We start from the raw sequence: 57,671 nt of genomic DNA on the forward strand, positions 1-57,671 counted from the left end.
GCGAACAAAGCCCGCGGGCAGCAGCGGACCACTCGTATGAAATCAAACTGGAAGATGGCAGCCTGGTGAAAGGAATGACGAACGCAGACGGACTGACAGAGCGCGTGCAACGCGAAATGATGCATCAGGCGCAAGTATCGGCACTACGCAGCGGCACACCGAAAGGAGGTGCCCAATGAACGGCGCCGATGAATACGCCGTTGCCCAAGGCTTGCCCAAGGCAACACACGCCTGATCCCCAACCTAAATACCACCAGCAAAATGGAAGTTCCCGCCGACTTGCCCGGCGTAGTGATCTTTCTGCATGGTGTGATCTGCATGGTGTGAATGACCCGGGGGCTTCTTATGAGTCGGTGGAGACCGGGTTGTGTCAGGGGGTGAATGAGCGGCTGGATCGGCCGGATTTGGTGGCGGGACGGTATGGGGCTGAATACGACGTTGCGAAGAAAAAACTCAGAGCCAAGCAACCGCTGGGAGATCGAGATAAACAGCTACTCGACGACCCAGACACCCATCTTTACAGACGCGATGCAGAAGACCCGAAAACTCGCAGCCTGCTGATTCCTTTTTATTGGGGATATCGGGCCGACCCTAGCGAAATCAGTCGAGACAAGAACAACAACCCCACAAAACTGCGCGACCAGTATCAAGACATACAGGGCAATCGCCTGGATCGCCATTTTGGCAAGGCCGGTGGTTATTTTGTCAATGCCACCAATAACCTGCTGGAAATGTATGACAAGGGCCTGCCACTGACCATGCGCCTTAAGATTGCCCGACTCACGCTGCCCAATACCCATTTTATGGGGGATAACCCACATCGACGTTATTACGTGCTGGCTGCTCATCGGCTCGCGATGATGGTCAAGGAGATACGCCGGGTGTCTACCGACGAAACCATCACGATCATGGCGCATAGCCAGGGCACGTTGATCACCCTGCTGGCGCAAGCGCTGCTGGTCGACGGAGGGCATCGTTGCGCGGACACAATCATCATGGTCGACACACCCTACTGCCTGTTCCCGGAAGTCACCCCCAAAGATCAAGACACGCTAACCACACTGACTCGTATCGTGGCACAGGTGACTCAGGCACCCCATACCCAGCCGCCGCTGTCGGACCTGCGCAACCCTGCAACCTATTGCGGACGAAGCGGCCCACAGTGGTCGCCGACACAAGGTACGCGCAAGGACAAGGACAAGGTCGGTAATGTGACGGTATTTCCTGAGCGTGATAACCGCGGCAAGGTGTACCTGTATTTCTGCCCGGACGACACCACCGTCGCGCTGGATGACGTCAGAGGCATCGGTACGTTTGGGGTGTGGGATACGCACGGTAAGGATAGCGATCGCAACCCCATGGCTGAATTGAAAGCCGTGCGCTTTTATCAACGCATGTGGACCAAACGCCACCGTGACGGGTCGCCGGTCATGGTTGGAAAGCCTCCAGGCTATGACCTGTTGCGCGCCAAAAACGAATCTCGTTATGCCGGCGACAGTTGGTTCGCAGGCCTCCTTTCGAAAGGCCCTACTGAAGAAGGGCATCGGATACTGATCAACGCTGAACAACTGTACCCGCCCCACGCCCCCTATATGTTTGGCGGGGAGGAAATAAAGGGTAAGCCGACCGAATCGGGTCTCGACAGACCTGACGATGCAAACAAAGCCTCTGCCGTAGGCAATCCAAGAGCCAAGCTCAGATGGCACTTTGTGCGCAACCACACTGGATCGATAGATCTGGAGCGAGAGCTCGTAGAATGGAATATGGGCAAAGCGCCAGGTCAACAGACCCGCATAATACGCAAACGAAGATTGACAGGCGACGGCGCACCGAAGCCTTCGGATACCTACGAAATACTACGAGAGGACACGCCGGACGAAATACGTGAGTTCATGGATGAAAGCAATTCGACCGAGGTGCTGGACTTCAATAGCTATCACTCGGGTCTGTTGCGAAGCCAGGAAAACCATCAATGGGTAACGGCGATGGATATCGCGATTGGTCAGGCGAAGTGTTTGGACGATCCGGTAATGCGTGATGTGCTGGTGGCGATTGCGGATTGGAAGATGGATGTAAGGCAGTTTCTTAGCACCACTGAATTACCTGGCTGGGAAAATCTTAGCGCTGAAGCTCAGGCACTCGTGAAGGCCAGCCATGAGTATTATCAAAAAGGAATCTTTCCACCTGCGAGCTTAGTATCTCTGGTCCCTCCTCCCTTGGTTCAGGCCTCAATGAAAAGTGGAGGTAACCAGTGACAGACAAACGGCAAAAATCAACGCTTCGTCCAAAACTTAAGCTTTATGTCTGGATAACCGGAGTAATGCTCGCGCTATGGCTCGGCTTCGTTCTGATGGTCTATCTCAACGCACAGGAAAACAACATGGAACTTCGTGACATAAACTCGGTTACCCGCTGGGGTATTGCAGGGATTCTAGGTGCGGTTCTGCTCAGCTACAGCGGGCATTGGTGGGGCAAAGCTATTGCTAATGAAAAGCACGAACTGGCGGCTTATAAATCCGAGATTATTGCTAAAAATACAGAACAACAGGTTGCGCAAGCACGAACATACTCACTAGAAATACGAGGCGTAGGCCTTGCAGTCAATGACTGGCATCAATCGTCTGTCTGGCGAGAAATTGCTAAAAAAAGCAACAATTTCTCATCGATATTTCCGTCGGACTCTAAAGCCTATAACCCATCATTGAGCTCGCGAGAAACTACAGCGGATATTAATACTCGGGTGGCTTTTCAGCATTCCGCAGGAGAGTCAGTAGCCTATTGGCCAATTCCAGCCTTTGCTTTAGGCCCTCCGAACCCTTACGAAAAGCCCTACCGTGCAGCGAACCTGATCAACTCTGGCCGGAATGCAGCGACCTTAGGTGTCACCCAGCTTCTCTGGCAAAACGATGAGAGCACCAACTACGCACAAAGCATGATCGAGCGCCTGTTTCAGTTTTTTGAGGCTAATCCTAAAGTTCCGCAAGCACTGATCGCAAGCGAGGACGGGGACGTCACGCGGAACATATATCGCAAACGTGGCGCTCCTGGCCTGCAGAAAAATACTCAAGTAGTACCAACGGTATTTGAAAGCATGACAGGCCTGCTGGTCACCCGCTCTGACAGGGTAGATCGATATATTCGTCCCTATGCGACAAACGAGCCAGAGGACAACCAGAGCAAAGATACCGATCTAGGCAAGCTTTGGGCTTTCTACTGGGATCGGGACAAAGCATTTATGGACTGGTACGAAACTGCCGAGAAAGCGAAAGGCGTTGAAACCCCCTACGCCCCCGGAACCATGTCCACCGCCTACTGGCAATCCCAGCTCCCCACCCTCTGGAAAACCATTAGCAATCGCGGCCCCGGCAATTTCGAGCCCTCCCCTTGGTTACCTATTCGCTGGGGTCAGCATCAGGTCAAGGAGTTCGACGCTGCGCCGGTGCTTGGCTACCTGCATCGGCCAATCAAGGCTCTGATGCAGGATGAAAACGGCAAGCGCCTGAAACCTGCCTTGCAAGCCAAAGCCTTGCAAGCCGCCTGGGTAAAGGCACTAGACACACTGCCTGAGGGTCAGAAACCTGTGCGGGTGTTCTACGACAGCACCAACAACCCTGAAGCGGAAATTGCCCTCAACAATGCCCTGCACGACCTGAACAAGGACGGCCACGGTCTTGAGCTGGGCAACGTCGAAGAGGGTTACGACATCGGTCGCCGTCTGGGTAATACCGGGGTCAGCGGTGCATTGGTCGAGATCAATCTGGCGACCATCGCCAGTTACAAGGATGGCGGCGTCAGCGCCGTGGTCTACGCCGGCACCGATGGCAGCCTGACCGTACAAATGGTCCGCCCGCCCGATGAAGCCCGTAAAGCGAAGAACAGCCAGAACCGCGGCGCAGATCCGTTTACCTTCGGCTCGCCAACCGGCGGGGCACCCGCAGAGTGAGTTATCCGGTCTGCCTGGGCGACGCCACCAGCAGTGGTGGCCGAGTGGTGTCCTGCCAACTGGCAGGCACCCACACCCTCAACGGCAAGCCTCCGGCCGTGCTGGGCGACAAAGCCACCTGCCCGCTTCATTCAGGAGAATTCGCCTTTATCGAAGGCCACCCCACCCGAAAACTGAACGGCATACCGGTGGTCCTGCACGGCCACCGACTGGCGTGCGGCTGTCAGGGTGTGGCCAGCCACGCCATGAATGTGCGAGTGATTTAGGATATTTCGTGATCAGGTCATGCAGCGCAAGTACAGGAAACAACATGGAACTGCCCCCTCAATTGGAACAAGGAAGAAAAATGTACACGCGTTTTTGTCAGGCCGTCGTAGGGATGCATTTAGTCGCTGGGATGGTTCTATTAGCGGGCTGTGCGCAAGAGTCAGTGTCCCCGTGTGACGAGTTGATTGGTGACTACGCCACAAAGCCCAAGAATCAGCCAAGGATTCGTATCGAGAAAAGCGGCAAGAAGTTCTTGTTCACGCATAGCGAATCGGGTGCACAGGTCAGTGAGCCGCTCACCCCCTTACCCAACGCCGAAATAGTGGAAATGTTTGAAGGCAAGATAGTCCCGCCTCGCTGCATTCTCACCGCTGATGGTATGAAGATAATGAAGCTCCCCGCTGGCAGCGGCGTTAATCCCACAGAGGATCCCGATCGGAAACTTTCGCAGTATCCCGAGCCGACCCCATTCCTCATGGGCATATCTGCGGGAGTAGCGGCTGTACTGAGTCTTTACCCGGTGCCTCATCAAGAAAAACTCAAAGATATCGACGAGGAAGATGAGGACGACGGTTACATTTACAGTAAATAACGTACTTTTTGTGCCGGAGAGCTGAAAGGCATGTTCGTATCAACAGACGGTAAAGCGCCCGGGCATCGCTGAAGGCAGACAATCATCAATCATGAAAATAGCCTTTTCCTGAACCTGCAGATAAAGAAAAGCCCCGACTCTCACGAGCCAGGGCTTTGTCATACCGCACAAACCACTATTCCTGAACCACCCGCACAATCCGTTGCGGCAGTGGGATCTCGATGCCTGCGTCCTTCAGACGGTCGCGCGCTTCGATGTTGAACATCGACGTCACGTCGCCCATGTCGCCACTGCTGGTCCAGACACGCAGGGACAAGGTAATTGCGTTCTCCCCCAGCGCAGCCACCACAGCCTGGGGGGCCGGGTCCTTGAGTACGCGTGGGTCGTCTGCCATGTCCAGCAGGACCTGCAACGCTTTCCTCAGATCCGCGTCGTGGCTGACGCCGATGTCGAAGGTGATCTTGCGGGTCGGCTGACGGTTGGTGTTGGTGATGATCCCGTTGGACAGGTTGCCGTTGGGAATGATCACCGTACGGTTGTCGCCGGTGCGCAGCACGGTGTGGAAGATCTGGATGTTGTCGACGGTTCCCGACACACCCTGGGCTTCGATCCAGTCACCGATGCGGAACGGACGGAACAACAGAATCAGCACACCACCCGCGAAGTTCGCCAGGCTACCTTGTAATGCCAGACCAATCGCCAGGCCGGCAGCACCGATAGCGGCCACAAACGAGGTGGTTTCGACGCCGATCATCGATGCGACGCTGACCACCAGCAGGATTTTCAGAATGATGTTCGCCAGGTTGCTGACGAAGCCCTGCAAGGCCAGGTCGGCGTTTCGCAACGCCAGCAACGCGCCAAGCTTGCCGGTCAGCCGGTTGATCAGCCACCAGCCCACACACAGCGTAACGACTGCCAGCAGCAAGCGGCTGCCGTACTCCATGATCATCGGAATCCAGGCCTGCGACGCTTGCCACAGATGACCGACTTCTGCGTTTAAATCCATCGTTATCTCCTTACTCGTCACGAACTGCGATCAAAACCACGGCGGCCTGCCGTTATTTCAATGCTCAGGGCGATTCGGACTGGCCGGGGAACGCAGGGTTCCCCGGCTTTCAATGCAATGATCAGTCGCGGAAGTTGTTGAATTGCAACGGCATGCCTGAATCGTAGGCACGCAGCGCTGCGATGGCTTCTTGCAGGTCATCGCGTTTCTTGCCGGTAACCCGCACCTGCTCGCCCTGAATGGCGGCCTGGACCTTGAGTTTGGCTTCCTTGATGTGAGCGACGATTTTCTTCGCCAGCTCCTTGTCGATGCCTTCACGCAGGATGACTTCCTGCTTCATCAATTTGCCGGAAGCGTAGGCATCCTTGATCTCGAGGCATTTTGCGTCGATCTTGCGTTTGACCAGCGCCAGCTTGAGGATTTCGATCATGGCCTCCAGCTGAAAGTCTGCTTCTGCGGTCAGCGTGACGGTCAGTTCCTTGAACTCGAAAGTGCCTTTGCCTTTGAGGTCATAGCGACGGTCCAGCTCTTTGATGGCATTGTCGACGGCATTCGTGACTTCGTGTTTATCCAATTCGGACACTACGTCGAACGAGGGCATGTATGTTCTCCAGATAAACGGCGTGCGCACGATTCGGGCACGCGTGACTTGACGGTTTGAAAGAACGCTCATTATAACGAGACTTTTCCTGCATTCACTGTGAGCCTTTCATGCACATCCTTGTTTTCACCTTCAGCAGACCGCTTCAACGCCTTAACGTGCCTCACTGATGGCGCTGACATGGCATGTTCTCGGCGCGGGAAGTCTGGGCACTCTGTGGGCGGCGCGACTGGCGCGCGCAGGCCTGCCGGTACGGCTGATTCTTCGCAATGCTGAACGGCTGGCGGCGTATAACGCCAGCGGCGGTTGCGTGACACTGGTCGAAAACGATATCGCCCATACGTACTCGGTCGAAGCACAGACCGCCGAACATCAACAACCCATCGAGCGGCTGCTGGTCGCCTGCAAGGCCTACGACGCTGAGCATGCTGTTGCGCAGTTGGCACCGCGTCTGGCGGCTCGTGCAGACATCATCCTGCTACAGAACGGCCTGGGCAGTCAGGACGCTGTGGCTGCAGGAACTCCCCATATCCGCTGCGTGTTCGCCTCCAGCACCGAAGGCGCGTTTCTGGAGTCGGACTGGCGTGTCAGGTTCGCAGGCCACGGTTTCACCTGGCTGGGCGATGTATCGAACCCGACGGCACCCGCACTTCTGCAGGACCTGCACGACAGTGCAATTCCCCATGAATGGACGCCGGACATCCAGACTCGTCTGTGGCGCAAGCTGGCGCTCAACTGTGCAATCAACCCGCTGACGGTGCTGCACGACTGCCGCAATGGCGGCCTGCTCGAGCACGCCTGCGAGGTCGCTACACTGTGCGCCGAGCTGAGCGATTTGCTGGGCCGCTGCGGCCAGCCAGCGGCAGCGCATGACTTGCATACTGAAGTGCTGCGGGTCATTCATGCAACGGCAGCCAATTACTCATCCATGTATCAGGACGTGCTTCACGGGCGACGCACCGAAATCAGCTACCTGCTGGGTTACGCGTGTGCGGCAGCCGTGCGTCATCGCTGTCCGGCAGCACACCTGCAGCAATTGCAGACACGTCTGACAGCCCATCTGGCACACAAGGGTTTGCGTACTGACTAGCGCGCGCTACCCTGCTCGCATCACACGTCACTGCGACCTTCCCAATGCCTTTGCGCCAACGCCTGGAAAACCTGCCGGTAGGTCAGAAACTGCTGGCCGCCCTGCTGGTACTGATGACCACCGTGCTGCTGGTTGCGAACCTGACCTTCATCAGCGCGGCTTATTACATCTCTCAGGAAGCGATGGCCCCGCAGGCCCTGCAGACCATTGGCCGTCTGATCAGCAGCGCCAATCTCAACGAGCGCGCCTTGAACTCGCCTGCCGATGCGCGTGCCTTGCTCAGGGAACTCAAAAGCTACGGCCCGCTACGTGCAGCGGCCATATACGACAACGACGGAGAGCGACTTGAGCAGATGCAACAGGGCGAGGGCCTGCAACTGCCCAGGCACTACAAGGACCTCGAAAGCTGGCGGCTTACCGAGTTTCGCAGCACTCAGGTCATCACCGTACCGAAAGGCGACGAACCGCCCGGGCACATGTTGCTGGTTGCCAGCAGCGAGCTGCCTCCCGCGTTCTACACCGGCACGCTAACCGCGAGTCTGGGCATTCTGGTGTTCAGCGTGTTGCTGTGGCTGGTGGTGGCCCGGCAGATCCGGCGCTTGATCACAGAGCCCATTTATCAGTTGGAAGAACTGTCGCGGCAGGTCACCCGCGAAGAAAACTACGCACTGCGCGCAGAGCCAGGCAACGAGGATGAAATCGGCAGTCTGGCCGAGGCATTCAATACCATGCTGTCGCGTATCGAAGCGCGTGAGCAACAACTCAAGCGCGCTCGAGATGACTCCCAGGAAGCTTACGATCAAGCACAGGGGCTGGCCGAGGAAACCCGCCACACCAACCGCAAACTGGAACTGGAAGTTCAGGTGCGCAGCAAGATCGAGAAGAAGCTCACCGGCTTTCAGAACTACCTCAACAGCATCATCGATTCGATGCCCTCGGCGATGATCGCGCTGGACGAGCAGCTGTACGTCACCCAGTGGAATCAGGAGGCGACAGCGCTGTCCGGAACCACGCTGGACGAAGCGTTGAACCAGCCGATCTTTCTGGCCTTCGAACCGATGCGCTCTTTTCTGCCGCAAATCAAGCACACCGTCGAGCGCCACAGCGTGACCAAGATCGAGCGCGTGACCTGGATCAAAAACGACGAGTCGCGCCACTACGCGCTGACGTTCTACCCGCTGACCGGCGATGCCGGGCGTGGCGTGGTGATCCGTATCGATGACATCACCCAGCGTATATCGCTGGAAGAAATGATGGTGCAGTCGGAGAAGATGTTGTCTGTCGGCGGTCTGGCCGCGGGCATGGCCCACGAGATCAACAACCCGCTGGGCGCCATCCTGCACAACGTGCAGAACATCAGGCGGCGTCTGTCCCCGGAACTGCCGAAGAACATTGAGCAGGCCGAAGCCGATGGTGTAGACCTGGCGCAGGTCAATCATTACCTGGAAAGCCGCGAAGTACCAAAACTGCTCGATGGCATCCAGCAAGCAGGTGCCAGGGCAGCAAAGATTGTCAGCCACATGCTCAATTTCAGTCGTTTGAGCAGTCGTCAGCTGTCAGCCTGCGACTTGCCGGCGTTGATCGATCAGGCAGTGGAAATTGCCAGCAACGATTTTGACCTTACCGTCGGTTTCGACTTCAAGGGCCAGCACATCATCCGTCAGTTCGACCCGGAACTGGGTCCGGTACCGTGCATCGCCAACGAACTGGAGCAGGTGCTGCTGAACCTGCTGAAGAACGCCGCCCAGGCCATTCACCAGCGCCCGGAGAGCGAGGAGCCTGGACGCATCATCCTGCGTACCCGTCTCAACCCGCCCTGGGCCGAAATTCAGGTGGAGGACAACGGCATCGGCATGTCCGAAAACGTCCGCAAGCGTACTTTCGAACCGTTCTTTACCACCAAGGAAATTGGCCAGGGCACCGGGCTGGGTCTTTCGGTGTCGTACTTCATTGTTACCAATAATCATAAAGGCCAGATGGAGGTGCATTCCTCTCTCGGCACAGGCACCTGCTTTACGCTGCGTCTACCGCTGGTGGCCAATCAGGTAAGCGTTCAGCAGCAGGTTATTTCCAAGTCTTGATCAGGAATCGCAGCAATGGGCTTTCGTTTGTCGAAGATTTACACACGCACCGGTGATGCCGGAGAGACCGGTCTGGGCGACGGTCGACGGGTGTCCAAGGATCACCCGCGCGTCGAGGCCATTGGTGAGGTCGATACGCTCAATAGCCAGCTCGGCCTGTTGCTGGCCGGACTGATCGATGAGGCCAGAAGCGTGCCGGCCCTCAACGAAGTGATCGAGGTGCTCGCGCCTTGCCAGCATCGACTGTTCGATCTGGGGGGCGAACTGGCGATGCCGACTTACAAAGCCCTGAATGGCGCGGAGGTCGAGCGGCTGGAAGCGGCAATCGATGTGTGGAATGAAGAGCTGGGGCCGCTGGAAAATTTCATCTTGCCAGGCGGCTCTTCGCTGATCGCTCAAGCGCACATCTGCCGCAGCCTGGCGCGCAGTGCCGAACGCCGTTGCCAGCATCTGAACGCGGTCGAGCCACTGGAAGGCGCCGGGCTGGCGTATATCAACAGGCTGTCGGATTTGTTGTTCGTCGCAGCTCGGTTGATCGCCAGAAGACAGGGCATCGCGGAAATACTCTGGCAGCCCGCGCCCAAGCCGGTTTGACATCAAGCCGAAATAGCTGCGCGATGCGGAGCTTCACCCAGAGCATTCCGACGCTGGAGCGTGAGGAACGATAATCTCGACTATCGTGCGACGCTCCGCGTCGGCATGCCGTTCTGGACGCTCTGCGTCCTCTGTAGCAACTCAGACGATCTCGTCAGGCCAGAACGCGCGGATCCCGGCCACGCCCTGTGCGCCGCTTTCCCAGGCCTGTTGGCGCAGCGCAGGGCCTACGCCGCCCAGCAGAAAGACGGGCTTGTTGAAACCTGCTATCAATCGGATGGCCTGATCCCAACCCAGCGGCTGTGCATCGGGATGAGTCAGGGTGGGCTGAACCGGTGACAGTGTGACGAAATCCACCCCCATCTGTTCGGCCAGGGCCAGCTCTTCGGCGTTATGGCAGGAAGCAGCCAGCCAGCGATTCTCAGGGAACGGACGTCCACGACTGGCGTACTTGCGCAGTTGCTCCGCCGTCAGGTGCCAACCGGCGGACGGAAAGTCGCCCAGCCACTCCAGAGGCCCTTTGAGCATGAGCTGCGCCTTGCCGGCACACAGACCCGCCGCATCCACGGCCAGGTCACGGTACTTGGGGTCGTAACCACCCGGCGCCCGCAACTGGACCAGCTTGATACCGCCTGCGATGGCTTTCTGCATACCGCGCAACAGCTCGATATTGTCCAGCCCGTCAGGCGTGATCAGATACTCGCCGGGCAAACGTGCCGCAGCGACAATCGGCTGGTTGGCGGCCGGAAAGTCGTAGTCAGGCAGCTCTCGCGGAGCCGCCCAGACCAGTGGCTGCCCTTCTGCACCATGCGGCTCGCCGGTAAATGCCGAGACTTCCCAGACATCCAGCAATACCTGCTTGTCCGCATAATCGTGACCGACCTTGATCAACGGACGCGCTGCCGTGACCTGAATCCCCAACTCTTCCTGAAGCTCACGTGCGAGCGCGGCCTGAACGGTCTCACCCTCTTCGACCTTGCCACCGGGAAACTCCCAGAGGCCACCTTGATGCTGAGTGTCGGCACGTCGGGCAATCAATACACTGCCGTCAGCGCCACGAATGACGGCGGCAGCCACATGAACTCGTTTCACGATCAGGACTCCTGCAGGCCTGCCTGCTGCCAGCGCTTGAAGGCGGGCCACTGGTAGATGGTTTCGATATACGCCAGTGCCTCTGCCGGCAACTGGACGTGATAGCCGCGCAGACGAATAGCCACCGGTGCGAAGAACGCATCAGCAATGCTCGGCTTGCCAAACAGAAAAGGACCACTTTCGGCAGCAGCAGCGCGACATTCGGCCCACAGCTCGACGATACGGTCGATATCGTTCTGGGTATCGACGGTGATCACTTCCAGCGCCTTATCCTGACGCAGGTCCATTGGCATGTTCGAGCGCAGATTGACGAAACCGCTGTGCATCTGCGCACACGCCGAACGGGCCTGGGCACGGGCAGCGATATCACGCGGCCACAGCTCGACGTCCGGGAAGCGCTCGACCAGATATTCACAGATCGCCAGCGAATCGATGATCGTGCCGTGCTCACACTGAAGCGCAGGCACCTTGCCGGTCGGCGAATACTTGAGAATATTCTCGCGGGTGTCCGGCAGGTTCAGGCGGATGACTTGATCGGTGAACGCAGCACCGGTCATTTCCAGCACCAGCCAGGGACGCAGCGACCAGGAGGAATAGCGTTTGTCGCCGATAATCAGATGCAGGCTCATGGTTCAGCTCCATTGAGCCCGGCGCGAGGGCAGGATGCCCGCGCGCTGGGCATTGAATCAGGTGCGATATTCCGCGTTGATCTTCACGTATTCGTGAGAAAGGTCGGTGGTCCAGATGGTTTCGCTGCAATCACCGCGACCCAGCTCGATACGAATGGTGATCTCTTCTTCGGCCATTACCGCCGAGCCCTGCTCTTCGGTGTAGGTCGTGGCGCGGCAGCCCTGGCTGGCAATGCATACGCCGCCCAGGAATACGTCGATCTTGCTCACGTCCAGGTCCGGCACGCCAGCGCGGCCGACAGCCGCCAGAATACGTCCCCAGTTCGGATCGGAGGCGAACAGCGCGGTCTTGATCAGCGGCGAGTGGGCCACGGCATAACCGACGTCCAGGCACTCCTGATGATTGCCGCCACCGTTGACTTCTACCGTCACGAACTTGGTCGCACCTTCGCCATCACGCACGATGGCCTGAGCGACATCCATGCACACGTCGAACACGGCTTTCTTCAACGCGTCGAACAACGGGCCCTTGGCCTCGGTGATCTCGGGCAGATCAGCCTGACCGGTGGCAATCAGCATGCAGCAATCGTTGGTCGAAGTATCGCCATCGATAGTGATGCGATTGAAGGACTTGTTGGCACCATCGCGAATCAGGTCCTGCAGTACGCTCTGCGACACTTTGGCGTCGGTGGCGATGTAGCCAAGCATGGTCGCCATGTTCGGGCGAATCATGCCTGCGCCTTTGCTGATGCCGGTTACTGTGATGGTTACGCCATCGTGGGTGAACTGACGGCTCGCGCCTTTGGGCAGGGTGTCGGTGGTCATGATGCCGGTCGCCGCAGCGGCCCAGTTATCCACAGACAGATCATCAAGCGCGGCTTGCAGCGCGCCTTCGATTTTTTCCACAGGCAACGGCTCGCCGATCACGCCCGTTGAGTAAGGCAGCACTGCTGATGCATCGACGCCAGTCAGTTGCGCCAGCTTTTCGCAGGTACGTCGCGCAGCAACCAGACCTGGTTCGCCCGTGCCTGCGTTGGCATTGCCGGTGTTGGTCAGCAAATAACGCACAGTGCCCTGAACACGCTGTTTGGCCAGAATGACCGGCGCTGCGCAGAACGCATTCAAGGTGAATACACCGGCAACGCTGGAGCCTTCGGCACAGCGCATGACCACGACATCCTTGCGCCCCGGGCGTTTGATGCCGGCAGAAGAAATGCCAAGTTCAAAACCGGGAACCGGGTGCAACGCAGGCAAAGGACCAAGACCAACAGCCATCGGGGTGCTCCTCAAGGAGTATGGCGCCGTCCGCATCGGTACGGCGATCAATGAAAAAACGCCGCGACGGGCAAGCCGGTCGCGGCGCAGGTATTACACAGTCAAAGGCTTAGTTGATCTGGCCGTGACAGTGTTTGAATTTCTTGCCCGAACCACACCAGCACAGCTCGTTGCGACCCAGTTTCTGGTCGTTGCGGACCGGCTCGGATGCGACGGCTACCGGCGCTTCGCCACCCTCTTCATCCAGCAGCGGCTGGTCGATGCCCGGCGCAGGAGCGTGTTCGAACTGCATGCGGCTGGCCAGTTCTTCGGCTTCCTGACGCAGGCGCGCCTCTTCTTCCTCTGGATCTTCGCGACGAACCTGAACATGCGAAAGCACACGGATGGTGTCGCGCTTGATCGAATCCAGCAGTTCCTGGAACAGCGTGAAGGACTCGCGCTTGTATTCCTGCTTCGGGTTCTTCTGAGCGTAGCCGCGCAGGTGGATACCGTGACGCAGGTGGTCCATGGTCGACAGGTGATCTTTCCACAGGTCGTCCAGCACGCGCAGGAGGATCTGCTTCTCGAAGGAACGCAGGGCTTCGGCGCTGGCCTGGTCTTCCTTCTCGTTGTACGCCACCAGCAACTGCGCCATGATTTTTTCGCGCAGGCTGTCTTCGTGCAGGTTGTCGTCTTCGTCCAGCCACTGCTGGACGGGCAGTTTGACGGCAAAGTCGGTGTTCAGCGCGGCTTCCAGACCGGCAACGTTCCACTGCTCCGGCAGGGATTGCGGCGGAATATGCTGACTGATGAGATTGTTGAGCACTTCCTCACGGAAGTCAGCGATGGTCTCACCAATGTTCTCGGCAGCCAGCAGCGTGTTACGCATGTGATAAATCACTTTGCGCTGCTCGTTGGCCACGTCATCGAACTCGAGCAACTGCTTGCGGATGTCGAAGTTACGACCTTCCACTTTGCGCTGCGCTTTTTCGATGGCGTTGGTCACCATGCGGTGCTCGATAGCCTCACCGGACTGCATGCCCAGCGCCTTCATGAAATTCTTCACGCGGTCCGAGGCGAAGATACGCATCAGGCTGTCTTCGAGCGATAGGTAGAAACGGCTGGAACCGGTGTCACCCTGGCGGCCGGCACGGCCACGCAGCTGGTTGTCGATACGGCGCGATTCGTGGCGCTCGGAGGCAATAACGTGCAAGCCACCCGCTTCGATCACCTGCTGATGGCGTTTCTGCCAGTCAGCCTTGATCTGTGCGATCTGCTCAGGGGTCGGATCTTCCAGATTGGCGACCTCTACTTCCCAGTTACCGCCCAACAGGATGTCGGTACCGCGACCCGCCATGTTGGTAGCAATGGTCAAAGCACCCGGACGACCGGCCTGCGCGATGATTTCTGCTTCTTTTTCGTGGAACTTGGCGTTCAGAACCTTGTGATCAATGCCTTCCTGCTTGAGCAGGTTGGACATGTGTTCGGAGGTTTCGATGGTCGCCGTACCTACCAGCACCGGACGGTTCTCTGCAATGCAGGCCTTGATGTCGGTAACGATGGCTGCGTACTTCTCTTCCGCCGTCAGATAGACGAGGTCGTTGAAGTCTTTACGCGCCAACGGCTTGTTCGGCGGGATGACCATGACGGCCAGGTTGTAGATCTGGTGGAATTCGAACGCTTCGGTGTCAGCCGTACCGGTCATACCTGACAGTTTGTTGTACAGACGGAAGTAGTTCTGGAACGTGGTCGATGCCAGGGTCTGGCTTTCGGCCTGAATGTTCAGGTTTTCCTTGGCTTCGATGGCCTGATGCAGGCCCTCGGACAGGCGACGGCCCGGCATGGTACGGCCGGTATGCTCGTCGACCAGCAGAACCTGGCCGTCTGCAACGATGTACTCGACGTTGCGGTTGAACAGTTTGTGCGCACGCAGACCCGCATAAACGTGAGTCAGCAGGCCCAGGTTGTGCGCCGAGTACAGGCTCTCGCCTTCAGCCAGCAAGCCGACTTCGGTGAGCATTTCCTCGATGAACTGGTGACCGGCTTCGTTCAGCTCAACCTGACGGGTTTTCTCGTCAACGGTGAAGTGGCCCGGTTTGGTGACTTCGCCTTCCACTTCCTCGATATGCTGCTCGAGCTTGGGGATCAGGCGGTTGATTTCGGTGTACAACTTGGAGCTGTCTTCGGCCTGACCGGAGATGATCAGCGGCGTACGCGCTTCGTCGATCAGAATCGAGTCGACTTCGTCGATTACGGCGAAATTGAGTTCGCGCTGGAACTTGTCGTCCATGCTGAACGCCATGTTGTCGCGCAGGTAATCGAAGCCGTATTCGTTATTGGTGCCGTAGGTGATGTCGGCAGCATAAGCAGCGCGTTTTTCTTCCGGCGGCTGGAATGGTGTGACGATGCCTACGGTCAGACCGAGGAATTCGTACAACGGACGCATCCAGTTGGCATCGCGGCGAGCGAGGTAGTCGTTCACGGTGACTACGTGAACACCCTTGCCGGACAGCGCATTGAGGTACACAGCCAACGTACCGACCAGGGTTTTACCTTCACCGGTACGCATTTCCGCGATCTGACCTTCGTGCAGGGTCATGCCGCCGATCAACTGAACGTCGAAGTGGCGCATGCCCATGACGCGTTTGCCCGCTTCACGAGCGACAGCAAAGGCTTCAGGCAGCAATTGATCCAGGGTCTCGCCTTTGGCTATGCGGGCCTTGAACTCTTCGGTCTTGGCGCGCAATTGCTCGTCCGAAAGGGCCACCATTTGCTCTTCGAAGGCATTGACGATCTGTACCGTCTTGAGCATGCGTTTTACTTCACGCTCGTTCTTGCTTCCAAAAAGTTTTTTCAACAAAGGCGCAAACATATCGACAGGATCTTCCACACATAGGAATGGAGGGCGGCCCCGTGAGTCGCCCGTGCAGCCCAGATGGCCGCATGCGAACGAGCATTCTACCCGGAAACGATGGTGAGGAAAGTGGCGTTATTCCACGATGCTGGCACAGCGCTGTTACGGGGCAGGTTTACAATGGGGCCAATTTCAAGCACTTCAACCCATAATCCGGGGAAGTTACTCATTGATTTGCATATGAAAGCACGGAAATGCCCTGAAAAGCAGCCGTTAGAACGCTTTCTGTTAAGATGTTCATCTTGTTACCAGGCACTCCACCATGGCCTTTCGTCCTCTGAACGCCCGCCCGCCCGCGGTTCTGCTGCGTGAAGCCAAGCCCTTGAAGGCTATATTTCGCCACGCCGAACGCCTTAGCCATTTGCAGCGCCTGCTCGAAAGTCAGCTGCAACCAGCCGCGCGCGAGCATTGTCGTGTGGCCTCGTGGCGCGAAGGCACCTTGTTGCTGATCGTGACGGATGGTCACTGGGCCACGCGCCTGCGCTATCAGCAGAAGCGCCTGCACCGGCAACTGATGGCCTTCGACGAATTCATCAACCTGACGCGCATTGTCTTCAAGGTGCAGCCACCTGAAGCCCCGCGCGGGGCGGCCACGCACACCATCGACCTGTCTTCGATTGCCGCCGAGAACATTCAGGCCACCGCCGAGGGCATCACTGATCCCAAGCTGCGGGCCGCACTTGAGCGGCTGGCCAGCCATGCCAAGGACAAGAAATAGCGTCTGAGTGATTTTCGCCAGATCCTCTGCGCAACTGACTTTCCCAATGAAGCCAATAAAAAAAGGCCACCCGAGGGCAGCCTTTAAAGAACAAAAGGAAAGAGAGTAAAGCTTGCCTACACAGCCGCGACAGGGCGCATGTAGGAAATAGGTGCCGTACTGGCATCCTCGAAAGTCACCACTTCCCAGGCGTCTTTCTGCTCGATCAACGTGCGCAGGAGACGATTGTTCAGTGCATGCCCCGATTTGAAGCCCCGGAACTCACCAATCAGGCTATTGCCCAGCAGGTAAAGGTCACCGATGGCGTCGAGGATTTTGTGTTTGACGAATTCGTCCTCGTAACGCAGGCCGTCTTCGTTCAGTACGCCGTCCTTGTCGACCACGATGGCGTTTTCCACACTGCCGCCGAGTGCGAGGTTGTGCTTGCGCAGGTACTCGATGTCACTCATGAACCCGAAGGTCCGGGCACGGCTGACTTCCTTCACGAAGGAAGTGCTGGAAAAGTCCACGCTTGCACTCTGGGTGCGATCACGGAAGACGGGGTGATCGAAATCGATCTCGAAACTGACCTTGAACCCTTCGAAAGGCACGAAAGTAGCGCGTTTACCGCCCTCCTCCACTGTGACTTCACGCAGGATGCGGATGAATTTCTTCGGCGCGTCCTGTTCTTCCAGGCCAGCCGATTGAATCAGGAATACGAAAGGGCCTGCGCTGCCGTCCATGATAGGAACTTCGGAGGCAGAGAGCTCGACGTAGGCGTTATCGATGCCAAGGCCAGCCATGGCCGAGAGCAGGTGTTCTACCGTGTCAACTTTGACATCACCATTGACCAGAGTGGTCGACAGAGTGGTGTCGCCGACGTTTTCCGCACGCGCAGGGATCTGCACGACGGGGTCAAGGTCAGCTCGGCAAAACACAATGCCGGTATTCACAGGTGCGGGCTTGAGGGTCAGGTAAACCTTCTCCCCGGAGTGCAGGCCTACACCTGTGGCACGGATAATATTTTTCAGGGTGCGTTGTTTAATCATGGCATGGGCCGCTTCAGCGCAAGTTGCGAACTGGTATCAACAAAGGCTGGCGATGATAGCAGACCATGCCTTTGCTGAACACCAATCACCCTAATACCCCTGATACATTTCATCAATCGGCCTGACGACGCAGGAAAGCCGGGATATCCAGGTAATCCAGATCATCGTTAGGGTTCATCTTCGCCGCTGCGGTAGCGCCTGCGTGTGCCTGATTGCGCATCACGGTAGGACGGTCCAGATCGCGGTAGTTGACCGACGGTGCTTCCTGACGCGACGCCTGCTGGGCAGGAGCCTGCTGGGTGGTCTGCAGCGTGTTGTCGATGACCTTGACCGGCTTCTCGATTTTCGCGCCCAGGCCGGTGGCAACCACAGTCACGTGCAACTCGTCACGCATGTCCGGATCGATAACCGTACCGACCTTGACCATAGCGTGCTCGGAAGCGAACGCTTCGATGATGCTACCCACGTCCGAGTACTCACCCAGCGACAGGTCAGGACCGGCAGTGATGTTGACCAGGATGCCGCGAGCGCCCTGCAGGTTGACGTCTTCGAGCAACGGGTTGCGGATGGCCGCTTCGGTGGCTTCACGTGCCCGGTTAGGACCGCTGGCGCAGCCAGTACCCATCATCGCCATGCCCATTTCGCTCATCACGGTACGGACGTCGGCGAAGTCGACGTTGATCATGCCCGGACGCTTGATGATGTCGGAGATACCGCGAACGGCACCAGCCAGTACATCGTCAGCCTTGGCGAAAGCCGACAGCAGGCTGGCGTCTTTACCCAGGATGGTCAGCAGCTTCTCGTTGGGGATGGTGATCAACGAGTCGACGCTTTCGGACAGCATGCGGATGCCTTCATCGGCGATCTGCATACGCTTGCGACCTTCGAACGGGAACGGACGGGTCACGACTGCGACCGTCAGAATGCCCATTTCCTTGGCCACTTCAGCAATGATCGGTGCTGCACCGGTACCGGTACCGCCGCCCATGCCAGTGGTGATGAAAACCATGTTGGTGCCCTGCAGAACTTCTGCAATGCGCTCACGATCTTCCAGTGCGGCCTGACGACCGACTTCAGGGTTGGCGCCAGCGCCAAGGCCTTTGGTCACGCCGGTGCCCAGTTGCAGAATGGTCCGCGCGCCAATGTTTTTCAGCGCTTGAGCATCTGTGTTGGCGCAGATGAATTCCACGCCTTCGATGTTGCTCTTGACCATGTGATTGACAGCGTTTCCGCCACCACCGCCTACACCGATAACTTTGATAACCGGGCTTTGCGGGACGTTGTCTACGAGTTCGAACATTTCTCTCTCCTTCCGCTTTCTAGTTAGTTTTGCCTACTGCCTGCCGATATTGCTTTTGAAGCCCTGAATCTGAAGCTGTGAAACTTTTAAACGTTGAAACTTAAAAATTGCCCTGCACCCAACGCTTGATACGCTCAAGCACCGGTGCCTTGGTTTCGTCGCTGTAACTGCTGTTGCCGACCATCCCGGACAGCGAAATGCCGTCCGACTGCTTTTGCAGCCCGTACATCAACAGGCCTACGCCAGTCGAGTAGATCGGGTTGCGCACGACATCAGCGAGCCCTTTGACGCTGTGCGGCACGCCAAGGCGCACCGGCATGTGGAAGATTTCCTCGGCCAGTTCGACCGCACCTTCCATTTTCGCTGTGCCCCCGGTCAGCACGATGCCGGCCGGGATCAGGTCTTCGTAACCGCTGCGGCGCAACTCGGCCTGGATCAGGGTGAACAGCTCGTCGTAACGAGGCTCTACCACTTCGGCCAGGGCCTGACGCGACAGCTCGCGAGGTGGACGGTCGCCCACACTCGGTACTTTGATGGTTTCACCGGCACCGGCCAGTTTGGCCAGGGCGCAGGCGTAGCGAATCTTGATTTCTTCGGCGTACTGGGTCGGGGTACGCAACGCCATGGCGATGTCGTTGGTGACCTGATCGCCCGCAATCGGGATAACCGCCGTGTGACGAATGGCGCCTTCGGTGAAGATCGCGATGTCGGTCGTACCGCCACCGATATCCACCAGGCACACGCCCAGCTCTTTCTCGTCATCGGTAAGTACGGAATACGCCGACGCCAGTTGTTCAAGAATGATGTCGTCAACTTCCAGACCGCAGCGACGCACGCACTTCTCGATGTTCTGCGCGGCGTTCACTGCACAGGTCACGACGTGAACCTTGGCTTCCAGACGTACACCGGACATGCCCAAAGGCTCACGCACGCCTTCCTGGTTATCGATCACGTAATCCTGAGGAAGGGTGTGCAGCACGCGCTGGTCGGCAGGAATGGCCACCGCCTGAGCAGCATCGAGCACACGCTCCAGGTCCGCAGAACTGACTTCGCGATCACGAATCGCCACGATGCCGTGCGAGTTCAGGCTGCGAATATGGCTACCTGCAACGCCGACAAATGCCGAGTGAATACGGCAACCCGCCATCAGCTGCGCTTCTTCGATTGCGCGCTGGATCGACTGCACGGTCGACTCGATATTCACTACCACGCCTTTCTTCAGGCCGCGGGAGGGATGGGTACCGATACCCACGATTTCCAGCGAGCCATCGGCCGCGACTTCGCCTACCAGTGCCACCACCTTGGAGGTACCGATATCCAGCCCGACGATCATTTTGCCGCTTTGCACGTTTGCCATGGTCCTGCCTCTTATCAATTCTTCGCGACAGCGGGTTTATCCGTCGTTGCCGCTGCCTGTTCGCGCCAACCGACCGCTAGGCCGTTGGAGTAACGCAAGTCAACGCGCGCGATATTCGTGATTTGTTCTTTCAGCGTTTTGTCGTAAATCGCGATGAAACGGCGCATTTTTTCGACGAGGTGGTCGCGTCCAAGCAACAATTCGATACCCGGGCCAGCACTACCGGCGCCTGTTGTCAGGAACCAGCTGCCGCGCTCGCGCAGCTCCAGGCGCACGATGGAGAAGCCCAGCGGGCGCAACATCTGACTCAACACCTGATACTGCTGCATCACCTGTTGCTGGGCCCGCTGCGGGCCGAACAACTGGGGAAGATGTTCGTAATTGGACAGTTCACGCGGCGTGAAAGCCTGTCCCTGGTTGTTCAACAGCGCTTCATCACCCCAACGGGCAACCGGCAACTGCTCTTCAAGACGAATCACGACCTGATCCGGCCATACACGACGAACTTCGGCGTGGGCGATCCAGGGCATCTGCTCAAGCTCGGTGCGCATGCCGGTCAGATCAATCTTGAAAAAGCTCGACGCCACATAAGGCGCAATCCGCTGCTGCACAGCCTGCTGGCTGATGTAACTCAAATCGCCCTGCACATTGATGCGGGTAATCGGACGGTCGGCGTACGGCAGCAGGCGTTGCGCTGCCTCATAAGTGCCGAAGCCCAGAACCACCAGCAACACAGGCCAGAGCAGACGCTTCAGAACACTGAAGTTGGCCTTGGGCAGGCGCGCCGACAGAGGCTCCTTGGCCACCATTCGGCTGGCGCCACGCGGCACCGGCTTGTTGCGGCCGGGTGCAGGTGGCTGAGGACGTGCCGACGCGCCGTACATGCCTTACCCTCTCGCCTGAACACTGTCGGCCAGAATCGCCAACACCAGTTGTTGAAAATCCAGACCTGCAGCACGCGCAGCCATAGGCACCAGACTGTGATCGGTCATGCCGGGCACGGTGTTGACTTCAAGTAACCAGAACTTACCTTGTGCGTCCTGCATAACATCCGTGCGCGCCCACCCTGCGATGCCGATGGCGTCGCAAGCGCGTGCTGCAAGTTGTTTGAGTTCCTGTTCCTGCGCATCGCCAAGCCCGCAAGGGATCCGGTACTGAGTATCGGAAGCCAGGTACTTGGCATCGTAATCATAAAAACTGTGAGGAGTGCCCAGGCCAATGGGAGGCAACACCTGGCCACGCAGAGACGCCACAGTAAACTCAGGTCCCTGAATCCACTGTTCGACTAATACTTGCGAATCGTAGGTACTGGCGGCTTTCCAGGCGGCGATCAATTCATCGACGCTGTTCACCTTTGCCATACCGATACTTGAACCTTCATGGGCCGGTTTGACGATCAAAGGGAAGCCCAGTTCCGTCGCTGCGCAAATACAATCGCTCTCGTTTTCAAGAACGGCATGCAAGGGCGTCGCAAGGCCGAGACTCTGCCAGACCTGCTTGGTGCGCAACTTGTCCATCGCCAGCGCGGAAGCCAGTACACCACTGCCGGTATAGGGGATTTCCAGGCATTCCAGCAGGCCTTGCATAGTGCCGTCTTCGCCGCCTCGCCCGTGCAGAACAATGAAGGCACGGTCGATCTTTTCGCTGACCAGTCGCTGCAGGAAGTCATCGCCCACATCGATGCCGAACGCGTCCACGCCAGCATCGAGCAACGCCTTGAGCACCGCATTACCGGAGTTCAGGGAAACTGCCCTTTCAGCACTCTTGCCACCGAAGAGCACGGCGACACGGCCGAAGCTTTTCGGCTCGAGCGTCGAGCGCAGGGAAGACTGGGCGACGGCTGTCATTTCAGCTTCCCTTCGGTGGGGGCCACTTTAGCGCCAGCGAACAGCGGGCTTTTCAGCAGTTGTGGCGCAAGACCGCCGATGTCGCCAGCGCCCTGGCACAGCAGAATGTCGCCAGCGCGCAGCAGCGGCTTGACCAGCGGCGCCAGCTCGACGCCGCGCTCGATGTAGATAGGGTCCAGCTGACCGCGCTGACGAATGCTGTGGCACAGGTTGCGGCTGTCGGCGCCGGGAATCGGTTCTTCACCCGCCGGGTAGACTTCCATCAGCAGCAACACATTGGCGTCCGCCAGAACCTGTACGAAATCGTCGTACAAGTCACGGGTGCGGCTGAAGCGGTGCGGCTGGTAGACCATCACCAGCCGACGATCCGGCCAGCCACCCCGTACGGCGCTGATCACAGCAGCCACTTCGCGCGGATGGTGACCGTAGTCATCGACCAGCATCACGTTACCGCCTTCGACCGGCAGCTCGCCGTACACCTGGAAGCGACGACCGACGCCCTGGAACCCCGAAAGGCCCTGCACGATCGCCTCATCGCTGACACCTTCGTCGGTGGCAATAGCGATGGTCGCCAGCGAGTTGAGTACGTTGTGATTGCCGGGCATGTTCACCGACACATCCAGCGGCTCGCGGTCGCGGCGCAGTACGGTAAAGAATGTCAGCATGCCGTCCTGACGCACGTTGATTGCACGTATGTCGGCAGACTCGCTGAAGCCGTAGGTCAGCGTCGGGCGCTTGACCTGCGGGAGAATTTCACGCACTACCGGATCGTCGATGCACATGACCGCCAGGCCATAGAACGGCAGGTTATGCAGGAACTCGACAAAGGTCTTCTTCAGTTTATTGAAGTCGCCTTCGTAGGTCGCCATGTGATCGGCGTCGATATTGGTGACTACCGCAACCAGGGGCTGAAGGTGCAGGAAGCTGGCATCGCTTTCATCGGCTTCAGCGATCAGGTAACGGCTGGTGCCCAGCTGGGCGTTGGTGCCCGCGGCGTTCAAACGGCCACCAATCACAAAGGTCGGGTCCAGGCCACCAGCAGCGAACACCGAAGCGATCAGGCTGGTGGTGGTGGTCTTGCCGTGCGTACCGGCGACAGCGATGCCGTGGCGATAGCGCATCAGTTCGGCGAGCATCTCGGCACGGGGCACGACTGGAATACGGCGTTCCAGCGCGGTGGCGACTTCCGGGTTGGAAGTATTCACAGCGCTGGACACCACCAGTACGTCGGCACCCACGGTGTTCTCGGCGCGATGGCCAACAAAGATCTGCGCGCCGAACGATTCCAGACGCTCGGTCACGGCCGAGCCTTTGAGGTCGGAGCCCGAGACTTCGTAGCCCAGGTTCAACAACACTTCGGCAATCCCGCACATGCCGACGCCGCCGATACCGACGAAGTGGATGCGACGGATACGGCGCATTTCAGGTTGCGGCATGGCGCGTTGATTCTCAACCATGAGCCACCTCCACGCAGACGTTGACGACGGTGTTGGTTGCATCAGGCTTGGCCAGGCTACGTGCTGTGCGGGCCATGCTGTTCAATTGTTCGGGTTGCATCAAAACCTCTTTCAGGCGTGCTGCCATCTCGGCGGCGCCAGTTGTCGCTTGCGGCATGACGAAGGCTGCGCCTTCGCGAGCCAGATAGTCAGCGTTACGTGACTGATGGTCATCAATCGCGTGGGGCAGCGGTATCAGCAACGACGGCAGACCTGCGGCGGCCAGTTCGCTGATGGTCAATGCGCCTGCGCGGCAGACCACCAGATCGGCCCAGCTATAGGCTTGGGCCATGTTCTGGATGAATGGCGCAACCTGCGCCTCGACGCCCACGTTGCGATAACGCTCGGCGGTGACTGCGTCGTGATTCTTGCCCGACTGATGAAACACTTCGGGCTGGATGTCCTGAGGCAACCGGGCCAGCGCCTCGGGCAACAATTTGTTCAATGGCTCTGCGCCCAGACTGCCGCCCAGCACCAACAGACGCGCCTTGCGTCCGGCCAGCGCCTGACGCGGTGTTTCCAGAAACAGCTCGACACGCACCGGGTTGCCGGTGGTGCGGCGTTTGGACGAGGCCGCAAAGGTGTTCGGGAACGCCTCGCACACGCGGCTGGCGAACGACGCCAGGCTGCGATTGGCTGTACCGGCAACGGCGTTCTGCTCGTGAATGATCAACGGTACGCCTGCCAGCTTCGCCGCCAGACCACCAGGGCCGGTGACATAGCCACCGAAGCCAACCACGCAGACCGGCTTCACCTGACGGACAACCTTGCGCGCCTGCATCAGGGCCTTGAGCAACATGAACGGCGCCTTGAGCAGCGACAGCCGGCCTTTGCCACGCAGCCCGGTGACATTGATCAGGTGCAGCGTCAAACCGGCCTGCGGGACCAGTTCGTTTTCGATTCCGCGTGGCGTGCCCAGCCAGTGGACCTTGTAGCCGCGAGCCTGAAACTCGCGTGCACAAGCCAGCGCCGGGAATACATGCCCGCCGGTGCCGCCAGCCATGATCAGCACATTAGCGTCCATGGGGCGTCTCCTCGGCGAAGTCGCTTTCCTTGAACTCGGCTTCTTCACTGCCCATGTTGTTGCGCGATTCCCACTCGATGCGCAGCAGCAAGCCAAGACTCGCGCAGCAGATCACCAGCGAGCTGCCGCCGTAGCTGAGGAATGGCAGAGTCAGACCTTTGGTCGGCAGCAGACCAACGTTCACACCGATGTTGATCAGGAACTGACCGATCCACAGGAACGACAGACCGTAGGCCACGTAGGCACCGAAGAACTGCTTGGCGCGCTCGGCCCACATGCCGATGTACATACCGCGAATACTGACAAACAGAAACAGTGCGACGGTGATCAGCGAACCCACCACGCCCAGCTCTTCTGCAAGTACCGAGAACACGAAGTCGGTGTGCGCTTCCGGCAAATAGAACTGCTTCTGCACGCTGTTGCCCAGCCCGACGCCGAACCACTCGCCACGACCGAAGGCGATCAGCGCCTGGGTCAATTGATAACCGGAACCGAACTGGTCAGCCCACGGGTCGGTAAAGTTGGTCAGACGCGCCATCCGGTAGGGCTGGGCCTGGACCAGAACAACGACCGACGCCACAGCCAGAACCACCATCAGCGAGAAACGGAACAGGCCGACACCGCCGAGAAACAGCATGGCTGCGGCTGAGCCCATCATTACTACAGTCGCACCGAAGTCAGGCTCCATGAGCAGCAGACCTGCCATCGGCAAAAGCACAATGAACGGCTTGAAAAAGCCCATCCAGCTTTCACGAACTTCCTGCTGCTGACGAATCAGATAGCCCGCAAGAAAGATCACCACAAACACCTTGGCGATTTCCGACGGCTGCACGTTGAATGCGCCGAAGCCGATCCAGCGCATCGAACCGTTCACCTCGCGCCCGATTCCTGGCACCAGTACCAGCAGCAACAAGCCGAACGCGCCGAGCAGCATCATCCAGCCCAGACGTTGCCAGGTGGCGACCGGGATCATCATGGTCACGCCACAAGCACCCAGGCCGATCAACAGATAAACCAAGTGGCGGGTCATCATGTACAGCGTGTTGCCCGACTGAACTGCAGCAACTTCCGACGAGGCGGAAGTAATCATTACCAGCCCAAGGCCCAGCAATGCCAGGCAGCCGACCAGCATCGGGAAGTCGAGGTCAATGCCGCGCCCGCTGATCAGTGGCGATGGATAAGGCTTGATCACACCGAAGATCATGACAAGCACTCCACTGCCTGCGCGAACACACGTCCGCGCTCTTCATAATTCTTGAACATGTCCAGGCTGGCGCATGCAGGCGAAAGCAATACCGCATCGCCCCGCTGCGCCAGCTTTGCACTGTGCTCGACAGCAGCCTGGACGGTGTCGACACGCACCAGAGGAACGGCATCACCCAATGCCTGGGCAATCAGCTCGGCGTCGCGGCCCAGTAACACCGCAGCGCGGCAATGCTCAGCGACTGGCGCACGCAATGCGCTGAAGTCAGCGCCTTTGCCATCGCCACCAGCGATCAGTACCAGCTTGCCGTCGATATCCGAACCCAGACCTTCGATGGCAGCCAGTGCGGCACCGACGTTGGTGGCCTTGGAGTCGTTGTAGTAATGAACGCCGTCATGCTCACGCAGCCACTGGCAGCGATGCTCCAGGCCGGTGAATTCGCGCAGGCTTGCAAGCATCGCATCGAACGGCAGGCCAACCGCATGCCCAAGCGCCAATGCAGCAAGGGCGTTGGCCTGATTGTGAGCACCACGAACTTTCAGCTCACGTACCGGCATCAGGTTTTCGAACTGGAACGCCAGGTATTTTTCGCCGTTTTCTTCACGCAGACCAAAGCCGTGGAAATCAGGCTTGTTGAGACCGAACGTCCAGCAAGGCAGGCCTTCACCAATCAGCGGACGGGACAGGGCATCCTGACGATTGACCACCACTTGCCGCGCGCCACGGAAAATCCGGTGCTTGGCCAGGTGGTAAGCCGGCAGGCCGCTGTAGCGGTCCATATGGTCTTCGCTGATGTTCAGCACGGTTGCCACTTCAGCATTGAGCTGGTCGGTGGTTTCGAGCTGAAAGCTGGACAGCTCCATTACGTAAAGTTCGACATCGTCGCTGAGCAGGTCCAGCGCCGGAGTACCGAGGTTGCCCCCGACCGCAACGCGTTTGCCTGCAGCGACGGCCATTTCACCCACCAGCGTTGTCACCGTGCTTTTCGCATTCGAACCGGTGATGGCAATGACCGGCGCCTTCGCGTAACGCGCGAACAGCTCGATGTCGCCGGACAGCTTGACGCCACGCGCGTGCGCCTGCTGCAGGGCCGGTGTGGCCAGCGCCAGACCGGGGCTGACATACAACTCGTCGGCACGGCAGAGGAAATCCACGTCCAGCTCGCCACAACGCACTTCCACCTGCGGATAGTCACGACGCAAGGTCGCCAGCTCAGGAGGATTCTCCCGCGTGTCGGCCACGGCAAAGGACACGCCCCGGTTCGCCAGGAAGCGAACCAGGGACATGCCACTTTTGCCAAGCCCCACAACAATGCGGAAGCGGTCGGAGACGATCAGGGACACTCGTTCTACCTCAGTTTCAGTGTGGCAAGGCCAATGAGCACCAGAATCACGGTGATGATCCAGAAACGGACGATCACGCGTGGCTCGGGCCAGCCTTTGAGTTCAAAGTGGTGGTGAATCGGCGCCATGCGGAACACGCGGCGACCGGTGAGTTTGAAAGACGCAACCTGAATGACCACTGAAAGGGTTTCCATCACGAACACGCCGCCCATGATGAACAGGACAATTTCCTGACGCACGATCACGGCCATGGTGCCCAGTGCAGCGCCCAGCGCCAGCGCACCGACGTCGCCCATGAATACCTGCGCCGGATAGGTGTTGAACCAGAGAAACCCGAGCCCCGCACCAATCAGCGCACCAGAGAAGACAATCAGCTCGCCGGCCCCCGGTACGTAGGGAATCAGCAGGTATTCAGCAAACTTCACGTTACCCGACAGGTAGCAGAAGATGCCCAGCGCACCGCCCACCATCACCGTCGGCATGATTGCCAGACCGTCCAGGCCGTCAGTCAGGTTGACTGCGTTGCTGGAGCCGACGATCACGAAATAGGTCAGCACGATGAAACCGATACCCAACGGGATGCGCACATCCTTGAGCATCGGCACGATCAGCGTGGTTTCGGTAGCCGACGGTGCAGTCGTATAAAGGAAGATCGCTGCACAGAGGCCGAATACCGACTGCCAGAAATACTTCCAGCGGCTCGGCAGGCCACGCGAGTTCTTTTCGATCACTTTGCGGTAGTCATCGACCCAGCCGATGGCCCCGAACAGCAGTGTCACCAGCAACACAACCCAAACGTAACGATTGCTCAGGTCAGCCCACAACAGCGTACTGATACCGATGGACGAGAGGATCAGCGCGCCGCCCATGGTCGGCGTACCCGATTTGGACAAGTGCGACTGCGGACCGTCGTTGCGGACCGACTGGCCGATCTGGCGCATCTGCAAGGTGCGGATCATCCACGGCCCCAGGCACAGCGACAGTGTCAGTGCAGTGAGCACGCCAAGGATCCCGCGCAAGGACAGGTACTGAAAGACCGCGAAGCCTTTGTAGAACTGTTGTAAAAACTCGGCCAACAGCAGCAGCATTAATGTTTCTCCAGGCTAGAACCGCACAAGGCAGCCACGACGTTTTCCATCGCAGCGCTACGCGAGCCCTTGATCAATAAAGTGGTATTAGGGTCCTGCTCGGCGCCCAGCGCCGCGATCAGCTCTGCCTGACTGGCAAAGTGGTAAGCATGTTCACCAAAGGCGCTGACGGCATGAGTCATCAACGGGCCGACGGCATACAGCGCCGAGACCTTGCCAGCGGCATAGGCCCCTACGTCGCGATGGCCTTGTTCGGCCCACTCGCCCAGCTCGCCAATATCGCCCAGCACCAGCACGGTACGACCGGTAAAACCGGTAAGGATGTCGACGGCCGCGTTGATCGAGGCAGGGTTGGCGTTGTAGGTGTCATCAATGACGCGCGTGCCGTTGCTGGCGATTTGCGCAACCGCACGGCCCTTGACCGGCTGCACGTTGTTCAGGCCCGCAACAATACCTTCCAGCGTCACGCCCAGAGCGCAGGCTGCAGCCGCAGCTGCCAAAGCGTTGGCCACGTTGTGCGCGCCCAACAGATTCAACTGAACCTGGGCGACGCCGAGCGGGCTGTTCATGGTGAAGCCCGGGCAGCCGCGGGCATCACGACTGAGTTCACTGGCGTGCAGATCCGCCGCAGGGTCAGCCAGTGCGAAGGTCAGAATGTTGCGATTGCCGGCACGCTTGCGCCAGACAGGGAACGCCTTGTCTTCCAGATTCAGCACCGCAGTGCCGCTGGCATCAAGACCTTCCAGAATCTCGCCCTTGGCTTCGACAATTTTGTCCGGCCCGCCAAACTCGCCGACATGGGCGGTTCCGGCGTTGGTAATGATGGCAACGTGTGGCTTGGTCAGGCTCACGGTAAAGGCAATTTCGCCCACCCGCGATGCGCCCAGCTCGATGACCGCCGCACTGTGCTCGGGAGCCAGCTCCAGTAACGTCAATGGCACGCCCAGCTCGTTGTTCAGATTGCCACGAGTGGCCAGCACAGGGCCGCGCGTACGCAGAATGCTCGCGAGCATTTCCTTGACCGTGGTCTTGCCGCTGGAACCGGTCATCGCTGCAACCGGCTTGTCGATGAACGCATTGCGGTTCATTGCGCCAAGTTGCGCGAGCGCCTTGCGGGTATCGAGCACGACCAGTTGCGGCAGGCTTGCGCCCTGCACTTCGCGCTCGACCAGAGCACCTACCGCACCTTTGGCAGCCACCTGCTCAAGGAACTCATGGCCGTCGAAGCGCGGTCCGGTCAGGGCCACAAACAGCTGGCCCGGCTCGATGCCACGGCTGTCAGTGCTCACGCCGTCAAAGCTGCAGTCGCCAGCGACCAGACGGGCGTCAAGTGGCACGACCAGTTCGCTGAATGTCATTGGCTTAATCATTCGCAGGCCCCCATGCAGCAAGCGCCTTGGAAGCTTCTTGCAGGTCAGAGAACGGATGGCGCTGACCGTCGACTTCCTGATAGTCCTCGTGCCCTTTACCAGCCAGCACCACGACATCATCGGCACTGGCGCTGGCAATCAGCTCGGCAATGGCCTGGCCGCGACCTTCGATGAAGCGCACCTTGTCGACAGCAGTGAAGCCAGGGCGAATATCGTCAAAAATGCTGGCTGGCGATTCGGAGCGCGGGTTGTCGTCGGTGACCCACGCACCGTCTGCCAGGCGTTCGACCACTTCAGCCATCAGCGGACGCTTGCCGCGATCACGATCACCACCGCAGCCGAACAGGCACAACAGGCGGCCTTTGGCGTGCGGGCGCAGTGCTTCGAGGACTTTTTCCAGCGCATCCGGAGTATGCGCGTAATCGACAACCACCAGCGGCTTGTCGGCACCACCCAGACGCTGCATGCGCCCGACCGGACCTTCTAGTTTCGGCAGCACCTTGAGAATTTCGTCCAGCGCGTAATCCAGGCCCAGCAAAGCACCGACCGCAGCCAGCACGTTGCTCAGGTTGAAGCGACCCAGCAGGCTGCTGCGCAGGAAATGCTCGCCCTGAGGCGTGACCAGCGTAGCGCGCACGCCATCGTCATCGAATTTCGCATCGCGGCAATACAGGTAGGCCGAGCTGTCCAGCTGGCTGTAGGTGATCAACCGCGACTCTTGCTTGATACCGGCCAGTTCACGACCGAAAGCATCATCCAGGTTGATTACCCGGCATTTCAGGTTGGACCATGCAAACAGCTTGGCCTTGGCGGCAGCGTACGCTTCCATGGTGCCGTGATAATCCAGGTGATCACGGGACAGATTGGTGAGCACCGCCACATCAAACGCCAGCGCCGTCGCCCGCCCTTGATCCAGCCCGTGAGACGAAACTTCCATCGCCACTGCACGCGCCCCGGCCTTTTTCAGATCGGTCAGCGTCGCCTGAACGGCAATCGGGTCAGGCGTGGTATGACGGCCGCTTTGCAATGCGCCGTAGAAGCCTGTGCCCAGTGTGCCGACAATGCCGCAATGCTGACCCAGTGCATCAAGCGCCTGTGCAACCAGTTGGGTGACGCTGGTCTTGCCGTTGGTGCCGGTAACACCTACCAGATTCAGACTGCGACTCGGGTCGCCGTAGAAGCGGCCGGCAATATCGGACAACTGCGCGGCGAGCCCCTTGACCGGGATCAGCGGCACGTCGGTGATCGGCAGAACGGTCGAGCCTTCGACTTCGTACGCCACAGCCGCAGCGCCACGCTTGAGCGCGTCGGCAATATGTGCACGGCCATCGACCTTGATACCCGGTATGGCTAGAAACAGATCACCCGGACGGACATTGCGGCTGTCGAGAGTCAACTCGCGAATCAGCGCATCGCGATCGGTGTGAGCGAAAATCTTGCTCAGATTAAAGGCCATCAACCACGCCCTCCTTTGGCTGCCGGTGCTGCATTGACTTGTTCCGGTGGGGCAAGGTTGTCAGGCGTGACGTTCATCAGACGCAACGTACCGGACATGACTTTGCTGAATACCGGAGCCGAAACCAGACCACCGTAGTAACCGCCCTTGCTCGGCTCGTCGATGACCACGACGATGGCATAACGCGGGTTACTCATCGGGCCGAAACCGGCGAACAGGGAGCGATAGGAGTTCTCCGCATAGCCCTTGGTGCCGATCGACGTCTTACGCGCCGTACCGCTCTTGCCGCCGACGTGATAGGACGGCACACGGGCGCGATAAACGCCGCGCGGGTCTTCGATAACCTGCTGCAACATACCCTGCAGAGTCTTGGCGGTTTTCTCGGGAATAGCCTGGGTCGATTCCGGCTCTTTATCCGTTTTCAAAATGGTCAGTGGCACGATGCGGCCGTTATTGGCCAGCGCGCCATAGGCGTGTACCAGCTGCAAAGCGGTGACTGACAGACCGTAGCCATAGGACAGCGTGGCGGTTTCAGCCTTGCGCCATTCGCGGTAGTTGGGCAGGTTGCCGACGCGCTCGCCAGGGAAGCCGAGGCCGGTGTACTGACCAAAACCAACGCGTTGCATGGCACGGAAGATCGCTTCGCCGCCCACATCGAACGCGACCTTGCTCATGCCGACGTTACTGGAGTTGATCAGGATGCCGGTCAGATCGAGGATCGGGCCCTCGGTCTTGGTCACGTCACGAATAGTGTATTTGCCGATCTGCAGGGTGCCTGGATAGACCTCGACCTTGTCGGTAGGCTTCCAGCGGCCACTGTCCAGCGCTGCGGTCATGGAGATCGGCTTCATGGTCGAACCAGGTTCGAACACGTCAATGATGGCCCGGTTGCGCATGGCAGCAGGCACCATGGTGCGGCGATTGTTCGGGTTGTAGGTCGGCTGATTGACCATCGCCAGAACTTCACCGGTCTTGACGTCCATGATCACCATACTGCCTGCCTTGGCCTCGTTTTCCACGATGGCGTTGCGCAGCTCACGGGTTGCCAGGTATTGCAGGCGCAGGTCAATAGACAAAGCCAAGGTCTTTCCGGCCTTGGCATTCTTGGTCACCTGAACATCCTTGATCAGTCGGCCGCGCCGGTCCTTGATGACCTGACGCTTGCCGGGCACTCCCGCAAGCCAGTCGTCATATGCCAGCTCGACACCTTCGCGACCGTGGTCATCAAGGTCGGTAAAACCAACCATGTGCGCGGTAACATCCCCTGCCGGGTAGAAACGGCGGAACTCTTCGATGCCGTAAACGCCAGGGACTTTCAGATCCAGCGCTGCCTGACCCTGCTCCGGCGTCATGCCACGAACGAGGTAGATGAATTCCTTGGTGGATTGCGATTCCAGGCGATCAGTCAACGCTTTCAGATCCTGCCCGGTAGCCGCTGCGAGCATCGGCCACTTGGACTTGTCCTGCTGCATTTCGCGCGGGTTGGCCCACAGCGTCGTCACCGGAGTACTGACGGCAAGCGGCTCGCCATTGCGGTCGGTGATCAGGCCACGGTGAGCCGGAATCGGGATATGCCGCAGGCTGCGGGCATCGCCCTGCTCCTTGAGAAAGGTGTGGTCGATAACCTGCAGGTCAACGATGCGCCAGCAAATGGCGAGCACGAGGGACACCAGCAGCCCCACGACCACGCGAAAACGCCACGGATAAAGCGCGCCTTCAAGTTTCATCATGGCGCCACCATCCGCACTTCGGCAGCGCTTGGAATGCGCATTTTCAGCTGTTCGGTGGCCAGATTCTCGATGCGGCTATGTGCAGTCCAGGTGCTCTGCTCAAGAATCAGCCGGCCCCACTCTGCCTGCGCCTTGTCGCGCACGCTCATTTCCGAATACAGCGAGTTGAGCAGTTGACGATTCCAATGTGCGCTATAGGAAACGCCAATCGCTGAAATCAGGACAGCAATGAACAGCAGCAGCATAATGAAGCTGCCGCCGGGCAAAGGCTTCAGAAACAGACGGCTCACCTGAGCTTCTCCGCTACACGCATGACAGCACTGCGCGAACGCGGGTTGGCTTTGGTTTCGGTATCCGAGGCGAATTGAGCCTTACCGTGAATTTTGATTTTCGGTTCAAACGGCTTGAACTGGATCGGCAGATTGCGTGGCATGTTGTCGGCTTCGCCCTTGGCGAGCTTGCGCATGAACAGCTTGACGATGCGGTCTTCCAGCGAGTGAAAACTGATGACGACGAGGCGACCACCAACTTCAAGGGCATCCAGCGCGGCTTCGAGACCGGCTTCCAGATCGCCCAGCTCGTTGTTCACGTGAATACGCAGGCCCTGAAAGGCACGCGTTGCAGGATTCTTGCCCTTTTCCCAGGCAGGGTTGGCGACCTTGAGCACTTCTGCCAGATCAGCAGTACGCTCGAAAGGCTGGACTTCACGGCGCGCGACGACCGCATTGGCCATGCGTTTGGCAAATCGCTCTTCGCCGTATTCCTTGAATACGCGGGCAATTTCTTCAGCGGGCGCAGTCGCAATGAACTCGGCAGCGCTCACGCCACGGGTAGGGTCCATGCGCATGTCCAGCGGGCCGTCGTTCATGAAGCTGAAACCGCGCTCGGGGTCATCCAGCTGCGGGGACGACACGCCCAGATCCAGCAGGATACCGCTGACCTTGCCCGCCAAACCGCGTTCCTGAGCCTCGGATCCCAATTCGGCAAAGCTGCGCTGCACAATGACAAAGCGGCCGTCTTCGGCCGCTAGCGCTTGCCCTGTGGCAATCGCTTGAGGGTCCTTATCGAACCCCAGAAGCCGACCATCAGGACCAAGCTGGCTCAATATCAGACGACTATGCCCGCCACGTCCGAACGTGCCGTCCAGATAGCAGCCATCGGCACGCACCGCGAGAGCCTCCACGGCTTCTTCAAGCAGCACGGTGATGTGGGTAAAGCCGCTGTTCATAGTCACAGGATCAAATCACGTAATTCGTCGGGCATAGCGCCAGGTTTTTGAATGGCAGCCAGGTCAGCATCAGCAAGAGCATTCCAGGCGTCCTCGTCCCACAGTTGAAACTTGTTGAGTTGGCCCACCAGCATTACGCGCTTATCCAGCCTGGCGTATTCGCGCAAGCGTGGCGGCACCAGAAAACGCCCGCTGCCATCGAGTTCCAGATCGACAGCATTACCAATCAAAAGCCTTTGCAGACGACGGTTCTCTTCACGAAACGTCGCCAGATCACGAAGTTTTGCCTCTATCAGCTCCCATTCGGAAAGCGGATACAGGCAAAGACAGGGATCAACGGCATCAATGGTCACGATAAGTTGCCCGGCACTACGCGAATCCAACTCGTCACGGTACCGGCTCGGCATAGCGAGACGGCCCTTGGCATCGAGATTGATCGCGTTGGCACCACGGAACACAGGCGCATTCTCCGAATATTAGCTTTTTGCGCTGAAAAAACCCACTTCGTGCCACTTTCTGCCACTTGTGCACACTATAGGAACGCGCCCACCACACCGTCAAGGCACGGTCTTAAGGAAAACCCTTACATTTCGGAGATTTAGGAGAGGTATTGGGTATAAAAGGGGAATTTTACGAACGTTCCGACAGATAAATCCCACGCGACTCAAATCGTTGCGATTCAAAGTTAATGTGATTTATGAGCTGTAAGATTTTTTTGGTATTACGAGAGGGTTTTGCTGCTTGAAACGAAGGGTAGGAAAAAGGTGGAGAGTCGATCTGTAAGCCGGGTTCTGTCGAGAACAGTCATTCCTCTACGACGGCCATCACTGGACGTCTTTAGCAACCTACCCGGTTCCAGCGCGGGCCACGCCTAGGAACCCTATTTGGTCTTGCTCCGAGTGGGGTTTACCTTGCCACGAACTGTTACCAGACGTGCGGTGCGCTCTTACCGCACCTTTTCACCCTTACCGGCACCGAAGTGCTTAGGCGGTTATTTTCTGTGGCACTTTCCGTAGGCTCACGCCTCCCAGGCGTTACCTGGCACTCCGCCCTATGGAGCCCGGACTTTCCTCCCCCCCCTGTTGCGGAACAACAAGAGGCAGCGACTGTCCAATCGACTCTCCGCCGCCAAGGTTAGCGGCACATGCCTTCAAGAACAAGCTTTAATAGCACGTGGGGTGCGCTTGTCCCCGTTATCCACCCCTTTTGAAGGCAACCCATCATTCTTTCTGTTTCTCCAGCGCCACCTGATAAAGCAGGTTCTTGCGCACGCCGGTTATTTCGGCTGCCAAGGCTGCGGCGCGCTTGAGAGGCATCTCCGCAAGCAGTAAATCCAGTATGCGGCGCGCCTCCTCACCAATGACATCCTCGTCCTCGGGCGGTGTCCAGCCGGCTATCAGCACAACGCATTCGCCACGCTGCTGGTTACTGTCGGCCTCGACAAAAGCCCGCAGCTCACCCAAAGGCAGACCCTTGAGCGTTTCAAAGGTTTTGGTTATTTCACGTGCCAGCAAGGCCTGACGGTCGGCACCAAAGACTTGCTCCATGTCTTGCAGACACTCGAGAATCCGGTGCGGCGCTTCATAATAAATAAGCGTGCGCGGCTCTTCCTTTACTCGCTCAAGCTTTGCCTTGCGCCCTGCAGCCTTGGCGGGAAGAAAGCCCTCGAAAATGAATCGGTCCGAAGGCAGTCCGGCCGCAGAAAGAGCGGCGATCAGGGCGCAAGCGCCCGGCACGGGCACAACCGGTACACCTACAGCACGCGCCTGACGTACCAGGTGATAACCGGGATCAGAGATCAGCGGCGTGCCCGCGTCGGAAATCAGCGCCACATCGTCGCCAGCCAGCAGACGCATTATGAACCGACTACCCTCATCACGTTCGTTATGCTCGTGACAGGCGGCCAGCGGAGTGGATATCCCGAAGTGCTGCATCAGCCGTGCAGAATGGCGCGTGTCTTCAGCCGCAATCAGCGCGACCTCACGCAACACCTTCAATGCCCGCACGCTCATGTCGTCCAGATTGCCGATAGGAGTCGCCACTACATAAAGCGAGCCCGGAGTGGAATTCGAAACAACCGGAACAGTCAAAACGCAAACCTCACAGGTTAAAGCTGATACTTGGAAAAAATGCATTGTACAGGCTGAAGCACGGCCAAGCGGCTCGCGCATCAGGGATGCCGATAAAAAAGGAATAAATACATGATCAAGGCCGGACACAACACAACGCAGCCCCCTCGAATTGAACGATTTGGCCGCCAGATGACCCTAACGCGACCAATATCACGGCTTTAAACACCTTCGACATCGCACCCCGGCCAGCGCTTGGGTACAATTCCCCGTTAATTCGCTCGAGTTTCAGGAACATACCAATGATCGCTTGTCTGCGGCTGCTCTCTGCCCTCTGCCTCGCTGCCCTTCTCGCAGCCTGTGCCAGCTCGCCCTCGTCCAGCCTTGGCGAGCTGCCTCGAACCCCTGACGCCAGCATCGAGCAGTTGCTTGATCAGGCCGCCACAGCCAAAACACCCGAGCAGGCTGCCACGCTGCGCTTGAGTGCGGCCGACCTGGCCGCCCGCCAGAATGACGCAGGACGCGCTGCGCAGATTCTCGGACAGGTGCAAATCGATCAACTCAAACCCGGACTGCAGGTTTTCGCCAGCACATTGTCCGCAGAGCTGGCGATGGGCCGCAATCAGCCCAAGGCAGCACTGACCGCACTGAACCACCCGAGCATGCAACGCCTGGGCGAACTGTCGGTCGAGCAGCAGGTTCGCACCCACATGGTCAAGGCGCGCGCCCTGGAAGCCGATGGCCAGGCCCTGGCAGCCGTCAATGAACGAGTATTCGCCGGCCCTCTGCTGCAAGGTGCAGAAGCCAGCGCCAACAATGATGCAATCTGGACGCTAGTGTCCGCTCTGCCGGCCGAGCAACTGCAAAGTACAGCCAGCGGCGATATGGGCGGTTGGCTGAACCTGGCCCGCTCGATCAAAGGCGCAGGCACACTTGAGCAGCAACAGGCAGCCATCGACAACTGGAAAGCCCAGAACCCGAAACACCCTGCAGCACTGCAACTGCCTACCGCACTCGCCCAACTGCGCGCCCTGACCAGCGAGCCGATTACCAAAATCGCTCTGCTGCTGCCGCAGGATGGCCAGCTGGCCGCAGTTGCCAAAGCGTTGCGCGAAGGCTTCATGGCCGCGCACTTCCAGGCACAACAAGCAGGACAGAATCCACCCGCTATCCAGGTGTTCGACAGCTCGCGCGTTACCTCGATGGACGAGTTCTACCGTCAGGCTCAGGCCGCTGGCGTACAGCTGGTCGTCGGTCCGCTGGAAAAGAACCTCGTCAAACAGTTGAACAGCCGCCAGCAGCTCCCGATCACTACACTGGCGCTGAACTACAGCGACACCAGCAACGAAGGCCCCGCTCAGCTGTACCAGTTCGGCCTGGCTGCCGAAGACGAAGCCCGCGAAGTTGCACGTCGCGCCTGGGCCGATGGCAAGCGCAGCGCTGTAGCAATGGTGCCGAAAGGCGAATGGGGCGACCGCGTGCTGGATGCCTTCCGCAAGAGCTGGCAGGCCAAGGGCGGTACGCTGATCGCAGCCGAGCACGTCGACCAGCCTGTAGAACTGGCACAGCAGGTCGCCGATCTGTTCCAGTTGCGCAACAGCGAAGGTCGCGCCCAGCGTCTGCAGAGCACTGCCGGTACTCAGGTAGCCGCGCAGCCAAGCCGTCGCCAGGACATTGACTTCATGTTCCTCGCCGCCACGCCGCAACAGGCGCAGCAGATCAAGCCAACCATGGTTTTCCAGTACGCAGGCGATGTTCCGGTCTACGCCACCTCGCACCTATTCACCAACAGCAACGATCATGCGCAGTACATGGACCTCAACGGTGTGCGCTTCTGCGAGACGCCTTGGCTGCTGAACGCTGAAGACCCGCTGCGCCAGCAGGTGACCGCGCAATGGCCACAAGCTGCAGGCAGCCTTGGTCGCCTGTACGCAATGGGCATCGACGCCTACCGTCTGGCCCCACGCCTTGCGCAACTCAAGGCTATGCCTGACAGCCGCATCGATGGCCTGTCGGGCAGCTTGAGCATCAACCCTGGCCGTCGCGTCGAGCGTCAGTTGCCATGGGCGGAGTTCGTCGACGGCAAGATCCAGCGTCTGCCGGACACAGCGCCTTGATACCACGCAGCAGCCGCCAACAGGCAGGGCGCGAGGCTGAAGCCTTCGCCCTGCAGTTTTTGCAACAACAGGGGCTGCACCTGATTGAACAAAACTGGTTATGCAAACGCGGCGAGCTTGATCTAGTCATGCTTGACGGCGATACAGTAGTATTCGTCGAAGTTCGCTACCGGCGCCACTCAGGCTGGGGTGGAGCCATGGAAAGCGTTGATTTTCGCAAGCAGGCAAAACTTGTCACTGCCGCACAGCTTTTTCTGCAGCAAGCAACAGACTGGGCCAGTCACCCCTGTCGTTTCGACGTGATCGCCATTGAAGGCCAGCCTGGCAACACTGCACCGCTGAACTGGATCAAGAGTGCTTTTGACAGCTGACCTGCGCATGGGCACAGCAGCCCTGCCGTGTTAATGAACTGCAATAGCTTCTACGCTCATCGATTTCGCTATTTGTTTTGCCGGCTGCACACCTTGTGTGCCGGATAGCTCCCGGGAGAACCCGGCGCATCCGTCCCGCCGCCGTACGCTCTAATTAAGGTCACATTGATGGACATGCAATCCCGAATTCGCCGGCTGTTCCAGGCCAGCATCGAAACCAAGCAACAGTCGATGGAAGTCCTTGCACCCTATATCGAGCAAGCCAGTCAGGTCATGGTCAATGCCCTGCTCAACGAGGGCAAGATGCTCGCGTGCGGCAACGGCGGGTCGGCTGGCGATGCACAGCACTTCTCCTCGGAACTGCTCAACCGTTTCGAGCGCGAGCGGCCGAGCCTGCCAGCCATCGCCCTGACAACCGACAGCTCTACGATTACCTCGATTGCCAACGATTACAGCTACAACGAAATCTTTTCCAAGCAGATCCGCGCACTGGGCCAGCCAGGTGATGTGCTGCTGGCCATTTCCACCAGCGGTAACTCGGCAAATATTATTCAGGCCATCCAGGCCGCACATGATCGCGAAATGATTGTCGTAGCATTGACGGGACGCGACGGTGGCGGCATGGCTTCCCTGCTATTGCCCGAGGACGTGGAGATCCGCGTACCTGCCAATGTCACGGCACGCATACAAGAAGTCCATCTGCTGGCGATCCATTGCCTTTGCGATTTGATCGACAGCCAACTGTTCGGGAGTGAAGAATGACCCCTAATCGTCTCAGCCTACTGGTTCTGACACTGTGCCTCAGCATCACCGGATGCAGTTCGGTGATCACGGCCACTCGCGAAAAACCGATCGAAGACGATCGCGGCACCCGCACCTTCGGCAGCAAGATCGACGATTCACTGATCGAGACCAAGGCAGCCGTCAACATCTCCAAAGCCAACCCTGATCTCGCAGAAGGCTCACACATCGTTGTGACCAGCTTCAACGGCATCGTGCTGCTGGCTGGCCAGACACCCCGCGCCGACCTCAAGGCAATTGCCGAACAGGCCGCCAGCTCGGTCCAGCGCGTCAAGAAGGTCAACAACGAGCTGCAGGTCATGGCGCCCTCTTCGCTGCTGGCGCGTAACAACGATGCCTGGCTGACCACCAAGATCAAAAGCCAGATGATTGCCGACGCATCCATCCCCGGCTCACGCATCAAGGTGGTGACCGAGAACGGTATTGTGTTCCTGCTGGGCCTGGTGACCCAGGACGAAGCCAATCGCGCCACCAACCTGGTACAGGGCGTTTCCGGCGTGCAGAAGATCGTCAAACTGTTTGAGTACATCGACTGACGGGTAACCGGCAGGCGAAAAAAAGGCGATCCGGAGATCGCCTTTTTTATTGCGCATTTTTTACTTCACGACCTTCAGACTCGGCCGGCCACTCGGGCGCGGTGGCTCGCTGTCGGGCGGGGTATCATCTTCGATCTCGATTTCCTCACCCTCATCCATGGAAGGCTCCAGATCGAAAACCATACCCTGACCGTTCTCACGGGCATAAATACCCAGGATGGCAGCTACAGGCACGTAAAGCGTATGCGGCACACCGCCGAAGCGGCCTTCGAAGCTGACAGCTTCGTTATCCATATGCAGATGACGCACCGCACTTGGCGAAACATTCAGGACAATCTGCCCGTCATTGGCAAACCCTTGCGGGACCTGCACCGAGGGGTAATCCGCATTGACCAGCACGTGCGGGGTGCAATCGTTATCGACGATCCACTCATAGAGAGCGCGAACAAGATAAGGGCGACTGGAGTTCATTAACGGCTCCTTAAGCCTTAGCGCATTTCACGTTCGGCAGCAGACAGACTCGTCTGAAAAGCCTCACGCGCAAATTGGCGCTCCATGTAATCAAGCAACGGCTTGGCAGGCCGTGGCAATTCAATACCCAAAATTGGCAAACGCCAGAGTATGGGGAGTAGACAGCAGTCAACAAGACTTAGCTCGTCGCTCATGAAAAAAGCTTTTTCCGCGAACAACGGTGAAACCCCAGTCAGACTTTCACGAAGCTCCTTGCGCGCCTGAACACGAGCAGGCTCTTTGCTGCGCGTATCAAGGATCAGGTCCACAAGGCCACACCAGTCTCGCTGGATGCGATGGATCAGCAGACGGCTGTTGGCGCGGGCCACGGGATAGACAGGCAGCAAGGGCGGATGCGGATAGCGCTCATCCAGGTATTCCATCACCACCGTCGACTCGTACAACGCCAGGTCACGATCAACAAGAGTCGGCAAGCTGCCATACGGATTTACTTCAATCAGCTGCGGCGGATGACGACCTGCCACAACCTCAATGATTTCGGCGCTGACACCCTTCTCGGCGAGCACAATACGCACACGATGAGAATAGTGGTCGGCGGGGTCGGAGTAGCAGGCCAACCGGTTGGTCACGCCCATGGCGATCCTCCTCGCTTGTTAAAATTTATCGGACAGACGAACGAATACGCCTTAAGGGCGCATCCGATAATGAACGCAACAGGACAGGTGTTCGTCGCGGGCCACAAGATAGCTCATTTACGCGATGTAAATTCTGTAATCTTCGCCGACAGGCTTATAAATCTCGCAATATCGACGTGACACGCCCAGCTTGAAAACACCTCGACCGCAAAAATCACACCCATAAAAAAACGCCCAGCCCCGCGAGGGGATGGACGTTCTTTCTTTGAACGAAGAACGAATTAACGCTTCGAGTACTGCGGACGCTTACGCGCTTTACGCAGACCGACTTTCTTACGTTCAACTTCGCGAGCATCGCGAGTCACGAAGCCTGCTTTACGCAGAGCGCCACGCAGAGTCTCGTCGTATTGCATCAGAGCGCGAGTGATACCGTGGCGGATTGCGCCAGCCTGACCACTTACACCGCCACCGATAACGGTGACGTAGATGTCGAACTTTTCAACTGTCTCGGTCAGTTCCAGCGGCTGACGAACTACCATGCGGGCAGTTTCGCGGCCGAAGAAATTGTCCAGGGAGCGGTTGTTGATCGAGATGTTACCAGTACCCGGACGCAGGAAAACGCGAGCGGTTGCGGTCTTGCGACGGCCAGTGCCGTAATTTTGAGTCGCCGACATAATGAACTATTCCGTTAAAACTTCAGTTCTTGGGGCTGCTGAGCAGTATGAGGGTGTACAGCGCCCGCATAGACTTTCAGCTTACGATACATGTCGCGACCCAGCGGGTTCTTAGGCAGCATGCCTTTGACCGCGGTCTCGATCACGCGCTCAGGAGCTTTGGCGATCAGCTTTTCGAAGTTGATCGACTTGATCCCGCCCGGAAAACCGGAGTGTGAGTAGTAGATCTTGTCGGTGGTTTTGGCACCAGTAACGCGGATCTGCTCGGCATTGATCACGACGATGTAGTCGCCGGTATCAACGTGCGGAGTGTATTCCGGTTTGTGCTTGCCACGCAGACGGCTCGCGATTTCGGTGGCCAGACGACCCAGGGTCTGACCAGCAGCGTCGACGACGAACCAGTCGCGCTTAACTGTTTCCGGTTTAGCAGTAAAAGTTTTCATTCTTTATAGCCTCAGGGGCCGCCCTGAAAATTAGACGGCGGATCTTACTGAATAGTGCGTACTTTGACAAGTCAAAGGCAGCCGGAAACAGACGCTATCGGGGGCTCGGGTCAGCGCGTCCGTTATACGGCAAGATTCTTCGGCAGACGGCGCATCACTTCCACTGCAAAGAGCTGGCGGATTATACAGACTGTAAAAATAACCTCAACCGGATTTTTTGTTCACATTCTGTTTATTGCCTGCGGGGCGTGGATTGGCGGATATTTACCCGCTTAGCACAAAGCCATCATGCACACCTCTCGCAGAGATACTGGCATGAGGAGGCTGGACACACCCGACAAAAAATAAGACGATCCAGCCGTTGCTTGACCATTTACCCATATAAGAATAACGATTATGCCGATCCAACACGCCACTCTGCTGCGCCGCGTAAGCATTCTGACCACCGACAAGATGTTTGCCTCGACGGTCATGCAGGCCAAGGACTTCTTCCACCTGGCCAGCCTGCGCTACAGCAAACAACTGGGCCAGGGCCTGGTGCCCGCTTTCGAAACCCGCCTCGTCAGCCCGGACGGACTCTCCGTCAGCAGTTTCAGCGACGTCACACTGCCTGTCGACGGCGCGCTTTGCCAAAGCGACATCATCGTTATCCCGGCCTTTTGGGATGATTTTGAAACCCTGTGCGAACGCTACCCGCAGATTCTGCCCTGGCTGCGTGAGCAGCATGCCAACGGTGCCGTACTCTGCGCCGAGGCCACCGGGGTCTACTGGCTTGCCGAGGCAGGATTGCTCGACGGCAAGGAAGCGACTACCTACTGGCGCTTCTTCAGTGCATTTGCCGAACGCTACCCCAAGGTGCTGCTCAATCAGGAAAAGCACCTGACTGACGCCGATAACGTGTACTGCGCAGGGGGCACGACGTCAGCGTGCGACCTCTACATCTACCTGATCGAGCGGTTCTGCGGGGCCAACGTTGCCCAGGCCGTGGCCCGCGATATTCTTTATGAAGTGCGCCGCACCTACTCACCGGGCCGGATCGGCTTTGGCGGGCAGAAACTGCATCAGGACGTGGTCATCCTGCAGATTCAGCACTGGCTGGAAGAGCACTTTGCCGACAAGTTCCGCTTTGAAGATGTGGCCCGCGAGCACGGCATGAGCATTCGCAATTTCATGCGCCGCTTTCAGACCGCAACCGGCGACAAGCCGCTGCATTACCTGCAACGGCTGCGGATCGAAACGGCAAAGGGATTGCTGTCAGGGTCTCGCAAAAGCATCAAGACCATCAGCTACGAGGTGGGCTATGACGACGCCAGCTTCTTCGCCCGGCTGTTTCGCCAACACACTGAGCTGTCGCCCAACCAGTACCGGCAGCAGTTTGAGAGCCAGAAGGAAAAGCTGTGAGCTGCAGCATGGGCGAGTTTCAAGCGTGTAGCTTGAAACTCGCCGCTTGCAGTCGCTGCTAGGGCTTGTGCGCCCGCGAGAGGAATTCGTGGGATTGCATTTCCAGCAGACGGCTCAGGGTGCGTTGAAACTCGAACATCAACCGGCCACCGGTATACAGGTCCTTCAACTCAACCTCGGCTGAAATGATCAGCTTGACGTTGCGATCGTAGAACTCGTCGACCATGTTGATAAAACGTCGGGCGATGTCATCGGTAGAAACGTCCATCTGCTCGACACCGCTGATCAGCACGGCATGAAAGATCTTGCCCAGCTCGATGTAGTCGTTCTGGCTGCGTGGCCCGTCGCACAGTTCGCGGAAGTCGAACCAGGCCACATCATCACAGGTACGCAGGGCGCGGATCTCGCGGTTTTCGATCATCAACACATCGTTTTCGATGGTTTCTGCGCAATCCGGGGTCAGGGCCTTGAAGCTTTTACGCAGGCTTTCCTGCGCAACTTCGTTGAGCGGGAAATGAAACAGCTCAGCCTGTTCCAGGTGACGCAGACGGTAGTCAACGCCGCTGTCGACGTTGACGATGTCGGTGTTCTGCTTGATCAGCGCAATTGCAGGCAGGAAGCGCGCACGCTGCAGACCGTCCTTGTACAGGCCGTCTGGAACGATGTTGGAGGTTGCCACCAGCGTTACGCCATTTTTGAACAGCTCTTCCATCAGCGTGCCCAGGATCATGGCATCGGTGATGTCGGAAACAAAGAACTCGTCGAAACAGATAACCCGTGCCTCGTCGGAAAAACGCTTGGCGATGATCGTCAGCGGATTTCTCTCGCCCTTGAGGGTCTTCATCTCTTCGTGCACGCGCTTCATGAAGCGGTGGAAGTGCGTACGGACCTTGTCCTGAAACGGCAGCGCGTCAAAGAACGTGTCGACCAGGTAGGTCTTGCCACGGCCTACGCCACCCCAGAAGTACAACCCCTTGACCAGGGTCGGCTCTTTTTTGCCGAACAGCTTGCCGAACAGACCGGGCTTGCTGTCGTGAGCGGCAACCAGATCGTCATACAGGCGCTGCAAATGGCGCACAGCGTTTTCCTGCGCGGCATCGTGAAAGAAGTCCGGGCGTTTCAGATCAGATTGATATCGTTCTAGGGGCGTCATAATTCGTTAGCAAGGCAACAAAAACGGGTCGTCACTGTAGCGACGACCCCGGGGATTGGCAATCAGTCCTGTTGAGGAGCAAGTGCCAGCTTAAGGGTTTGAATCGCGTTGTCGCGCGCAGTGGCATCGGCGAACACCGGGCTATCAGCCACACACTCACCGTCCAGCCACAGCGTGAAGCCATTGGCTTCACTGCGCAGATCCAGCTCACCGCCCTGCTGCAACTGCTTGCTGGCTATACCGGCTGCCTTGCCGTCGGCAAAATTGCGCGACAACAGCAGTTGCTCGCCATCGGCGGCCAGCAGGCGGAAACGGAAGCTGCCGTCGTCTTCACGGAAGCTGACGAAACGAGCGCCCTTGCTGGCCTTTTTCTTGCCGGTGTCGGCGTTCTGCACCACAGTACGGAACGACCGCAGGCCCACCGCCTCACGCAGTTCCTCCAGGAATGGCGTGGCGACGCGACGTGCCTTCTGCGCGCCGGCGAGCAGGATATCTTCGAGATCGGCAGGACGCTCGATCAGCCCCAGATACTTTTCACGGGGCTCGCTCAATTGCGCATCCAGCAAAGCGAACAGACGGTTCTTCGCTTCACCCCAGCCCAGCCCCTGCAAAAGGTCGGAACGGAATTCAGCGCACTGCTCTGCCGTCGAGAAGGCTTGATACAGGGTGAACAGGTGCGAGGTATCCGGATCCTTCGCTTCACCCGGCGCACGCGAGTCGGTGACGATGCGCGATATGGCGCTTTTCATCTCCTTGGCACTGCTGAATAACGGGATGGTGTTGTCGTAGCTTTTAGACATCTTGCGCCCGTCCAGACCGGGCAGCGTGGCCACGCTCTCTTCGATCAAGGCCTCGGGCATGACAAAGAATTCCTTGCCATTGCCAAACAGGTGGTTGAACCGCTGGCCGATGTCGCGGGCCATTTCAACGTGCTGGATCTGGTCGCGACCCACCGGAACCTGATGCGCATTGAACATCAGAATGTCGGCGGCCATCAGTACCGGGTAGCTGTACAGCCCCATGGTGATGCCTGCATCCGGGTCCTCGCCACCTTCGACGTTCTTGTCCACCGATGCCTTGTAGGCGTGGGCGCGGTTAAGCAGGCCCTTGGCCGCCACACAGGTGAGCAGCCAGGTCAGTTCCGGGATCTCCGGAATGTCCGACTGGCGATAGAAGGTCACACGATCAACGTCCAGGCCAGCTGCCAGCCAGGTCGCAGCGATTTCCAGACGCGAACGCTGAATGCGCAGCGGGTCATCGCATTTGATCAACGCGTGGTAGTCGGCCAGAAAGTAGAACGAGTCGAAATCGCTCTGACGGCTGGCGACAATGGCCGGGCGAATCGCGCCCGCGTAGTTACCCAGATGGGGAGTGCCGGTGGTCGTGATACCGGTCAGGATACGAGTGGTCATGGCAGGTCGCTTATCTAAAGGATGCAATACGGGCTGCAATCAGTTGGAAAGTCGCGGCAGAAGCAGATCTTTCAGATCGGTCAGCTTGCCGTGAAAAAAGTGTCCGCATTCTGCCACTTTCAGCAGCTCATGGGGGCGTTGCAACGCGGCCGACCATGCATAGACCGTTTCGGGATCGATCACTTCATCGTCTTCTGGCTGAATGATCGTCAGCGGGCAGGCTTGCGGCAAGACGCTTTGATCCTTGAGCCGCGAGGCCGCTGCAGCAATCAGAAACAAATGCGTCAGTTTTTCACCCTGCCCTTCAAGACGACCGCCCAGGTTGGCGGCAACGTAGCCACCGAAAGAAAAACCGAACAGAGTCATGGGCAGATCAGGATGTTGCGCGCGCAGCCATTGCGCGGCAGCCTGGGCATCATCGATCTCGCCTGGCCCGGCGACCGATGTACCGGCACTGGCACCGACACCGCGATAATTGAAGCGTAAGGTGATCAGACCTTGATCCCTTGCGGTACGCTGCAACGTCGAGACGACTTTATTGAGCATCGTTCCGCCCTGTATCGGGTTAGGATGGCAGATCAGTGCAACGCCTCGGGCGTCGGGTATATCCTGATACAGCGCTTCGAGCTGGCCTTCTGGGCCATCGATAAATAATGGGGTTTCACGCATGAGCAAAACAGAACTCCGTGACCTCGAAATGGGTCGACTCGTCTAGCTGATTGTCTGCGGCTTGCATATCAACGATACGTCGCGGGTATACAGCGCAGGTTCCAGCCGTTAACGTAAAGCAAAGCCGTTTATAGAGGAAGGACTCGTGGAACACTCGCTCTTAGTCTGGTTGTTGCCGACGCTCGCCCTGGTGGCCGGTGTCGTCATTGGTTTTCTGGTAGCACGCCTGCTGCCCAACACCGTTCCGAACAGCACCCAGCGCCAGCTGGACAACATTCAGGAGCGCTTCGACACCTATCAGAACGAGGTAGTCACGCACTTCAACAGCACGGCCAATCTGGTACAGAAGCTTTCGCAGAGCTATCAGGATGTTCAGGAACACCTTGCCGAGGGTGCCAATCGTCTGGCTCTCGACGAGCTGACCCGCCAACGCTTGCTGGCCGCCCTGCACCCTGAGGCCAATCATGCGCACCGCGATCATCGCGACCGCCTGACTCCTCCGCGCGACACCGAGACACCCAAGGACTACGCCCCCAAGGCGCCCAACACGCCTGGAATGCTGGATGAGCATTACGGCCTGAAAAGGTAAGGATTCACAGCGACACAAAAGCCCGCTGGCGAGAAAATCTCCAGCGGGCTTTTTTGTGCCCTACCCCTTCGCGAGCAATGCGGATCGCCGCCCCGGTCGCTCCCACAAGATCGTGCGTGCGCACCATTGTGGGAGCGAGCTTGCTCGCGAAAGGCCAATGCAGGGCGCTGAAGACCATTGGTCTCTCACGCCTGCATTCGTATCAGATCGCGCCGCGACTGCGCAGCAGATCCAGCACCTGTTTAACGCTTTCTTCCAGGTTGAGTGTCTGCGTGTCGATCACCAGATCGGCATTCAGCGGCACGTCATACGGGAAGGACTCGCCAGGAATGTTGTCGCCATCAGCGGCATACAGGCCTTGCGGGTCACGCTCGCGGCAGACCGCTGGCGACGCCTGAACATAGACGGTCAGCAGACGATCCTTGCCGATCAGCGCCTTGGCGCGCTCACGGCCCTCGGCATCCGGCGCCACAAAGGCAGCCAGGGTCAGCAGGCCCGCTTCGTTGAACTGGCGCGCCACGTGGGCGGCACGGCTCCAGTTCTCGGTACGCCCGGCACGGTCCTGTGGCAAGCCCTTGTTCAGGTCATGACGCAGGTTCTGACCATCCAGCACATAGACCGCACGGCCCATGTCGAACAGCTTGCGCTCGACTGCGTACGCCAACGTACTTTTACCTGCGCCGGACAGGCCGCTGAACAATACGGTGGCCGGTTGCTGGCCGAAACGCTGCGCACGCTCTTCAGTAGAGACGTGGGCCAGCTCGCCATGATGCAGCGAACCACCGCCTGAAACCGGCTTGGCAATGATCATGCCCGCAGCAACAGTGCCATTGGTCAGACGATCGATGACGATGAACGAGCCAGTGGTGGGGTTTCTGTCATAGCCGTCCAGCGCGATGGGCGCATCAAGGCTGACTTTGACGCGGCCGATCTCGTTCAACTGCAACGAGCTGGCAGGGCCTTCCTGCAGCGTGTTCACATCGACCCGATGAGTAATGCTGGCAATAGAGCCCGGCACATAGCTGGTAGCGCGCTTGATGTCGTATTTCTTGCCCGGCAGCATGGGCTCTTCGGCCATCCACACCAGCATGGCGTCGAACGCATCGCTGACCTGCGGGACGTTGTCGGCATGCACCAGCAGATCACCGCGGGAAATGTCGATCTCGTCTTCCATGGTCAGCGTCACGGCCTGACCCGGACCAGCCTGCTCCAGCTCGCCTTCAAAAGTGACGATGGACTTCACGCGACTGCTCTTGCCCGATGGCAACACGACGATCTCGTCGCCCTTGTGGACGATGCCGCTGGCCAGTGTGCCAGCAAAACCGCGAAAGTTCAGGTTCGGACGGTTGACGTACTGCACCGGGAAACGCAGGTCCGCATAGTTGCGGTCGCTGGCGATTTCGACAGTTTCAAGAATTTCCATCAGCGACTGGCCGGTGTACCAAGGCGAACGCTCGCTCTTGTTCACCACGTTGTCGCCCTTGAGCGCCGACATTGGAACAAACGCCATGGTGGTCGGCTTGAACGCGATACCCTCGGCGAACTTCAGGTAATCGGCCTTGATCGACTCGAACACGCCCTCATCGAAGCCGTTGAGGTCCATCTTGTTGATGGCCACGACGATGTGCTTGATGCCCAGCAGCGAAGCGATGTAGCTGTGACGACGGGTCTGGGTCTGCACGCCATAGCGCGCGTCCACCAGAATGATCGCCAGGTCACAGGTGGAAGCGCCAGTCGCCATGTTGCGAGTGTACTGCTCATGGCCCGGCGTATCGGCAATGATGAACTTGCGCTTGGCCGTGGAGAAATAGCGATAGGCGACATCGATAGTGATGCCCTGCTCCCGCTCGGCCTGCAGACCATCCACCAGCAACGCCAGATCGACGTCATCGCCAGTGGTGCCGGACTTCTTCGAGTCACGGGTGATGGCTTCCAGGTGATCTTCGTAGATCATCTTCGAGTCATGCAGCAGACGCCCGATCAGCGTGCTCTTGCCGTCATCGACGTTGCCACAGGTAAGAAAGCGCAGCATTTCCTTGCGTTCGTGCTGGCCCAGATAGGCGAGGATGTCCTCGCTGATCAAATCAGATTGATGCGACATGTGACACCCCTTAGAAATAACCCTGACGTTTCTTTTCTTCCATCGAGCCGGCACCGTCATGGTCAATGACCCGGCCCTGGCGTTCGGAAGTTCGTGTCAGCAGCATTTCCTGAATGATGTCGGTCAGGCTGGTCGCTTCGGACTCGACAGCGCCGGTCAGCGGATAGCAGCCCAGTGTGCGGAAACGGACCTTTTTCTTGACGATGCGCGACTTCTCTTCATCGGTGAGATGCTCGAGGATGCGCTCGTCGTCGATCATGATCAGCGTGCCGTTCTTCTCGATCACGTCGCGCTCGGCGGCGAAGTACAGCGGCACGATCGGGATGCCTTCAAGGTAGATGTACTGCCAGATGTCCAGCTCGGTCCAGTTGGAGAGCGGGAATACACGGATCGACTCGCCTTTGTTGACGTTGCCGTTGTAGACATTCCACAGCTCGGGGCGCTGGTTTTTCGGGTCCCAGCGGTGCTTGCTGTCGCGGAACGAATAAACGCGTTCCTTGGCCCGGGACTTCTCTTCGTCGCGTCGGGCACCGCCGAAAGCGGCATCGAAACCATGCTTGTCGAGCGCCTGCTTCAGGCCCTCGGTCTTCATGATGTCGGTATGTTTGGCGCTGCCGTGGGTGAAGGGGTTGATGCCCTGCGCCACGCCATCGGGATTGATGTGAGTGATCAGGTCCAGGCCCATTTCCTCGACCATCTTGTCGCGAAAACGATACATCTCCTGGAATTTCCAGCGAGTATCGACGTGCATGACCGGGAATGGCAACTTACCGGGGAAAAATGCCTTGCGCGCCAGGTGCAGCATCACGGCCGAATCCTTGCCGATCGAGTACAGCATCACCGGGTTATCGAACTCGGCAGCGACCTCGCGGATGATGTGGATGCTTTCCGCCTCCAGCTGTTTCAGATGCGTCAGTTTGTCAACCATGGCTACTCACGGATTGCGTTCGTTATGGACCGGGAAACCCCGGGGCGGCCTGCGGGCCGTATTCGAGCCGCGCACTTTAACATGCGTGATATCGCTAATCAGCGATGCAACTAGACCGAAACGATCTATGCATATGCCCTGCCGTTTGATGGATCAGATCGGGTTCGGGCAGTCGATGAAGATATGCTCGAGCGCAAAGCGTCGGGCCAGATAATCACCCAGGGCCTGAACGCCATACCGCTCGGTGGCGTGATGACCGGCCGCGATGAAGCTGATGTCGTTCTCCCGCGCGCTGTGGAATGTCTGCTCCGACGCTTCGCCACTCAGGAAAAGATCGACGCCTTCCAGCACTGCCTGATCAATGTAGTTCTGACCGCCACCGGTGCACCAGCCTACACGGCGAATCATCTGCGAGCCTTCGATGAGCAACGGCTCACGGCCCAGCGCATCCTGTACGCGACGGGCAAAATCCCGCGGGGTCATGGGTTCGGACAACGAACCGATCAAGCCGACCACTCGCGAATTTTCGGGATCCAGCGGGCCTTCGACAGTGATGTCCAACTGACGCGCCAGCTGCACGTTATTGCCTACTTCGGGGTGCACATCCAGCGGCAGGTGATAGGCAAGCAGGCTGATGTCGTGCTTGAGCAGGGTTTTCAGGCGGCGCTGCTTCATACCGACCACGCAAGGATTTTCGCCTTTCCAGAAATAACCGTGATGGACCAGAATCAGATCAGCCTGAGCCTCTACGGCAGCGTCCAGCAATGCCTGGCTGGCGGTCACGCCGCTGACGATACGCATCACTTGAGGCCGGCCCTCGACCTGCAGGCCATTAGGGCAATAATCCTGAATCCGGGCACTGCTCAGATAGCGGTCGGCTTCTTCGACCAGGGTGCTCAGGGCAACAGCCATAAAAGACTCCTAAATATGCAGTTCAGAGCTGCGTTGTACTCGTATAATGCCCGCCATTATGGCGCACCCGTGGCAAAACTTTCTGCGCCCGCAACCATCAGGACTTGTTAAATGTTCAAGGCACTGCGTTTTTTCGGCTGGCCATTGCTGGCTGGCGTGCTTATCGCCCTGCTGATTATTCAGCGCTATCCGCAGTGGGTCGGCCTGCCGAGCATGGATGTCAATCTGCAACAGGCTCCGCAGACCACCAACGTCATGCAAGGTCCGTCGTCCTATGCCGATGCGGTCATTGCCGCAGCGCCCGCGGTGGTCAACCTCTACACCACCAAAATGGTCAACAAGGGCAACAACCCGCTTTTCGAAGACCCGCAGTTCCGGCGCTTCTTCGGCGACAACACGCCCAAGCAGAAGCGCATGGAGTCAAGCCTTGGCTCTGGCGTCATGATGAGCCCCGAAGGCTACATACTGACCAATAACCACGTCACCACCGGCGCGGACCAGATCGTGGTGGCACTGAAAGATGGCCGTGAAACCATTGCCAGAGTTATCGGCAATGACCCGGAAACCGATCTGGCAGTGCTCAAGATCGACCTGAAAAACCTTCCGGCAATCACCATCGCACGCTCTGACGGCATTCGCATCGGCGACGTTGCACTGGCCATCGGTAACCCGTTCGGGGTCGGTCAGACCGTGACCATGGGCATTATCAGTGCCACCGGACGCAATCAACTGGGCCTCAATACCTACGAAGACTTCATCCAGACCGACGCGGCCATCAACCCCGGCAACTCGGGCGGTGCACTGGTGGACGCCAGCGGCAACCTGATCGGTATCAATACCGCGATCTTTTCCAAGTCCGGCGGCTCGCAGGGCATCGGCTTTGCCATTCCGACCAAGCTGGCGATGGACGTCATGAAGTCGATCATCGAACACGGTCAGGTCATTCGTGGCTGGCTGGGCATCGAAGTTCAACCGCTGACCCAGGAACTGGCCGAGTCGTTCGGACTGAAGGATCGTCCGGGCATTGTCGTCGCGGGTATCTTCCGCGATGGACCGGCGCAGAAAGCCGGTCTGCAACTGGGTGACGTGATCCTGAGCATCAATGGCGAACCCGCTGGCGACGGTCGTCGCTCGATGAATCAGGTGGCGCGTACCAAACCCAAGGACAAGATTGCTATCGACGTGATGCGCAACGGCAAGGAAATGCGCTTGAGCGCCGAGGTCGGCCTGCGCCCGCCACCTGCACCGACACCTGCCGCAGCGCCCGAGTGATGCGCCAGTACCTGAAAGTGCGGTACAGCACAGATATGTGACGCCGGGAATAAAGGGCGTCCGGGCCTCTGCCCGGGGGGCGTGGGGGGAGCGAGCTTGCTCGCGAAGGCGGATTACCTGATCAATGGATTTTCAGCGGCTGAACGGACCTCTTCGCGAGCAAGCTCGTTTCCCATAAGACTTGCGTATCACGATGAGTCCTCCGCGTAGACAGGCCGTTCCGGGCGCTCTGCGTCCGATCTTGAGTGACAGCGCAAGGCCAGCCCGTATTCGGGCTGACCGGTCCGCGTCTCAGATGTCGCTCAACCCTTCCAGCAACGCCTGATGCTGCTCTGGCGTGCCGATGCTGATACGCAGGAACTGGGCGATTCGCTGCTGTTTGAAGTGACGGACGATGACGCCCTGCTCGCGCAGTTTGGCGGCCAGTGCTGCGGCATCGTGTTGCGGGTGGCGAGCGAAGATGAAGTTGGCTGCCGATGGCAGCACTTCGAAGCCTTTGCCCTGCAACTGTTCGACCAGCGCCTCGCGGCTTTCGATGACCTTGTTGCGCGTCGACTCGAAGTGCTCGCGGTCCTCGAAAGCTGCCGCACCACCCACATTGGCCATACGGTCCAGCGGATAGGAGTTGAAGCTGTTCTTGACCCTCTCCAGCGCTTCGATCAGATCAGGATGCCCCACCGCCAGGCCGACACGCAGACCGGCCAGCGAGCGCGACTTTGACAAGGTTTGAGTGACCAGCAGGTTCGGGTAGCGATCAACCAGCGTGATCGCGGTCTCGCCACCGAAGTCGATGTACGCTTCGTCAACGACGACCACTGAATCCGGGCTGGCCTTGATAATCTGCTCGACCTTGTCCAGACCGAGCAGGCAACCGGTCGGCGCATTCGGGTTGGGGAAGATGATCCCGGCATTGGGTCTGGCGTAGTCTTCGGCACGAATCTGGAACTGATCGTCCAGAGCGATCATTTCGTAATCGATCCCGTACAGACCGCAGTAGACCGGATAGAAGCTGTAGCTGATGTCCGGAAACAACAGCGGCGCATCGTGCTGAAACAAGGCGTGAAAGATATGCGCCAGCACTTCGTCTGAACCGTTGCCCAGGAACACCTGATTGGGCTGCACCTTGTAGTAATCGGCGACAGCGTGCTTGAGCAGGTCGCTGTTGGGGTCCGGGTACAGACGCAAGTCGTCGGTCAGCGCGGCACGCATGGCCTCGACAGCCTTGGGCGACGGGCCATACGGGTTTTCATTGGTATTGAGTTTGACCAGCCTGGTCAGCTTCGGCTGCTCGCCCGGCACATAAGGCACCAGACCGCTGACGAAAGGGCTCCAGAATTTGCTCATTATTTGCCGTCCTCTGTATTGCCTGCTTTCCAGTCGGGATCAGTAATTCGATATTCAGCACTGCGGGCATGGCCGCTCAGGGATTCGCCACGAGCCAGCACCGACGCTGTCTTGCCCAGCTCGGACGCACCCTGCGGCGAGCAGTAGATGATAGACGAGCGCTTCTGAAAATCGTAAACGCCCAGCGGCGAGGAAAAACGCGCCGTGCCGGAGGTCGGCAGTACGTGGTTGGGACCTGCGCAATAGTCGCCCAGTGCTTCGGAGGTGTGGCGCCCCATGAAGATCGCACCCGCATGGCGGATCTGCGGCAGCCAGGCTTCTGGATCGGCGACCGACAATTCAAGGTGCTCGGGCGCGATGCGATTGGCAACTTCGATGGCTTGCGCCATGTCTGCCACTTTTATCAAAGCGCCGCGACCGTTGATCGACGTTTCGACGATGGCCGCGCGCTCCATGGTTGGCAGCAGACGGGTGATGCTGGCCGCGACCTTGTCGAGGAATTCGGCATCCGGACTGACCAGAATGGCTTGGGCATCTTCGTCGTGCTCGGCCTGGGAGAACAGGTCCATGGCAATCCAGTCGGGATCGGTCTGACCGTCACACACCACCAGAATCTCGGAAGGACCGGCGATCATGTCGATCCCGACCTGACCGAATACGTGGCGCTTGGCGGTGGCCACATAAATATTTCCGGGGCCGACAACCTTATCGACCTTCGGCACGCTTTCCGTGCCATAGGCCAGTGCTGCCACAGCTTGCGCACCGCCGATGGTGAACACCCGGTCGACACCCGCAATACAGGCAGCGGCCAGCACCAGCTCGTTGATCTCACCACGCGGTGTCGGCACGACCATGACCACCTCGGTCACGCCCGCCACTTTGGCCGGAATGGCATTCATCAATACCGAAGACGGGTACGAGGCTTTGCCACCGGGCACATACAGGCCTGCACGGTCCAGCGGTGTGACCTTCTGGCCCAGCACCGTGCCATCGGCCTCGGTGTAGCTCCAGGAATCCTGTTTCTGCTTCTCGTGATAGCTGCGCACACGCTCGGCGGCTTTTTCCAGTGCCTCGCGTTGAACCGGCGTGATGCGGGTCAACGCCAGCTCCAGACGCTCGCGAGGCAGGATCAGGTCGGCCATCGACGCGACCTGCAGCCCGTCAAACTTCTGGGTGAACTCGACCAACGCCGCGTCGCCGCGCTCACGTACCGCCTTGATGATGTCGAGCACGCGCTGGTTGACCGAGTCGTCAGACACGCTTTCCCAGCTCAGCAGGTGATCCAGATGTCGTGCGAAATCCGGGTCAGCAGCGTCGAGTCGGCGAATTGCAGTGGGCGTGGTCATAGCGGGGGCCTCAATAATTGGCGGATGCTCAGGAGCCTAAAGCTACCAAGCTATCCGCGCAGGCACCTGAGAAATTTGGCTATGACACGGATAGCTGGACGCAACTCAACGTTGCGTGGATGAATCAGCTACGGTGTCGCGACTCCACTGCCTTGCGCAGGGTGTCGATGAGGGCCTGAATGCGTGCGTGCTGCATCTTCATGGAAGCCTTGTTGACGACCAGACGCGAGCTGATGGTAGCGATCAGTTCCTGAGGCTCAAGGCCATTGGCTCGCAAGGTGTTACCGGTGTCGACCACGTCGATGATCTTGTCTGCCAGACCAATCAGCGGTGCCAGCTCCATGGAGCCGTACAGCTTGATGATGTCGACCTGACGACCCTGCTCGGCGTAGTAACGCTTGGCAACGTTGACGAACTTGGTCGCCACACGCAGACGGCCCTTGGGCTCGACCGCACCGATGGCACCGGCAGTCATCAGCTTGCACTTGGCAATTTGCAGGTCCAGAGGCTCGTAAAGGCCCTGGCCGGTATATTCCATCAACACATCCTTGCCCGCGACGCCCAGATCGGCGGCACCATGCTCGACATAGGTCGGCACGTCGGTGGCACGCACGATCAACAGGCGCACGTCGGCCTGGGTCGTGGGGATGATGAGCTTGCGGCTCTTGTCCGGATTCTCGGTCGGCACGATGCCCGCTTCAGCGAGAAGCGGCAGGGTGTCGTCAAGAATGCGGCCCTTGGACAGTGCGATGGTCAACATGGGAAACGTAAGTCCTTATCAGGAAACTTTTGTCACGACGCAAGCGGCGCGTGACAACCCCCAGGCCTGTTCGGCCTGAAGTGAAACGAATCAGAAATCACACCCGCGACAGAACAGGCGGCCCCGATGCCACTGGCATCAGGGCCGCGCGCTACTAGCCCGGAACGCGGCGGATCTTGGCGCCCAGCATTTGCAGCTTCTCTTCGATGCACTCGTAACCACGGTCGATGTGGTAGATGCGGTCGATCAGCGTGTCGCCCTGGGCAACCAGCGCCGAGATCACCAGACTGGCCGATGCCCGCAGGTCGGTCGCCATGACTGGCGCGCCCTTGAGCATTTCGGTGCCGGTGACAATGGCAGTGTTGCCTTCAACCTGGATCTGAGCGCCCATGCGGTGCATTTCATACACGTGCATGAAACGGTTTTCAAAGATGGTCTCGATGACCGCTCCCGTACCTTCGGCAATCGCATTGAGCGAGATGAACTGCGCCTGCATGTCGGTCGGGAACGCTGGATACGGCGCGGTACGCACGTTGACAGCCTTCGGACGCTTGCCGTGCATGTTCAGCTCGATCCAGTCTTCACCGGTCGTGACTTCGGCACCGGCTTCCTGAAGCTTGAGCAGCACCGCTTCAAGGATGGTCGGATCAGTGTCCTTGACCTTGACGCGACCACCGGTAACGGCAGCGGCTACCAGGTAGGTGCCGGTCTCGATACGGTCAGGCATGACCTTGTAGGTGGCCGGGCCCAGACGTTTGACGCCATCGATAGTGATGGTGTCGGTGCCTGCGCCGTGAATTTTTGCACCCATCGCGATCAGGAAGTTGGCCAGATCGACAACCTCGGGCTCGCGCGCAGCGTTCTGCAGAACGCTGCGGCCGTTGGCGAGGCTGGCGGCCATCATGATGTTTTCAGTACCGGTCACGCTCACGGTATCGAAGAAGAAGTGGGCACCACGCAAGCCACCCTCGGGTGCCTTGGCCTTGATGTAGCCACCCTCGACATCGATGATCGCGCCCATCGCCTCAAGACCACGGATATGCAGATCAACCGGACGCGAACCAATGGCACAGCCACCTGGCAGCGCCACTTCGGCCTCACCGAAGCGAGCGACCATCGGACCCAGTACCAGAATCGACGCACGCATGGTTTTCACCAGTTCGTACGGAGCGACCAAAGTCTTGATGGTGCGCGGGTCGATCTCGACGCTGAGCTTTTCATCGATCACAGGCTCAATGCCCATGCGACCGAACAGCTCGATCATGGTGGTGATGTCGTGCAGGTGCGGCAGGTTCTGAACAGTAACCGGCCCATCAGCCAGCAACGTGGCGGCAAGGATCGGCAAGGCAGAGTTCTTTGCCCCGGAAATGCGAATTTCGCCATCAAGACGAACGCCGCCGGTAATAATCAATTTA

General features: G+C 58.6%; 51 protein-coding genes, 1 other RNA gene and 1 pseudogene (1 of these 53 running past the window's edge). 15 read left to right on the forward strand and 38 right to left on the reverse strand.

Annotation, left to right across the window (positions count from 1 at the left end):
* The first annotated feature begins 175 nt into the window (after positions 1-175).
* The 4 genes and pseudogenes from AO068_RS06405 to AO068_RS06420 all read left to right on the forward strand — a co-directional run bounded on the left by AO068_RS06405 (position 176) and on the right by AO068_RS06420 (position 4,802).
* Positions 176-2,255 (forward strand): annotated as a pseudogene (locus tag AO068_RS06405) (T6SS effector phospholipase Tle3 domain-containing protein).
* On the forward strand, positions 2,252-3,943 hold the full coding sequence (locus tag AO068_RS26630) for a type VI lipase adapter Tla3 domain-containing protein (RefSeq protein ID WP_161936576.1): 1,692 nt from the start codon (positions 2,252-2,254) through the stop codon (positions 3,941-3,943). Before AO068_RS06405 ends, AO068_RS26630 begins: the two are co-directional and overlap by 4 nt.
* Complete coding sequence (locus AO068_RS06415; protein ID WP_003431441.1) at positions 3,940-4,209, forward strand: PAAR domain-containing protein; 270 nt, start codon at positions 3,940-3,942, stop codon at positions 4,207-4,209. Before AO068_RS26630 ends, AO068_RS06415 begins: the two co-directional genes overlap by 4 nt.
* Positions 4,210-4,289: 80 nt before the next feature.
* Positions 4,290-4,802 carry a hypothetical protein gene (locus tag AO068_RS06420; RefSeq protein WP_058407975.1) on the forward strand — a complete coding sequence of 171 codons (513 nt, stop codon included), beginning with the start codon at positions 4,290-4,292 and terminating at the stop codon, positions 4,800-4,802.
* 175 nt (positions 4,803-4,977) lie between these two features.
* Here the strand turns inward: AO068_RS06420 and AO068_RS06425 are convergent, their stop codons facing one another.
* Positions 4,978-5,808 (reverse strand): mechanosensitive ion channel family protein, encoded by an 831-nt coding sequence (locus AO068_RS06425; RefSeq protein WP_058407945.1) that lies wholly within the window; start codon positions 5,806-5,808, stop codon positions 4,978-4,980.
* 121 nt (positions 5,809-5,929) lie between these two features.
* Complete coding sequence (locus AO068_RS06430; protein WP_003304827.1) at positions 5,930-6,409, reverse strand: YajQ family cyclic di-GMP-binding protein; 480 nt, start codon at positions 6,407-6,409, stop codon at positions 5,930-5,932.
* A 169-nt stretch (positions 6,410-6,578) separates the two neighbouring features.
* Between AO068_RS06430 and AO068_RS06435 the strand changes: the two genes are divergently transcribed.
* The 3 genes from AO068_RS06435 to AO068_RS06445 are packed head-to-tail and all read left to right on the forward strand — an operon-like array spanning position 6,579 to position 10,174.
* Positions 6,579-7,499: a putative 2-dehydropantoate 2-reductase gene (locus AO068_RS06435; RefSeq protein WP_058400724.1), complete on the forward strand. Its 921-nt coding sequence runs from the start codon at positions 6,579-6,581 to the stop codon at positions 7,497-7,499.
* 44 nt (positions 7,500-7,543) lie between these two features.
* Complete coding sequence (locus AO068_RS06440; protein ID WP_058407946.1) at positions 7,544-9,580, forward strand: sensor histidine kinase; 2,037 nt, start codon at positions 7,544-7,546, stop codon at positions 9,578-9,580.
* A 15-nt stretch (positions 9,581-9,595) separates the two neighbouring features.
* Positions 9,596-10,174 (forward strand): cob(I)yrinic acid a,c-diamide adenosyltransferase, encoded by a 579-nt coding sequence (locus AO068_RS06445; protein ID WP_058400722.1) that lies wholly within the window; start codon positions 9,596-9,598, stop codon positions 10,172-10,174.
* Between the two features lie 141 nt (positions 10,175-10,315).
* On the opposite strand, the gene AO068_RS06450 is transcribed toward AO068_RS06445, so the two are convergent.
* The 4 genes from AO068_RS06450 to secA all read right to left on the reverse strand — a co-directional run bounded on the left by AO068_RS06450 (position 10,316) and on the right by secA (position 16,021).
* On the reverse strand, positions 10,316-11,266 hold the full coding sequence (locus AO068_RS06450; protein ID WP_058407947.1) for a Nudix family hydrolase: 951 nt from the start codon (positions 11,264-11,266) through the stop codon (positions 10,316-10,318).
* Positions 11,267-11,268: 2 nt separating this feature from the next.
* A complete protein-coding gene (locus AO068_RS06455) occupies positions 11,269-11,895 on the reverse strand; it encodes a glutathione S-transferase family protein (protein ID WP_002555036.1) in 627 nt (208 codons plus the stop codon).
* Between the two features lie 57 nt (positions 11,896-11,952).
* Entirely contained in the window at positions 11,953-13,170 is a 1,218-nt protein-coding gene (gene argJ / locus AO068_RS06460) for a bifunctional glutamate N-acetyltransferase/amino-acid acetyltransferase ArgJ (protein WP_004666177.1), read from the reverse strand.
* A 109-nt stretch (positions 13,171-13,279) separates the two neighbouring features.
* The gene (secA, locus tag AO068_RS06465) at positions 13,280-16,021 is read right to left on the reverse strand and encodes a preprotein translocase subunit SecA (RefSeq protein WP_004666178.1); all 2,742 of its coding nucleotides are present in this window, start codon (positions 16,019-16,021) and stop codon (positions 13,280-13,282) included.
* A gap of 304 nt (positions 16,022-16,325) precedes the next feature.
* Here secA and AO068_RS06470 point away from each other — a divergent pair, with 304 nt between their 5' ends.
* Positions 16,326-16,781, forward strand: a complete 456-nt coding sequence (locus AO068_RS06470) for a DUF721 domain-containing protein (RefSeq protein WP_058400720.1) — start codon at positions 16,326-16,328, stop codon at positions 16,779-16,781.
* Positions 16,782-16,897: 116 nt separating this feature from the next.
* On the opposite strand, the gene lpxC is transcribed toward AO068_RS06470, so the two are convergent.
* The 18 genes from lpxC to rsmI all read right to left on the reverse strand — a co-directional run bounded on the left by lpxC (position 16,898) and on the right by rsmI (position 36,342).
* On the reverse strand, positions 16,898-17,809 hold the full coding sequence (gene lpxC / locus AO068_RS06475) for a UDP-3-O-acyl-N-acetylglucosamine deacetylase (RefSeq protein WP_002555040.1): 912 nt from the start codon (positions 17,807-17,809) through the stop codon (positions 16,898-16,900).
* Positions 17,810-17,921: 112 nt separating this feature from the next.
* On the reverse strand, positions 17,922-19,109 hold the full coding sequence (ftsZ, locus tag AO068_RS06480; RefSeq protein WP_002555041.1) for a cell division protein FtsZ: 1,188 nt from the start codon (positions 19,107-19,109) through the stop codon (positions 17,922-17,924).
* A 100-nt stretch (positions 19,110-19,209) separates the two neighbouring features.
* On the reverse strand, positions 19,210-20,466 hold the full coding sequence (gene ftsA / locus AO068_RS06485) for a cell division protein FtsA (protein ID WP_002555042.1): 1,257 nt from the start codon (positions 20,464-20,466) through the stop codon (positions 19,210-19,212).
* A 14-nt stretch (positions 20,467-20,480) separates the two neighbouring features.
* Positions 20,481-21,350 (reverse strand): cell division protein FtsQ/DivIB, encoded by an 870-nt coding sequence (locus AO068_RS06490; protein ID WP_004666180.1) that lies wholly within the window; start codon positions 21,348-21,350, stop codon positions 20,481-20,483.
* A gap of 3 nt (positions 21,351-21,353) precedes the next feature.
* Positions 21,354-22,313 carry a D-alanine--D-alanine ligase gene (locus AO068_RS06495; protein ID WP_058407948.1) on the reverse strand — a complete coding sequence of 320 codons (960 nt, stop codon included), beginning with the start codon at positions 22,311-22,313 and terminating at the stop codon, positions 21,354-21,356.
* A complete protein-coding gene (gene murC, locus AO068_RS06500) occupies positions 22,310-23,770 on the reverse strand; it encodes a UDP-N-acetylmuramate--L-alanine ligase (RefSeq protein ID WP_058407949.1) in 1,461 nt (486 codons plus the stop codon). Before murC ends, AO068_RS06495 begins: the two co-directional genes overlap by 4 nt.
* Entirely contained in the window at positions 23,763-24,833 is a 1,071-nt protein-coding gene (murG, locus tag AO068_RS06505; protein WP_004666182.1) for an undecaprenyldiphospho-muramoylpentapeptide beta-N-acetylglucosaminyltransferase, read from the reverse strand. Before murG ends, murC begins: the two co-directional genes overlap by 8 nt.
* On the reverse strand, positions 24,823-26,037 hold the full coding sequence (gene ftsW, locus AO068_RS06510) for a putative lipid II flippase FtsW (protein ID WP_002555047.1): 1,215 nt from the start codon (positions 26,035-26,037) through the stop codon (positions 24,823-24,825). Before ftsW ends, murG begins: the two co-directional genes overlap by 11 nt.
* On the reverse strand, positions 26,034-27,380 hold the full coding sequence (gene murD, locus AO068_RS06515) for a UDP-N-acetylmuramoyl-L-alanine--D-glutamate ligase (RefSeq protein WP_044323150.1): 1,347 nt from the start codon (positions 27,378-27,380) through the stop codon (positions 26,034-26,036). The genes ftsW and murD overlap by 4 nt, the downstream gene beginning before the upstream one ends.
* 5 nt (positions 27,381-27,385) lie before the next feature.
* Positions 27,386-28,468, reverse strand: a complete 1,083-nt coding sequence (mraY, locus tag AO068_RS06520) for a phospho-N-acetylmuramoyl-pentapeptide-transferase (protein WP_002555049.1) — start codon at positions 28,466-28,468, stop codon at positions 27,386-27,388.
* Positions 28,468-29,838: a UDP-N-acetylmuramoyl-tripeptide--D-alanyl-D-alanine ligase gene (locus AO068_RS06525; protein ID WP_058407950.1), complete on the reverse strand. Its 1,371-nt coding sequence runs from the start codon at positions 29,836-29,838 to the stop codon at positions 28,468-28,470. The genes mraY and AO068_RS06525 overlap by 1 nt, the downstream gene beginning before the upstream one ends.
* Complete coding sequence (locus AO068_RS06530) at positions 29,831-31,294, reverse strand: UDP-N-acetylmuramoyl-L-alanyl-D-glutamate--2,6-diaminopimelate ligase (RefSeq protein WP_058407951.1); 1,464 nt, start codon at positions 31,292-31,294, stop codon at positions 29,831-29,833. The genes AO068_RS06525 and AO068_RS06530 overlap by 8 nt, the downstream gene beginning before the upstream one ends.
* Complete coding sequence (locus AO068_RS06535) at positions 31,294-33,021, reverse strand: peptidoglycan D,D-transpeptidase FtsI family protein (protein ID WP_004666184.1); 1,728 nt, start codon at positions 33,019-33,021, stop codon at positions 31,294-31,296. The genes AO068_RS06530 and AO068_RS06535 overlap by 1 nt, the downstream gene beginning before the upstream one ends.
* The gene (gene ftsL / locus AO068_RS06540; RefSeq protein ID WP_002555053.1) at positions 33,021-33,314 is read right to left on the reverse strand and encodes a cell division protein FtsL; all 294 of its coding nucleotides are present in this window, start codon (positions 33,312-33,314) and stop codon (positions 33,021-33,023) included. The genes AO068_RS06535 and ftsL overlap by 1 nt, the downstream gene beginning before the upstream one ends.
* On the reverse strand, positions 33,311-34,252 hold the full coding sequence (rsmH, locus tag AO068_RS06545; protein WP_002555054.1) for a 16S rRNA (cytosine(1402)-N(4))-methyltransferase RsmH: 942 nt from the start codon (positions 34,250-34,252) through the stop codon (positions 33,311-33,313). Before rsmH ends, ftsL begins: the two co-directional genes overlap by 4 nt.
* 2 nt (positions 34,253-34,254) lie before the next feature.
* A complete protein-coding gene (gene mraZ / locus AO068_RS06550) occupies positions 34,255-34,710 on the reverse strand; it encodes a division/cell wall cluster transcriptional repressor MraZ (protein ID WP_002555055.1) in 456 nt (151 codons plus the stop codon).
* A gap of 306 nt (positions 34,711-35,016) precedes the next feature.
* Positions 35,017-35,374, reverse strand: an RNA gene (rnpB, locus tag AO068_RS07060) — RNase P RNA component class A.
* Between the two features lie 98 nt (positions 35,375-35,472).
* Positions 35,473-36,342 (reverse strand): 16S rRNA (cytidine(1402)-2'-O)-methyltransferase, encoded by an 870-nt coding sequence (rsmI, locus tag AO068_RS06555; RefSeq protein WP_058407952.1) that lies wholly within the window; start codon positions 36,340-36,342, stop codon positions 35,473-35,475.
* 281 nt (positions 36,343-36,623) lie between these two features.
* Here rsmI and AO068_RS06560 point away from each other — a divergent pair, with 281 nt between their 5' ends.
* From AO068_RS06560 to AO068_RS06575, 4 genes are all read left to right on the forward strand, one after another.
* On the forward strand, positions 36,624-38,438 hold the full coding sequence (locus AO068_RS06560; RefSeq protein ID WP_004666185.1) for a penicillin-binding protein activator: 1,815 nt from the start codon (positions 36,624-36,626) through the stop codon (positions 38,436-38,438).
* A complete protein-coding gene (locus AO068_RS06565; RefSeq protein WP_177342351.1) occupies positions 38,435-38,809 on the forward strand; it encodes a YraN family protein in 375 nt (124 codons plus the stop codon). The genes AO068_RS06560 and AO068_RS06565 overlap by 4 nt, the downstream gene beginning before the upstream one ends.
* Before the next feature lie 168 nt (positions 38,810-38,977).
* On the forward strand, positions 38,978-39,571 hold the full coding sequence (locus tag AO068_RS06570; protein WP_002555059.1) for a phosphoheptose isomerase: 594 nt from the start codon (positions 38,978-38,980) through the stop codon (positions 39,569-39,571).
* Complete coding sequence (locus tag AO068_RS06575; protein WP_057403079.1) at positions 39,568-40,146, forward strand: BON domain-containing protein; 579 nt, start codon at positions 39,568-39,570, stop codon at positions 40,144-40,146. The genes AO068_RS06570 and AO068_RS06575 overlap by 4 nt, the downstream gene beginning before the upstream one ends.
* Before the next feature lie 60 nt (positions 40,147-40,206).
* Here AO068_RS06575 and AO068_RS06580 read toward each other — a convergent pair whose 3' ends face one another.
* From AO068_RS06580 to rplM, 4 genes are all read right to left on the reverse strand, one after another.
* Positions 40,207-40,617 carry a ClpXP protease specificity-enhancing factor gene (locus tag AO068_RS06580; RefSeq protein WP_004656546.1) on the reverse strand — a complete coding sequence of 137 codons (411 nt, stop codon included), beginning with the start codon at positions 40,615-40,617 and terminating at the stop codon, positions 40,207-40,209.
* A gap of 17 nt (positions 40,618-40,634) precedes the next feature.
* A complete protein-coding gene (locus AO068_RS06585) occupies positions 40,635-41,252 on the reverse strand; it encodes a glutathione S-transferase N-terminal domain-containing protein (RefSeq protein WP_044323144.1) in 618 nt (205 codons plus the stop codon).
* A gap of 281 nt (positions 41,253-41,533) precedes the next feature.
* Positions 41,534-41,926 carry a 30S ribosomal protein S9 gene (gene rpsI / locus AO068_RS06590; RefSeq protein WP_002555064.1) on the reverse strand — a complete coding sequence of 131 codons (393 nt, stop codon included), beginning with the start codon at positions 41,924-41,926 and terminating at the stop codon, positions 41,534-41,536.
* 14 nt (positions 41,927-41,940) lie between these two features.
* Positions 41,941-42,369 carry a 50S ribosomal protein L13 gene (rplM, locus tag AO068_RS06595; RefSeq protein ID WP_002555065.1) on the reverse strand — a complete coding sequence of 143 codons (429 nt, stop codon included), beginning with the start codon at positions 42,367-42,369 and terminating at the stop codon, positions 41,941-41,943.
* 495 nt (positions 42,370-42,864) lie between these two features.
* On the opposite strand from rplM, the gene AO068_RS06600 reads away from it, so the two are divergent.
* Positions 42,865-43,770 carry a GlxA family transcriptional regulator gene (locus AO068_RS06600; RefSeq protein ID WP_162839824.1) on the forward strand — a complete coding sequence of 302 codons (906 nt, stop codon included), beginning with the start codon at positions 42,865-42,867 and terminating at the stop codon, positions 43,768-43,770.
* Between the two features lie 58 nt (positions 43,771-43,828).
* Here the strand turns inward: AO068_RS06600 and zapE are convergent, their stop codons facing one another.
* From zapE to AO068_RS06615, 3 genes are all read right to left on the reverse strand, one after another.
* Positions 43,829-44,923, reverse strand: coding sequence for a cell division protein ZapE (gene zapE / locus AO068_RS06605; protein WP_002555066.1), 1,095 nt, complete (start codon positions 44,921-44,923; stop codon positions 43,829-43,831).
* A gap of 62 nt (positions 44,924-44,985) precedes the next feature.
* A complete protein-coding gene (locus AO068_RS06610; protein WP_058400714.1) occupies positions 44,986-46,335 on the reverse strand; it encodes a tryptophan--tRNA ligase in 1,350 nt (449 codons plus the stop codon).
* A gap of 39 nt (positions 46,336-46,374) precedes the next feature.
* A complete protein-coding gene (locus tag AO068_RS06615; protein WP_058400713.1) occupies positions 46,375-47,004 on the reverse strand; it encodes an alpha/beta hydrolase in 630 nt (209 codons plus the stop codon).
* A gap of 145 nt (positions 47,005-47,149) precedes the next feature.
* On the opposite strand from AO068_RS06615, the gene AO068_RS06620 reads away from it, so the two are divergent.
* Complete coding sequence (locus AO068_RS06620; RefSeq protein ID WP_058400712.1) at positions 47,150-47,593, forward strand: YhcB family protein; 444 nt, start codon at positions 47,150-47,152, stop codon at positions 47,591-47,593.
* A gap of 202 nt (positions 47,594-47,795) precedes the next feature.
* Here the strand turns inward: AO068_RS06620 and cysN are convergent, their stop codons facing one another.
* The 3 genes from cysN to AO068_RS06635 all read right to left on the reverse strand — a co-directional run bounded on the left by cysN (position 47,796) and on the right by AO068_RS06635 (position 51,534).
* Positions 47,796-49,694 (reverse strand): sulfate adenylyltransferase subunit CysN, encoded by a 1,899-nt coding sequence (cysN, locus tag AO068_RS06625; protein ID WP_058400711.1) that lies wholly within the window; start codon positions 49,692-49,694, stop codon positions 47,796-47,798.
* A 10-nt stretch (positions 49,695-49,704) separates the two neighbouring features.
* Positions 49,705-50,622: a sulfate adenylyltransferase subunit CysD gene (gene cysD, locus AO068_RS06630; RefSeq protein WP_002555071.1), complete on the reverse strand. Its 918-nt coding sequence runs from the start codon at positions 50,620-50,622 to the stop codon at positions 49,705-49,707.
* 153 nt (positions 50,623-50,775) lie between these two features.
* Entirely contained in the window at positions 50,776-51,534 is a 759-nt protein-coding gene (locus tag AO068_RS06635) for a Nif3-like dinuclear metal center hexameric protein (RefSeq protein ID WP_058400710.1), read from the reverse strand.
* 111 nt (positions 51,535-51,645) lie between these two features.
* On the opposite strand from AO068_RS06635, the gene algW reads away from it, so the two are divergent.
* Positions 51,646-52,806 (forward strand): Do family serine endopeptidase AlgW, encoded by a 1,161-nt coding sequence (gene algW, locus AO068_RS06640; RefSeq protein ID WP_058407953.1) that lies wholly within the window; start codon positions 51,646-51,648, stop codon positions 52,804-52,806.
* A gap of 291 nt (positions 52,807-53,097) precedes the next feature.
* Here algW and hisC read toward each other — a convergent pair whose 3' ends face one another.
* From hisC to murA, 4 genes are all read right to left on the reverse strand, one after another.
* The gene (gene hisC / locus AO068_RS06645) at positions 53,098-54,150 is read right to left on the reverse strand and encodes a histidinol-phosphate transaminase (protein WP_058407954.1); all 1,053 of its coding nucleotides are present in this window, start codon (positions 54,148-54,150) and stop codon (positions 53,098-53,100) included.
* The gene (hisD, locus tag AO068_RS06650) at positions 54,150-55,496 is read right to left on the reverse strand and encodes a histidinol dehydrogenase (protein ID WP_003400252.1); all 1,347 of its coding nucleotides are present in this window, start codon (positions 55,494-55,496) and stop codon (positions 54,150-54,152) included. The genes hisC and hisD overlap by 1 nt, the downstream gene beginning before the upstream one ends.
* 124 nt (positions 55,497-55,620) lie before the next feature.
* Entirely contained in the window at positions 55,621-56,256 is a 636-nt protein-coding gene (gene hisG / locus AO068_RS06655; protein ID WP_002555077.1) for an ATP phosphoribosyltransferase, read from the reverse strand.
* Between the two features lie 154 nt (positions 56,257-56,410).
* On the reverse strand, positions 56,411-57,671 hold the 3' portion of the coding sequence (murA, locus tag AO068_RS06660; RefSeq protein ID WP_058400834.1) for a UDP-N-acetylglucosamine 1-carboxyvinyltransferase. It continues 5 nt past the right edge of the window; only the last 1,261 of its 1,266 coding nucleotides appear in the window; its start codon lies off the right edge, out of view; it ends in the stop codon at positions 56,411-56,413.

Source organism: Pseudomonas sp. ICMP 3272 (genome assembly GCF_001466905.1).
Lineage (GTDB): Bacteria > Pseudomonadota > Gammaproteobacteria > Pseudomonadales > Pseudomonadaceae > Aquipseudomonas > Aquipseudomonas amygdali.

What these genes read in the sequence shown, in the direction of transcription:
- AO068_RS06420 (WP_058407975.1), top strand. Translation starts at nt 4,290, where the DNA reads ATGTACACGCGTTTTTGTCAGGCCGTCGTAGGGATGCATTTAGTCGCT.
- AO068_RS06425 (WP_058407945.1), bottom strand. Translation starts at nt 5,808, where the DNA reads ATGGATTTAAACGCAGAAGTCGGTCATCTGTGGCAAGCGTCGCAGGCC.
- AO068_RS06430 (WP_003304827.1), bottom strand. Translation starts at nt 6,409, where the DNA reads ATGCCCTCGTTCGACGTAGTGTCCGAATTGGATAAACACGAAGTCACG.
- AO068_RS06435 (WP_058400724.1), top strand. Translation starts at nt 6,579, where the DNA reads ATGGCGCTGACATGGCATGTTCTCGGCGCGGGAAGTCTGGGCACTCTG.
- AO068_RS06440 (WP_058407946.1), top strand. Translation starts at nt 7,544, where the DNA reads ATGCCTTTGCGCCAACGCCTGGAAAACCTGCCGGTAGGTCAGAAACTG.
- AO068_RS06445 (WP_058400722.1), top strand. Translation starts at nt 9,596, where the DNA reads ATGGGCTTTCGTTTGTCGAAGATTTACACACGCACCGGTGATGCCGGA.
- AO068_RS06455 (WP_002555036.1), bottom strand. Translation starts at nt 11,895, where the DNA reads ATGAGCCTGCATCTGATTATCGGCGACAAACGCTATTCCTCCTGGTCG.
- argJ (WP_004666177.1), bottom strand. Translation starts at nt 13,170, where the DNA reads ATGGCTGTTGGTCTTGGTCCTTTGCCTGCGTTGCACCCGGTTCCCGGT.
- secA (WP_004666178.1), bottom strand. Translation starts at nt 16,021, where the DNA reads ATGTTTGCGCCTTTGTTGAAAAAACTTTTTGGAAGCAAGAACGAGCGT.
- AO068_RS06470 (WP_058400720.1), top strand. Translation starts at nt 16,326, where the DNA reads ATGGCCTTTCGTCCTCTGAACGCCCGCCCGCCCGCGGTTCTGCTGCGT.
- lpxC (WP_002555040.1), bottom strand. Translation starts at nt 17,809, where the DNA reads ATGATTAAACAACGCACCCTGAAAAATATTATCCGTGCCACAGGTGTA.
- ftsZ (WP_002555041.1), bottom strand. Translation starts at nt 19,109, where the DNA reads ATGTTCGAACTCGTAGACAACGTCCCGCAAAGCCCGGTTATCAAAGTT.
- ftsA (WP_002555042.1), bottom strand. Translation starts at nt 20,466, where the DNA reads ATGGCAAACGTGCAAAGCGGCAAAATGATCGTCGGGCTGGATATCGGT.
- AO068_RS06490 (WP_004666180.1), bottom strand. Translation starts at nt 21,350, where the DNA reads ATGTACGGCGCGTCGGCACGTCCTCAGCCACCTGCACCCGGCCGCAAC.
- AO068_RS06495 (WP_058407948.1), bottom strand. Translation starts at nt 22,313, where the DNA reads ATGACAGCCGTCGCCCAGTCTTCCCTGCGCTCGACGCTCGAGCCGAAA.
- murC (WP_058407949.1), bottom strand. Translation starts at nt 23,770, where the DNA reads ATGGTTGAGAATCAACGCGCCATGCCGCAACCTGAAATGCGCCGTATC.
- murG (WP_004666182.1), bottom strand. Translation starts at nt 24,833, where the DNA reads ATGGACGCTAATGTGCTGATCATGGCTGGCGGCACCGGCGGGCATGTA.
- ftsW (WP_002555047.1), bottom strand. Translation starts at nt 26,037, where the DNA reads ATGATCTTCGGTGTGATCAAGCCTTATCCATCGCCACTGATCAGCGGG.
- mraY (WP_002555049.1), bottom strand. Translation starts at nt 28,468, where the DNA reads ATGCTGCTGCTGTTGGCCGAGTTTTTACAACAGTTCTACAAAGGCTTC.
- AO068_RS06525 (WP_058407950.1), bottom strand. Translation starts at nt 29,838, where the DNA reads ATGATTAAGCCAATGACATTCAGCGAACTGGTCGTGCCACTTGACGCC.
- AO068_RS06530 (WP_058407951.1), bottom strand. Translation starts at nt 31,294, where the DNA reads ATGGCCTTTAATCTGAGCAAGATTTTCGCTCACACCGATCGCGATGCG.
- AO068_RS06535 (WP_004666184.1), bottom strand. Translation starts at nt 33,021, where the DNA reads ATGAAACTTGAAGGCGCGCTTTATCCGTGGCGTTTTCGCGTGGTCGTG.
- rsmH (WP_002555054.1), bottom strand. Translation starts at nt 34,252, where the DNA reads ATGAACAGCGGCTTTACCCACATCACCGTGCTGCTTGAAGAAGCCGTG.
- AO068_RS06560 (WP_004666185.1), top strand. Translation starts at nt 36,624, where the DNA reads ATGATCGCTTGTCTGCGGCTGCTCTCTGCCCTCTGCCTCGCTGCCCTT.
- AO068_RS06570 (WP_002555059.1), top strand. Translation starts at nt 38,978, where the DNA reads ATGGACATGCAATCCCGAATTCGCCGGCTGTTCCAGGCCAGCATCGAA.
- AO068_RS06575 (WP_057403079.1), top strand. Translation starts at nt 39,568, where the DNA reads ATGACCCCTAATCGTCTCAGCCTACTGGTTCTGACACTGTGCCTCAGC.
- AO068_RS06580 (WP_004656546.1), bottom strand. Translation starts at nt 40,617, where the DNA reads ATGAACTCCAGTCGCCCTTATCTTGTTCGCGCTCTCTATGAGTGGATC.
- AO068_RS06585 (WP_044323144.1), bottom strand. Translation starts at nt 41,252, where the DNA reads ATGGGCGTGACCAACCGGTTGGCCTGCTACTCCGACCCCGCCGACCAC.
- rpsI (WP_002555064.1), bottom strand. Translation starts at nt 41,926, where the DNA reads ATGTCGGCGACTCAAAATTACGGCACTGGCCGTCGCAAGACCGCAACC.
- rplM (WP_002555065.1), bottom strand. Translation starts at nt 42,369, where the DNA reads ATGAAAACTTTTACTGCTAAACCGGAAACAGTTAAGCGCGACTGGTTC.
- zapE (WP_002555066.1), bottom strand. Translation starts at nt 44,923, where the DNA reads ATGACGCCCCTAGAACGATATCAATCTGATCTGAAACGCCCGGACTTC.
- AO068_RS06610 (WP_058400714.1), bottom strand. Translation starts at nt 46,335, where the DNA reads ATGACCACTCGTATCCTGACCGGTATCACGACCACCGGCACTCCCCAT.
- AO068_RS06615 (WP_058400713.1), bottom strand. Translation starts at nt 47,004, where the DNA reads ATGCGTGAAACCCCATTATTTATCGATGGCCCAGAAGGCCAGCTCGAA.
- cysN (WP_058400711.1), bottom strand. Translation starts at nt 49,694, where the DNA reads ATGTCGCATCAATCTGATTTGATCAGCGAGGACATCCTCGCCTATCTG.
- cysD (WP_002555071.1), bottom strand. Translation starts at nt 50,622, where the DNA reads ATGGTTGACAAACTGACGCATCTGAAACAGCTGGAGGCGGAAAGCATC.
- AO068_RS06635 (WP_058400710.1), bottom strand. Translation starts at nt 51,534, where the DNA reads ATGGCTGTTGCCCTGAGCACCCTGGTCGAAGAAGCCGACCGCTATCTG.
- algW (WP_058407953.1), top strand. Translation starts at nt 51,646, where the DNA reads ATGTTCAAGGCACTGCGTTTTTTCGGCTGGCCATTGCTGGCTGGCGTG.
- hisC (WP_058407954.1), bottom strand. Translation starts at nt 54,150, where the DNA reads ATGAGCAAATTCTGGAGCCCTTTCGTCAGCGGTCTGGTGCCTTATGTG.
- hisD (WP_003400252.1), bottom strand. Translation starts at nt 55,496, where the DNA reads ATGACCACGCCCACTGCAATTCGCCGACTCGACGCTGCTGACCCGGAT.
- hisG (WP_002555077.1), bottom strand. Translation starts at nt 56,256, where the DNA reads ATGTTGACCATCGCACTGTCCAAGGGCCGCATTCTTGACGACACCCTG.